Genomic DNA, 57,253 nt, shown 5'->3' with positions numbered 1-57,253 from the left:
GGTCAACGCGTCCGGCACCTTAACGGCATGCACAGCCGGCAACACACGCTCCTGGGTGTACGCGCCAGGCGGACGGGCCACGTACGCCACGCGATCGCCCGATTTGAAACCGGTCACGCCTGCGCCAACCGCGGTGACTTCACCCGCCGCTTCCATACCGAGGCCACCCGGCAACGGCAGTGGGTACAAGCCCGTGCGGAAATACACGTCGATATAGTTCAGGCCGACCGCGGTCTGCCTGATGCGAATCTCGCCCGCGCCCGGCTGGCCCACTTCGACGTCGACCCATTTCATCACCTCCGGGCCGCCGGTTTTATCGAATCGGATTGCTTTGACCATCATGTCTCCCTGGTTTGTAGTTTCGTTCGATCGTAAAGCACCGCTGCGTGGGTCTAGACCTGCTGCGCGAAGCGCAAGGTCAGCACGTCGAGAATCATTCGCGCGGTCGAAATGTTAGTGGCGCACGGAATGTTGTGCACGTCGCAGGCCCGCACCAGCGCGTTGATATCCGGCTCGTGCGGCTGCGGCGTCATCGGGTCGCGCAGGAAGATCACCATGTCTACCCGCCCTTCGGCGAGTTGCGCGCCGATTTGCAGGTCGCCGCCATGCGGGCCGGACAACATGCGCTCGACCGTGAGGCCATGCGCGTCACCGATGCGCGTGCCAGTCGTGCCGGTCGCGACGATCTCGCAGCGCCTGAGCGTATCGACATACTCCCCGGCCAGTTTGACGATGTCGTCTTTCTTGTGATCGTGCGCGATCAGTGCAATGCGGGTGCTCATGACGTAAGACTCCTGAAACCGTTTTGATTGTCGTTGTTGTGGTGTTGATGCCGGTGCTTAAGAACGTGCCCGTTCAGAACGTACCGGGGTAAGTGCCGCCGTCGATCAGCCAGTTCTGACCGGTGATGTAGCCAGCGTGCACGCTGCACAGGAACGCGCAGGCGCGACCGAATTCATCGCGATTGCCGAAACGGCCGGCGGGGATCGCCTTCATGCGCTGCTTGCGCGCATCGTCGACGGAAATGTTTTGCGCCTTGGCTTGCGCCGTGAAGGTAGTGGCAATTCGGTCGGTGTCGAACAGGCCCGGCAGCAGGTTGTTGATCGTCACACCCGAGGCGGCCACCTTGCTACGCGCCAGTCCCGCAACGAAGCCGGTCAGCCCCGAGCGCGCACCGTTGGACAGGCCGAGCACGTCGATCGGCGCCTTGACCGCCGAACTCGTGATGTTGACGATCCGCCCATAGCCGCGCTCGCTCATCCCGTCGATGGTCGCGCGGATCAGTTCGATCGGCGTCAGCATGTTGCTCTCCAGCGCGCGAATCCAGTCTTCGTGCGTGAAGTTGCGGAAGTCGCCCGGCGGCGGGCCGCCCGCGTTGTTGACCAGAATGTCCGGCTGCGGACAGGCCGCAAGCGCCGCGGCGCGGCCTTCCGGTGTCGTGATGTCGCACGCCACCGTCTTTACTTCGACACCGCTTTGCTTGCGGATCTCAACAGCGGCCGCCTCCAGCGTCTCTGCCGTGCGCGCGACGATTGTCAGGTTGACGCCTTCGGCCGCCAGCGCTTCCGCGCAGCCGCGCCCCAGGCCCTTGCTGGCCGCGCAAACCAGCGCGGTGCGTCCTGCGATTCCCATGTCCATGTGTGGCTCCTACTGCCTAGTTGTGGCGCGGGCATGATCCCGCGGCTGCCCAATCGTTGCAAAGTTTCCCCCGATTCTAGAAGAATCGGTGCCGGACTGCGCCGGGCCACTGCAATCTCCGGTATCTTCCGGCGCCACTCTTTCGGTAAACTTGCGCCGTGGCGCGTCCGCCTGCCGATTTCAGGCCGTGCGGCGCGCCAAACCGATCCCTCTAGCCGCCGCTTGCGCCCCCGCCATGACCCAGGACAGCCGATTTCCCAATCTTTTCATCCTCGATCACCCGCTGATCCAGCACAAGCTGTCGCATATGCGTGACCGGGACACCTCGACCCGCACGTTCCGCGAACTGCTGCGCGAGATCACGCTGCTGATGGGCTACGAAATCACCCGTAACCTGCCGATGACCACGCGCCGCATCACCACGCCGCTGGTCGAGATCGACGCGCCTGTGATCGCCGGCAAGAAACTGGCGATCGTGCCGGTGTTGCGCGCCGGCATCGGCATGTCGGACGGCCTGCTGGAGCTGGTGCCGTCGGCGCGCGTGGGCCACATCGGCGTGTATCGCGCCGAGGATCATCGCCCGGTCGAGTATCTGGTGCGCCTGCCGGATCTGGAAGACCGCGTGTTCATTCTGTGCGATCCGATGGTCGCGACCGGTTACTCGGCCGTGCACGCGGTGGACGTGCTCAAGCGCCGCAACGTGGCCGGCGAGAACATCATGTTCCTCGCGCTGGTGGCCGCCCCGGAAGGCGTGCAGGTGTTCCAGGACGCGCATCCGGACGTCAAGCTGTATGTGGCGTCGCTCGATTCGCACCTGAACGAGCACGCGTACATCGTGCCGGGTCTCGGCGACGCCGGCGACCGCCTGTTCGGCACGAAAAACTGACAGCGGGCTGAAGAAACTGGCGGCGGCGCCCAATTTCCGTGCAGTTTCCGGCGACGCTCCCCTCTGCCGCGCCCTCGCGGCGTGATAAAATTCGAATCCGCTCAAAGAGCGACTCAACTTGCACTGCCACCCGGCGCATCGCGCCTTTGCGCGGAGTCTGCCGGGACCGGCGCGGTTGGGGCGCCACTGTGCCGCCCGCTGACCACACTGCCCCGCCCCCAACCGCGCTGTCGACCTTCGGTCCCGCTAGCCGGGTCTGGCCGGGCGTGATCAAGCTGAGGCAGGTCTGACACCGGGCGGTCCGGCGCCGAGCGGTTTGACATCGAGGCGCAAGGTCGCAATCAGCAGCGCCGCGCGCCCGACATCGCAACGACAATTGCACTATGCGTGCGCCCCACTGGCGCGCGCGACGGAGAAAAGTATGGCGGGTCATTCGAAATGGGCCAACATCAAGCATAAGAAAGCAGCGGCAGACGCCAAGCGCGGCAAGGTCTGGACGCGGCTCATCAAGGAAATTCAGGTCGCAGCCCGCATGGGTGGCGGCGACATCGACTCGAACCCGCGTCTGCGGCTCGCCGTCGAAAAGGCGTACGACGCCAACATGCCGAAAGATAACGTCAACCGCGCGATCCAACGCGGTGTGGGCGGTGTCGATGGCGCAAACTACGAAGAAATCCGCTACGAAGGCTACGGCATCGGCGGCGCGGCGGTGATCGTGGACACCATGACCGACAACCGCACCCGTACGGTGGCGGACGTGCGTCACGCGTTCTCGAAGAACGGCGGCAATATGGGCACGGACGGCTCGGTGTCGTTCATGTTCGATCACGTCGGCCAGTTCCTGTTCGCGCCCGGCACGCTGGAAGACAAGCTGATGGAAGCCGCGCTCGAAGCCGGCGCTGACGACGTCGTCACGAACGAAGACGGCAGTATCGAAGTGCTGTGCCCGCCGAACGATTTCCCGAAGGTGAAGACCGCGCTTGAAGCCGCGGGCTTCAAGGCCGAAGTGGCCGAGGTGACGATGAAACCTCAGACGGAAGTCGAATTCACGGGCGACGACGCCGTGAAAATGCAGAAGCTGCTCGACGCGCTGGAAAATCTGGACGACGTGCAGGAAGTCTATACAAACGCCGCGATCGCCGACGAATGAGCGTGCCCCGGCGGCGCCTCGTGCGTGGATTGGCATCGAACCACGCCCGCGCCGCCGTCTGGCCCTCGCGTTGCTGCTGAGCGGGCGTTGGTTGACGCCCTCCACACCGCCTCCATCCGGGTTCGCTATGGGCCCTGCGCCGTCACCTGGCTGCGGGTCCATTGCAAACCTCGCTGTTATTCCACGGCTGAGCGTGATGCTTCAGCCGTTTATGGTTTTTAAGTCTCGGGGATTCACATGAAGTTACTCGTCGTCGGTTCCGGCGGTCGCGAACATGCGCTCGCATGGAAGCTCGCGCAATCGCCGCGGGTCCAACTCGTCTACGTTGCTCCCGGCAACGGCGGTACCGCCCAGGACGAGCGTCTGCGCAACATCGACATCACCGATCCGGCCAAACTCGCCGATTTCGTCGAGAAAGAACAGATCGCCTTCACGCTTGTCGGTCCGGAAGGGCCGCTCGCCGCGGGCATCGTCAATCTGTTCCGCTCGCGTGGCCTGAAGATTTTCGGGCCGAGCAAGGAAGCCGCGCAGCTCGAAAGCTCGAAAGATTTTGCCAAGGCGTTCATGAAGCGCCACGCGATCCCGACCGCCGAATACGAAACCTTCGCCGACGTCGCTGCCGCGCACGCGTATCTGGACGCCAAGGGCGCGCCGATCGTGATCAAGGCCGATGGCCTCGCCGCCGGCAAGGGCGTCGTGGTAGCGCAAACGCTGGAAGAAGCGCACGCCGCGGTCGACATGATGCTGTCGGACAACAAGCTGGGCGATGCCGGCGCGCGCGTCGTGATCGAGGAATTCCTCGCCGGCGAAGAAGCCAGCTTCATCGTGATGGTGGACGGCAAGCATGTGCTGGCGCTCGCCTCGAGCCAGGACCACAAGCGTCTGCTCGACGCCGATCAGGGTCCGAACACCGGCGGCATGGGCGCGTACTCGCCCGCGCCGATCGTCACGCCGCAACTGCATGCGCGCGTGATGCGCGAAATCATCCAGCCGACCGTGCGTGGCATGGAGAAAGAAGGCATCCGCTTCACCGGCTTCCTGTACGCCGGCCTGATGATCGACGCGCAAGGCAACCCGAAGACGCTCGAATTCAACTGCCGGATGGGCGACCCGGAGACGCAACCGATCATGGCGCGCCTGAAAGGCGACTTTTCGAAGGTCGTCGAACAGGCAATCGCCGGCACGCTCGATACGATCGAACTCGAATGGGACCGTCGTACCGCGCTCGGCGTGGTGCTCGCCGCGTACAACTATCCGGACACGCCGCGCAAGGGTGACCGGATCAGCGATATCCCAGCCGAAACCGTGGATTCGGTCACTTTCCACGCCGGCACGACGCTGGCGGACGGCAAGCTGACCACCTCGGGCGGCCGCGTGTTGTGCGTGGTCGGCCTCGCGGATTCGGTACGCAGCGCGCAATCGGTCGCGTACGAGACGATCAACCAGATCTCGTTCGACGGCATGCAATATCGCCGCGACATTGGCTACCGTGCACTGAACCGCAAGCACGACACCAAGAACGAAGGCAAGCACTAAGCCCGCCCACTCGCCCGCGTGCGGCGCCAACGGCGCTACACTGCGGGTTTTCGCGGCCGTTGCGGCGCCCACCGTACTATGTGGGCTCGCCCCGGTTGATCGGCATTTCATCCGGCGCGAATGACCGTAGCGCCGCGCCTTCCCAGCAACACCCTGGGTAATGGCCCGGCCGTCGCCCTTCACGAAGAACCCGCGGCACGACGAGCGTGCCGCCCTCAGCATCCGCATTCATGACCGATTCGAGCTATGACGCACAGGCCGTGCGCAACTGGCTGCAAGGCCTGCAAACGCATATCGCGGACACGCTCGGCGCGTTCGACGGTAAGCCGTTCGCGACCGACGCATGGCAGCGCGCCCCCGGCGAAAAGCTGCGCGGCGGCGGCTGCACGCGGATTCTGGAAGGCGGCAACTTCTTCGAGAGGGCCGGCATCGGTTTTTCGGACGTTTCGGGCGACACGTTGCCCGGCTCGGCTAGCGCCGCACGCCCGCAACTGGCCGGCCGCGGCTTCGAAGCCATGGGCGTGTCGCTCGTGCTGCACCCGCACAATCCGCACTGCCCGACCGTGCATATGAACGTGCGTCTGCTGATCGCGACCAAGGCCGGCGAAGAGCCCGTGTTCTGGTTTGGCGGCGGCATGGACCTGACGCCTTACTATGGCTACGAGGAAGACGCGCAGCATTTCCATCGTGTGTGCCGCGACGCGCTGCAGCCTTATGGCGCGGACCTCTACCCGAGTTTCAAGCGTTGGTGCGACGAGTACTTTTTCCTCAAGCACCGCAACGAACCGCGTGGCATCGGTGGGATTTTCTTCGACGATTTCTCGGCGCCGGGCTTCGATCAATCGTTCGCGATGCTCAAAAGCGTCGGCGAGGGATTCCTCAAAGCGTACCTGCCGATCATCGAAAAGCGCCGCAACATTCCGTACGGCGAAGCCGAGCGGGACTTCCAGGCATACCGGCGCGGACGCTACGTCGAGTTCAATCTGGTCTTCGACCGTGGCACACTGTTTGGGCTGCAGAGCGGCGGACGCACCGAATCGATTCTGATGTCGATGCCGCCTGTGGTGAACTGGCGCTACAACTGGCAGCCCGGACCGGGCACGCCGGAAGCGCGTCTTTACAGCGATTTTCTCGTGCCGCGCGAGTGGGTGTGAGGCTTTAAGCCCGCACCCTACTCCACGTGACCACGACAAAGGATCTTCACCTGAAGCCGAACGCTCATCCTGTCGCCCTGCCTCGCCGGATCGGACTGCTCGGCGGCACTTTCGATCCGATCCACGACGGCCATCTCGCGCTCGCGCGGCGTTTCGCCAGCGTGCTGAACCTGACCGAACTGGTGCTGCTGCCGGCCGGCCAGCCCTGGCAGAAAACGGACGTGTCAGCCGCGGAACACAGACTGGCGATGACCCGCGCCGCCGCCAGCGCATTGGTGCTGCCAGGCGCGACCGTGCGGGTGGCGACCGACGAGATCGAACACGAAGGCCCGACGTACACCATCAACACGCTGCAGTTGTGGCGTGAACGCGAAGGTCAGGATGCGTCGATTGCGCTTCTGATCGGCGCGGATCAACTGGTGCATCTCGACACATGGCGCGACTGGCGGCGCCTGTTCGACTTTGCTCACATCTGCGCGGCCACGCGCCCCGGTTTCGACCTCGCGTCGATTCCGCCCGTGGTCGCCCGAGAAATCGACGCGCGCCGTGCCCGCGCCGACGTTCTGCAAGCCACCCCGTGCGGCCACTTGCTGATCGATACGACGCTTGCGTTCAACGTCTCGGCCACCGACATTCGCGCGTATCTGCGCGAACAGGTGTCCCAGCGGCTTGCCCTCGCGGGCGGCGAACAGCAAGACCAGGCCGCGAGCCATGTCCCCACTGCGGTGTGGGACTATATTCTTCAACATCATCTGTACCACCGGTAACCCCATGGATATTCGCAAACTGCAACGCGTGATCGTCGACGCTCTCGAAGACGTCAAAGCGCAAGACATCAAGGTGTTCAACACCAGCCACCTGACCGCGCTGTTCGATCGCGTGATCGTCGCGAGCGGCACCTCGAACCGCCAGACCAAGGCACTCGCTTCGAGCGTGCGCGAGAGCGTCAAGGAAAACGGCGGCGACGTCATCAGCACCGAAGGCGAGGACATCGGCGAATGGGTGCTGGTCGATTGCGGCGACGCGATCGTGCACATCCTGCAACCGGCGCTGCGCCAGTACTACAACCTCGAAGAAATCTGGGGCGACAAGCCGGTGCGCATCAAGCTGTCGACGCCGAATCCGTTTGGCGGCGCCAGCGCGAGCGAGCCGCTCGACGACGAGGACGAAGAGGAAGAAGCGCCGGCTGCCAAAAAGCCGGCACGCAAAACGGCGGCACGCCGCAAGTAAGCACGCTCGAGTCGGCATAACGCTTAGTTTGCGACACCATCCGCGATGAAACTGCACATCCTCGCCGTCGGCCACAAGATGCCGGACTGGATCGCCACCGGCTTCGACGAGTACGCGAAGCGCATGCCGCCCGAGCTGCGCATCGAGCTACGCGAGATCAAGCCCGAGCAACGTTCGTCGGGGCGTCCAGCCGAAAGCGTGATGGCTGCCGAGCGGCAGAAGATCGAAGCCGCGTTGCCGAAGAACGCGCGCATCGTCGCGCTCGATGAGCGCGGCAAGGATTGGACCACGATGCAGCTTGCCGGCGCCCTGCCCGGCTGGCAGCAGGACGGCCGCGACGTGGCGTTTCTGATCGGCGGCGCCGACGGACTCGATCCCGATCTGAAAGCACGCGCCGATATGCTGCTGCGTGTCTCCAGCCTGACGCTGCCGCACGCCATGGTCCGCGTGCTGCTCGCCGAACAGCTTTACCGCGCGTGGACCATCACGCAAAATCACCCCTATCATCGCGCGTGAGCGAACGAGGTGGCTGACAGACCGTGTGTTTTGGGGTCTCGTTGGCTGCGCTGGTTGACGCGCTTGTAGACGCATTTATCGATGCGCTTATCCGCGCGCTCTTCGTCGTGTCCTTTGATACGCTGATCGACGCTTGACTGACAAGCTCATCACGCGCTCCTCGCGCATTGACGCAATCCGCCTCATCGAGACCTGTTCATGCCAACGGCCACCGCTTCACTGTATCCATTCGTTTATCTCGCTTCCCAGAGTCCACGCCGCCAGGAGCTGTTGCAACAGCTCGGCGTGCGTTTTGAACTGCTGCTGCCACGTCCTGATGAAGATGCCGAAGCGCTCGAAGTCGAGCTGCCGGGCGAGCGCGCGCGCGACTATGTGCAGCGCGTGTGCATCGCCAAGGCGCACGCCGCGCGCGCGCGTCTCGTGGCAGGCGGGCATGCCGCACGGCCGATCCTGGTTGCTGACACAACCGTCACGATCGACGACGCGATCCTTGGCAAGCCCGTCGATGCCGACGATGCCGTCGCGATGCTCACGCGCCTCGCGGGCCGCGATCACGAAGTGTTGACGGCCGTCGCGGTGGTCGATGCAGAAGGCACGCTGCTGCCTGCTGCGCTATCGGTATCGACGGTGCGTTTTGCTGCACTGCACGCGGACGCCGTGCGCCGCTACGCCGCAAGCGGCGAGCCGCTCGGCAAGGCTGGCGCGTATGGTGTGCAAGGGCGCGCCGCGGAGTTTATCGAGCATATCGACGGGTCCTATTCAGGTATCATGGGTTTGCCAATTTTTGAAACTGCTGCCCTCCTGCGTGCAGCGCGCATCGACTTCTAAAATAACACTATGAATGAAGAAATCCTGATCAATGTCACGCCGCAGGAAACGCGCGTCGCGCTCGTCCAGCAAGGCGCCGTCCAGGAACTTCACGTCGAACGAACGCTGTCGCGGGGACGCGTCGGCAATGTCTATCTCGGCAAAGTCGTCCGCGTGTTGCCGGGCATGCAATCCGCCTTCATCGACATCGGTCTGGAACGCGCCGCGTTCCTGCACGTAGCGGATATCTGGCATCCGCGCATTGCCGGCGAGCCGCAGCATCAGACGCCGCATCAGCCAATCGAAAAGATCGTCTTCGAAGGCCAGACGCTGATGGTGCAGGTCGTGAAGGATCCGATCGGCACCAAGGGCGCAAGGCTGTCCACGCAAGTGAGTATCGCCGGGCGCACGCTGGTCTATCTGCCGCAGGAGCCGCACATCGGCATCTCGCAGAAGATCGAGAGCGAAGCCGAACGCGAAGCCGTGCGCGCGCGTTTGACCGCAGTGCTGCCCGCTGATGAAAAAGGCGGCTACATCGTCCGCACCATCGCCGAAGATGCAACCAGCGAAGAGCTGGCCGGCGACGTCGCGTATCTGCGCAAGACGTGGGCGACGATCATCTCGCAGGGTCAGCGTATGCCGCCGACCAGTCTGCTGTATCAGGACCTGAATCTCTCGCAACGGGTGCTGCGCGATTTCGTGAATGACGAGACCTCGCGTATTCAGGTCGACTCGCGCGAGACCTATCAGATGCTCGCCGACTTCGCGGCGGAGTTCACGCCGGCGGTGTCGTCGAAGCTGCATCACTACACCGGCGAACGGCCGCTCTTCGATCTGTACAACATCGAGGCGGAAATCCAGCGCGCGTTGTCACGCCGGGTCGAGCTGAAATCGGGCGGGTATCTGGTGATCGACCAGACCGAAGCGATGACGACGATCGACGTGAACACCGGTGGCTACGTCGGCGCGCGCAACTTCGACGATACGATCTTCAAGACCAACCTCGAAGCCGCGCACACGATCGCGCGGCAATTGCGGCTGCGCAATCTGGGCGGCGTGATCATCATCGACTTCATCGATATGGAGAACGTCGAGCATCGCGACCAGGTGCTCGGCGAGTTGAAGAAGGCGTTGTCGCGCGATCGTACGCGCGTGACCGTGAATGGTTTCTCGCAGCTTGGGCTCGTCGAGATGACACGCAAGCGCACGCGTGAATCGTTAGCGCATGTGCTGTGCGAACCCTGCCCGGTGTGCCAGGGCAAGGGGCAAGTCAAGACGCCGCGTACGGTGTGCTATGACGTGCTGCGCGAGATTCTGCGCGAGTCGCGACAGTTCAATCCACGCGAGTTCCGCGTGGTGGCGTCGCAGCAGGTGATCGACCTGTTTCTTGAGGAAGAGTCGCAGCATCTGGCCATGCTGATGGATTTCATCGGCAAGCCGGTGTCGTTGCAGGTGGAATCGAATTTGAGTCAGGAACAGTACGATATTGTTTTGATGTGAATGGACCCAAGCCTTATACGACAAGGCTCCCACGAAAACCGACCCGCGATGGTCGGTTTTTTCGTTAACGCGGATATCCCAAAAACATCGCCCGCCAACGATCTGCTAGGTTTACGCCGTCACGAATGACGCGGCCTTGCAGGGTGTTGATGCACCACACCGGGCCCGAAATCGCCTGTTACAACGAGCAAAGCGGGTTTGCCCATGTCGCAATGGAATACGCTTTCGGTCCCGCTGGAGACCGGTTTGCAATGTACGCTGGTGTTGGCCAATCAATACGGTAGTTCGTCGCATGAGTAACGCTCTCTTTGATCTGCTGGAAAAACTCGACTCAGCAAAGGTCCATTATTCGATTTCTCGCCATCGTCCGGATACCGTACTGGTGTCCGTCTCGGTCATCGGGCAGCGAATCGAAATCGATGTGTTTCGCGATGGTCACATGGAAATTTCCCGTTTCATTGGACACGAGGATATCGAAGGGGGCGCAGAGTTGATCGACTCAATCATTGCTCTTGCCTGACTTCCACAACCCATTGTTCGCCATGCGCGCCGGCGGGCACCGGGCACCCGAGCATTTGCCACCGATGTGCCAACCGGTCTCATCCGGTCGTTCTCCGGGTCCTCCTCGAGTTGATCCAATCGAGGGCAATTCGAGCCCCCGATCTCTGCGCAGATGCGGCCCCCTGTGACTTCCTTCCTCAGTCTTGCCCCTCCTCGTTCCCATTCGACTGCCTGTTCACCCCGAACTCACGGTCGCGTGTCCAACGTCCACATGAGCGCCAGCAACACTAGCCTTCGGCAACGACTCTCAGCGCCGGCGTTTTGATCCTAGCCAGCATGCCGTCAGGGTTTGGATTGATTCAAAACGGAAGACGTCCCACTACACTGAACATTGCTGTGCTGCCTGGATGTCTGGAAAGAACTTCATAAATCGCCGGGTTTAAGGAGAGCAGCATGTTGACTTCGGAAGACCTCTACGAGAGCCAGCACTGGCGTGAGCTCGACTTGCGCGACAAGCTCGACTCGCGACTGCAGTCATCACTCACGCTTGTCACCGCGATTATCGGAGCGCTTAGTTTTCTGTTGACTAACGTGGATACTCAGCATCAGCACGGCCCGGTGGACTATGTGTTTTTTACGCTTCTAGGGATTACCTTTACGTTACTGTTTTTATCCGGATTTTACTTTTTTAGATCCTCAGTGGGTTCGCTCTTCCATCGAAACACGTACAAAACCCTTCCTGTCTCAACGGAACTGGAAAAATATAAGCTTGGATGGGATGCGGCGATAGCAAAATCGCCCGAAGCGGCGCGCGCGGGCGGAATAACATCGGCAGACGAAGTTAAAAAACTATTAATAAAGAATTATCTGGAACGCCAGGAAACTAACGCGGAAATCAACGATAAACGCGCAAAGAATATTTCCAACATCAATCTCCTGGTCGTCGTTGAAGCCCTGCTGACCGCAGCAGCCTTCTCGGCCTTCTATTTAGGCGGCCTGAATAAGGCAGACCTTTCGAAAACCCAGGATATAAAAATAACAGCACCAATCGATATCCGTAGCATGCCTTCTACCCAGCCAGACCAATGTTTCTTCTGGTTTGCGCCCACGCAATACTTTCACGGGGCGCAGACCAGCAAGAGGCATGTTAATAGGCGCCTTTGCGCGCCCTGAACGTTCCGGTACACATGGAGGTTGCCATGCAAGTCAGGTTCAATCCAGTCACGAACGATTCGCCTGTCGCGCACATGTCGAGTACTCCCCCAGAGCCGCCGCTGGTTCCGCCGAAAGAGCCGCTCCCCCGAAATCTGCCGTTTAAAGGCCCAGGCGATCCGCAGAAGCCGCCGCTCGTTGACTTCGCTTGAGTAAGCAAGCCGCTTCGAAGCCGGCAGCCACCGCTGGTCGCCGGCTGTTGACGTAGTTGCTCACGCCTTTCTACAAACCACGCCTGCCGCGCAAAAAGCCTCGATTTCCACGCCAAAATCTCTACCGGCCCCCAATTTCCCCATTGACGCCCTCTGAACCAGGCGCGTATAACCATCCCACTGGATGTTATTTGGATGGCGTACGGATGCCGATCAAACGCCAAACGGGATAGAAATGGCCAACCTCAAACTCATCGACACCTCCCGCCCCAAAGGCGGCGAGACCGAAAAAATCACCATCAACCTCGGCCCGGTCGACTTGGGCCAGATCGACTTACTCGTCGAAGAGGGTTTTTATTCGAACCGCACCGATCTGATCCGTACGGCGATCCGCAACCAGCTCGCCGTCCACGCACAGGTCGTCACGGAAACGGTGACCCGGCGCGCGCTGGTGCTCGGTTTGCAGCACTTCTCGAAGCAGGACCTTCAAGCCGCTCAAGCCGCGAATGAACGACTGGATATTCATGTGCTCGGCCTCGCCAGCATCGCAGCCGATGTGCCGCCAGAACTCGCGGCGGCCACGATCGCATCGGTGGCGGTGCTCGGCGCATTTCACGCTTCGCCCGCGGTCAAGGCAGCGCTCGCCGGCCGCATCAGGTAGCCACGCGCGGCGTGGCTAATCCCATGGTTGAGCATGCGATTGAACATGCGGTTGAGTCCGCGAAACTCATCGCCTGTCCCAGCCACGCCCAGTGCAAGTCAACGCTGTAGCCCACAAACATGAAAATGAATGAAGATTTCCTGAAGTCGATGAAAGAAGCCTTCGACCTGCTGCGTACAAAGGGGCCGAAGGAAGCGACCGCTGCGGTTCAGCGCGCCCTCGCGAGAGGCACCGTCGAAGGAGGGCATGCGCAAACCCCGCACATGCCGCAGAGCGTCAACGAATGGGCGCAAGCGTGGACGCAGGCGCAAACTCAAGCACAAAGCCAGGCGCAAACACACGCCAACACCACGCCACACGCCCCTGCCGAGCGCACTTTCGATGCCGACACGCCCGGCACCTTCAGCACCCACACCTTCAGCAACAGCGCGGGCCAACGCCAATACAAGCTCTACGTCCCCGCCGTCTACAACATCGAACCGTTGCCGCTTATCGTGATGCTGCACGGCTGCACGCAAAACGCCGACGACCTTGCGGCCGGTACGCGCATGAACGAAATGGCCGAGCGTCATGGCTTCATCGTCGTGTATCCGAATCAGTCACATGCGGCCAATCATTCGGCATGCTGGAACTGGTTCAAACCTGCCGACCAGCAGCGCGACCAGGGTGAACCGTCGTTGATCGCCGGCATCACGCGTCAGGTGATCGCGCGCTATCGCGTCGATCCAGCGCGGGTGTACGTGGCGGGCCTGTCAGCGGGCGGCGCAATGGCAGACATCATGCTGAAGACCTCACCCGACCTGTACGCGGCAGCCTGCGTGCATTCCGGCCTCGCCTACGGAAGCGCGAAGGATCTCCCCTCGGCGCTCGCCGCGATGAAGGGCGGCAAAGCACATCGCAGCCGCTCACGCGTCGAACCGCAACGCCCGCTCATCGTGTTTCATGGCGATGCGGACACGACGGTGCATCCGTCGAACGCTGCAGCGCTCGTAGCGGGCTTCGACGCCGGCGTCACGACCATCAGCGAGCCATCGCATGCCGCAGGCACGGCGAGCGGCCAGCACGCTTGCACGGTGCAACGGCTTGTGGCAGCGAATGGCGTGGAAGCAGAGTACTGGTCGATTCACGGCGCGGGTCACGCATGGGCAGGCGGCAGTCAGCGCGGCTCCTATACGGACCCATCCGGCCCCGATGCGACGGCCGAAATGCTGCGCTTCTTTCTCGCCCATCCGCGTGCGTCAGGCACACACTGAGCGCCTTTCGACTGACGAATCATCTTGACGAAAACGCTGTACTTCCCGCCGAAAAGGTATAGAGTGACTCATGTTGCAGCGCAGCAAAACCACTGCGCCGCGTCGACCTGCCGTCTCGCGTGAGACCTGGCCTCCGAAATCCTTTGGGCGCCTGCCCGGGTCACTTTGGAGATCACCCATGCACAGCCCCGCGACCGAACATAGCGCCGCCTTTGGCCAACGCACTTTCAACATCTTCACCGCCTTGCAACTCGAAGGGCTGGCGTGCCTGCAAAAACTCGGCGAGCTGAATCTCGCGGCACTGAAGGCGACCGTCACCGAAAGCAAGAACGCATTGTCGGCCGGCCAACTCAACGCCGCGCCGTTCGCCGGCGCGGCCGAGTTGCAGCAGCAACTGGTTCAACGCACTGTGTCGTACGCGCAGCACGTCAAGGAAATCGACACGCAATTCACCGCTGCGTTGAACAAGGCTGGTGAATCACTGCGCGAAGAATTCGGCGCCAGCGTGACGCAGTTCGGTTCGGGCTTCGGCCAGACCACGCCGTTCAGTTCGGATAGCGCGTTTGGCGCAATGCAATCCGTGATGGCTTCGATGATTCATTCCAGCAACGTGGTGCAGGACAGCATCAAGCGTGCATCCAGCATGGCCGGTACCGCGATCACCACCACGGGCGGCACTGCACGCTGAGTCCCACGTAAAGATGTGACCAGACGAAAAGGGGCCAATCGGCCCCTTTCTCTTTTCGGTGTATTTGGGCGACACGCGTACCGCACGGGGTGCGACACGCTGCAGCGGCTGAAGGACTGAGATTTCTAGCCGGCAGCGGAGTGTGCCGACGTCAACCGGATCGTCAACCGGTGCCCAACGGCTTCAGCAAATTGTGCAACGCCGCGATGGTGATGGGCCGCGAGAACCAGAAGCCTTGCGCCTCGTCGCAGCCGAGCGCTTCCAATTGCGCGGCCTGTTCAGCTGTCTCTACGCCTTCGGCCGTCACCCGCAGCTTCAACGCATGCGCCATCGCAATAATGGCGCCGACGAGCGCCGCGCATTGCGGATCGGTACTCATGCGCATGATAAACGAGCGATCGATTTTCAGACGGTTCAGCGGAAACCGCGTGAGATAAGCGAGACTCGAATAGCCGGTGCCGAAGTCATCCACCGCGACTTCGACGCCCAATTCGCGCAACGCATGCAACGTCTGCAATGCCTGCTCGGTGTCACCGAGCAGCACGCCCTCGGTGATTTCCACTTCAAGGTACGAAGGGTCGAGCGCGGCATCTTTGAGCGCCCCACGGATCGTCTCGAACAGATTCTGCCGCTGGAACTGCTGCGGGGATACGTTCACCGCGACCCGTGGCAAAGTACCGGTGAGTCGCAGCAATTTACCGGCGTCGCGGCACGCGGTACGGATCACCCACTCGCCGATCTGCTCGATCAGACCCGCCTCTTCCGCGACCGGTACGAATTCGACGGGACTGATCAAACCACGCTGCGGATGATTCCAGCGCAGTAGCGTCTCCACTTGCGAGATGCGTCCATCGGCGAGCGTCACCTGCGGTTGATACACGAGATGCAATTGCTGACGTTCGAGCGCTTCGCGCAGCATCGCCTCCAGTTCGAAGCGGCGCGCCGCCTGGCCTTCGAGTGCGGTGGAAAAGCGCCGCACTGCATGGCCGCTCACCGCCGAAGCCGCTGACAGCGCCACGCCCGCGCGGCGCATCAGCGTTGGCGCATCGGCACCGTCGGCCGGATAGGCGACCATGCCGATACTCGCCGTGATGTTCAGCGCCGTGCCTGCGTAGTCGATCGATTCGGCGATGCGGCCCAGTGCCTCAGCAGCGAAAGCATCGGCCCCCGCGCCGGTTTCATTGATCAGCAGCGCGAATTGCGTGCCACCGATCGAGGCGATCGTACCGTCGTTGGGAAACAGACCACGCAGCCGCTCGCCGACAATCTGCAACACCAGTTCCGCCGCATGCAAACCGAGCGCGTCGCGCAGCTTGCGCAAACGATCGAGCTCGGCGACCAGCACGGTAAAGCCATGGCCGCTACGCTGACAGCGCGCGATCGTGAGTTCGAGTCGTTCGGTGAAAAGCGTCTGATTGGGCAGGCGGGTCACGCCGTCATGATGCGCGACGTACCACAAGCGCGCTTCGGATTGCGCGTAGCGCGTCATGTCGATGGCGATGCCGACATAGCGGGCAGGCCCTGTGGCAACACCGCCGGGATTCGCCGGCTCGGCGGCGAGCGGCGCCATCGCGAACACCACGCGAATCGGGGTGCTGTTGCGCCGCACGTAGGTCCATTCGCCTTCGTAGCGCGAGCTTATCGCCGACAGCGGCGGCAATTCGGCGCGTCGCCTCGCGAGTTCGGCCGGGTCGTGCAAGGATTCAAAGGTGCGCCGGCCGATCAATTCTTCGGCGGTAAAGCCGGTCAGCTTTTCGAAAGCGGCGTTGACGGAGTCGAAGGTGCCGTCGGCCCTGCAGATGAACATGCCGTATGGCGCCGCCACAAGCACGGCGTCGCGTGTGCGCGCTTCGGCGTAGGGGTGACTTTGCATCGCGCCGGCCTTTGAATTTTCTGAATATTGAAAGCGAGTAAGCGTTTTTCCCGACGCATTCGGCGCAACCGGCGAAGCCGGCAGAGTCGGTCCGCTCCGCCGGGTCACCGTGCGTATGATAGCGGCTTTCCTGCCGCACCCCACGCCACCGCGGCGCGCATTCCGCGTGGCAATCGTTTCACTCGGTGTATTCCCTGATTCCCGCGGTGAGGCGTCCGTCATCGCGCACATCATAAAGCGTTCGCTATTGCCGGGATACTCCACGCCTCATGACTCAGTGCGCACCGGTCTTCGACGCCTTCGCACAGGGCTTCGCCGGATTGACGAGCGTTATATCCATGGATATATTCCGCTCGCGATCCTTCCAAAAAAACTGCCGCCTCACTGCATGGATCCGCACGAAACAGGATCCCGCTTTTCATGTCCAAGGAAATCATCGATTCGCACCTTCTCAAGGTGCTGCACACGCTGCTGACCGAATCGAGCGTGTCGCGCACGGCAACGTTGCTCGGACAATCGCAGCCAACCGTCAGCGTGGCGCTGCGCAAACTGCGCGACATGACCGGCGATCCGCTGCTGGTGCGCAGCGGCAGCCGAATGGTTCTCACCGCGCATGCACTCACGCTGATCGACCCCGCGGCGCAAGCGCTGAACAATATCGCGGCCATTCTGCACCCCACGACGTCGTTCAACCCGGCCACCACCAGCCAGACCTTTCGCATCGGTTCGCCGGACTATCTCGATGCGTTCTTCGTCCCCGCCGTAGTCGATGCGTTTCATCGCGAGGCGCCCGGCGCGAAGCTCGAGTTCAGGCATCTGATGATGGTGGACGGCGGTTACGAGCATGGTCTGGAAAGCGGCTTTCTCGATCTGGTGATCGGCAACTGGCGCACGCCACCGGAGCATCTGCATTTGCAGCCGCTGTGCAAGGACGAACTGGTGTGCCTGATGCGCAACGGCCATCCGATCAAACCGGGGCGCCTTAGCAAGCCCGTCTACGAAGAAGCGGAACACCTGGCGGTGATGACCTACAACACGACGTCGTGGGGCACGGTCGATGTCGAACTCGCCCGCAACGGCCTGTCGCGCACCGTGACCACGACGCTGCCCTACTTCGGCATGGCGCCCTACGTTCTAGCGCGATCCAATCTGCTGTTCACCACCACCCGCGCGCTCGCCACGCACTACACCAAGCTGCTGCCACTGCGTATCGAGCCGATCCCCGGCGAGCCGCAGGCGCTCACCTACTATCAACTCTGGCACGACCGCACGCATCGCAGCGTCGCCGCGATCTGGCTGCGCAGGCTGATCGCCAACGTCGCCAAAGATCTGGTTTCCTAAGCGTTCACTACTGGCACGCACCTCCTTCGAGCAGATAAAAAAGCGCCGTAAGCAGAGCTTGCGGCGCGAATGCGATCATCGGATGTGTTCGAGGTGACAGGCCCCTTAAAACACCGAGCGATCACAAAGTGAGGTCGGTCAGACGGAAGATTGTTGTGGGTTAGCTAGTGGCCCCCTCTGTCATGGCCTTGATCAACGCGGCTTTGCCCTCGATCGCCGCGCCGAGCAGTGCGAAGCCCAACGGGCGCTCACTGATAGCTTGCCGGCACACAGCGCGCGCAGCGTGTTTCGCCGCATCGCCAGCAGTTTCGATCGACCATGCGCCCTCGCCCTCGGGTGTCACGACGACCGCAGGACTCGCGGGCGTCTTCACGGTAATCGGCATCACCGGAAAGGCGACGCGCGTCGGCTGCCCGGCCAGGGTGCGCGCGAGCGCCCGCGCGGCATGCATGATCGGCAAGACATACGGCTGGACTTTGCCGTCGATCGCGGCACAGTCGCCGAGTGCGTAAATATCCGGTGCACTCGTGCGGCACCACGCATCGGTTCGAATGCCCTGGTCGATTTCAAGACCCGCAGCCGCGGCAAGCGCCGTACGCGGCGCAAGGCCGACCGCCGATACGACCAGATCCGCGTCGATCGGCTCGCCTTCGGCGAACGTCAGCCGGTAACCGTTCGACAAGCGGTCGATACGATTCACACTGCGGCCAGGGTGAAAGCGGATGCCGCCATCGTCAAGCGCGCGAGCGAAAATCTCGCCCACGTCTCGCGGGAGCAAGCGAGCCAGCGGCGTCGAAGCCGGGTCGATCAGACTGACCGCATAACCGGCAGCCGCGAGATCGTTGGCGAACTCGCAGCCGATCAGACCCGCGCCGAGAATCGCCACTGAGCGGCAACGCGTGAGCGCCAACCTGAAGCGCGCGTAATCGCCGAGATCGTTGATCGACATCACGTCGCCCGCGCCATCACCCTCCACCTTCAGGCGGCGTGGGTCCGCGCCCGTGGCCAGCACCAGCTTGCTATAGCCCAGCAACACGTTGTCGACGACGAGCGTATGCTCCGCCGGCAAAATGCGCTCGACGTGCTGATGCACGCGAATCCACGCGCCCAATTGTGCCGCCATCGCTATGGCGTCAAAACTTGCCAACGTCTGCGGCTCCTTCTTCATCGCCAGTGCATTCGACAACATCGGCTTCGAATAAAAGCTGCCGTCGTCGCGGCTGATCATGACGATCGGCACCGTGCTATCGAGCTTGCGCAATTCGCGCGCAACCGTATAGCCCGCCATGCCAGTGCCGACGATCACCACCGGTTGTCCCTTGTCCTCATGCTGAGCGGCTGTCATGCAATCACCTGCATATCAAAGTCGTGTTTGCCGGTCGCGCAGTCCGGGCACAGCCAGTCGTCCGGCACGTCTTCCCAGCGCGTGCCCGGCGCAATACCCGCTTCCGGCAGACCCAGTGCTTCGTCATAGCGAAAGCCGCAAATCACGCATTCCCATACTTTCATGACTTCTCTCCCGAATCTCGCATCACGCTTCTCGAATCGCACCGCAAACTAGCGCACATAGGCCTGGCCGAGACCGATCTCAGCCAACGCTCGCCTATAGGCACCCGAGGAACGGTCGGCGAGAATCGGCGCTTCCGCCGCGCGGTCGATCGGCAAATCTTCCGGGCGCTGCTGTTCGACGATCGCGCGATCTTCTTCGAACACCTGACGGTTGAACGCGTAGACGTCCTCGAGCGGCAAATCCTTGTCGAAGTTGCGTACGATCGGCACGAACAGACGTGTCTTACGCGCGGACACCGGGCTCGCGGCATTCAGGATCGACAGGCGGCCGTTTTCGGGAAAGTGCACGGTCAGGCGTGCGAAGAACGGCACATCCACTTCGAAGAAGCGGCGCCACAGATAACCTTCAGGCGCGCGATGCTGCATCGACTTCGGGAAATTGCTGACCGTGCTCACGTACTCCGCGTGCATGCCACCTTCGCGCCGCTCGACCGAATACTGCGGTACCACCGGGTTATGCCGGTCGGCAAAACTGTCGTGGTGAATCCACGCGAAATGCGCGACGTCGATGAAGCCTTCGGTCTGACGTCCCGCCGAAGCGTTGATGTCGATCGAGGGCGGCAGGATCTGCTGGAAGTCGGGATCGTCCCAGCCGGGGAACGCGGGCAACGCTTCAGTGCCGCCGCCCAGCGAGACCCACATGAGGCCATAGGCTTCCTGCGTCGCATACGTGACGAGATGCAGGCGATCAGGAATCGGGCCGTCCGTCTGCGACGGAATGTGTTTGCACTTGCCGTCGCTACCGTACGCGAGGCCGTGATATGGGCACACGATGTTGCCGTTGTCGACCCATCCCTGGCTGAGCGGCGCGCCGCGATGCGGACAGATATCGCGCGCGCTCACCAGTTGACCGTTCGAGCGGAACACGACCAACGGTTCGTCGAGCAGCGTCACGCTGATGGGTTTGTCGGTCACGTCGGCGGCGAACGCCACCGGATGCCAGTAGCGGCTGAGAATCTCCCAGTCGTGGCTATCGAAGGTGCAATTGCGGGGTAAAGCGGGGGAACGTTGGAATGTCAGCGGCGCAGTGGTGGCTGTAACGGTGGCGGAACTCATGCATGTCTCCAAAACCTGGTGGGGGTTCGTCGCGCTGTCTTGAGCGCGTGGAGAGAACGATAGCGGGATGAGGTCCGCCGACCCATCCCCTGAAGTGCATCTAGTCTATGTACGAAAAAGCATAGGCTGGCGCCGCACCGCTGAATCGACGCTGCTTGAAACGCCTACGAGGCGCGCGGCAGCGCGGCTTCGATAAACACCGCGCACAGCGCTTCCATGCCCCTCGCGTCTTCTTCGTCGAAACGCGCAACGACCGGGCTATCCACATCCCACACGCCGATCAGCGTACCGTCCGGTGCGACGAGCGGCACGACGATTTCCGATTGCGACGCCGAATCGCAGGCGATATGACCGGGGAATTCATGCACGTCGCGCACCACCTGCGTCTGACGGGTAAGTGCTGCCGTGCCGCACACGCCCTTGCCGAGCGCGATGCGCACGCAGGCCGGCTTGCCCTGGAAGGGTCCGACCACCAGTTCGCGGCCGTCGTGGAAGTAGAAGCCGGCCCAGTTCAGATCGCTCAGCGAATGGAACACGAACGCGGAGAAATTCGCGGCGTTGGCGATCCAGTCGGGTTCGCCGGCGAGCAGCGCGCGCGCCTGGGCGGCCAGTTCTTCGTATTGCGCGGCTTTGGGGAGATGCGAGGCTGAGGAGACTTCGAACATGACGGCGTCCGTAATGAAAGCGGAAAGAGAAACAGCGAGGCGTGCAGTGTAAATCAAGCCGCCGTTTCCTTCACGGCACGCCCTGCTGCGCATGCCACCCTCTTTCCGCCCGAGCACGTACGGCCCGATGGCTTTATCCAGACCTTAAGCCTGTGGACAACGCCATGCGTCGATCGTTATTCGACGCCGATGATCACGCTCGATGCCTTGAAGATCGCCATCGCCGCTTTGCCGCTCGCGAGGCCGAGGCGGTCGACGCTTTCGTTGGTAATGATCGCGGCGATCTGCGCGCCGCCCGCGCTGATGGTCACTTCCGAATTCACTGCGCCCTTGGTCACGGCCGACACCGTACCGGCGATGCAGTTGCGTGCCGACACCTGGCTCTTGGCCACGTCGACCATCACGATCACCGAGGACGCCTTGACCAGCGCGAATGCCTTCTTGCCGGCAGCGAGGCCGAGCGACGTTGCGCTGCCATGCGTAATGATCGCGACGATCTCGAGACCGTCTTGGGTGCGCAACGTGACTTCGTCGTTCACGGCGCCATGTTTGACTTCGGTGATTTCGCCTGTGAATTGATTGCGTGCGCTGGTTTGCATGTTGTTCTCCTGGTTGTAGCGCCTCGTGAAAGACGATTCGAGGCGGTGTGTGGAGTGTAACGAAGCGCCCGGCCTGTCTGGCCGCTTGTGCGTGAAGTGCGGTATGGCACAGCCGCTATTGACGATTCGAACTCCAATGAAAACACATAAGCGTTGTGTAAATACACTCATAACGCTGTGAAGGCACAGCGCGAGCAATTGGCTTCATGCTCCAGCCATGTCGTGAAAAATGGCGCCCATGTCCGCGAGGCGCCTGCACGCCTGAGAAAGCCCCGTTCGCTCGTTCCGCCTGGGTGCAGCAGGCATTCACCACCCTGCCTGTCGCGCGACACCGTATCATCGTGCCCTTGGATCCTCACCGTCGAACTCCATGCCTGTCGCCGTCCTGCCCGCCATCGCTACACGCCTCGCCGCCCGATTGCCGCACGCCCGCCGTGCCGGTGCGCTATGCGCCGCCCTCGCAGCGGCCGCTACCCTCGTCGCCTGCAGCAATCCGTCACCGGCACGCGATGTCCACGCGAGCGTCGACACGGTCGCACTGTTCCCGATCGCCAATTACGACCAGAACGTCGACCACTGGATCGAACCGGACAGCCCTGGCTACGACCAGCCGTTCCTGAGCCCCGCCGATCAGCAGGCGCACTTCAGCGCCCTCTACGCGCGCTATTTCGGCACCGGCACAACCGCACCGTCGCCATGGAATTCCACTTACGTGGCGATGCGCGTCTATCGCCAGCAAGGCGCGGATATTGTCGCGCTGCAGCAGCGCCGCATCGACAAGTTCGACAACACCGGCAAGAGCGGCACGGCGCTCGGTTACGGCGAGAATTTCCGGCCACACGACAAGGCATGGATCGACGCCATCGCTCAAAACATGGACGTCGATCAGTTCACGCAGGAGGCCGTCTACAAGCCCGAACGCCGCGCGATCGCCACCAGCAACCTGATGGTGCGCGAACTGCCGACCATGGACCCGTCGTTCTACAACCACCACCTAGCCGGCGAAGGCTATCCGTTCGACAACCTGCAGATTTCAGCCGTACGCCCTGGCACACCGCTGTATGTGCTGGGCAGTAGCGCCGACGGCGCGTGGCGCTACGTGCAGACGCCCGACGTGCAAGGCTGGGTGCGCAGCAACGGCGTTGGCCTGACCGACGACACCTTCGTCGACACGTGGCGCGCCGCCACCGCAAAGTCGCTGGGTGCGGTCACGGTGGCCTCGGCGCCGGTGCGCGACAGCCGCGGCGTGTTCCGCTTCGACGCGCCCGCCGGCACGCTGCTGCCGCTCGCCCCAGACGACGCCAAGCGGCCCGCAACACCGGCCAATCAAACAGCGAGCGAAGCTGCCAACGCCCCCGCCTCGCGCAAACTCTTCGTCCCGGCCCGCGATGTGGACGGCCACGCGATCATCCGCAGCGCCCAATTGAGCGATGCGCAGATCACCCCGATGCCGCTCGCCGCCACCCCGCGGCATCTGGCGATGCTGATGAAAACGCTGATCGGGCGGCCGTACGGCTGGGGCAATAGCGGCCTCTACAACGACTGTTCGTCCGAACTGCAAAGCATCTTCGCGACGTTCGGCGTGTGGCTGCCGCGCCATTCGTCGACGCAGATGAGCGCGGGACGCATGATCGATCTGTCCGCGTCGACGCCGGCGCAACGGCTCGACTACCTCGCTCAGCATGGCGAACCGTTTCGCACGCTAATCTACATTGGCGGCCATGTGATGCTGTACATCGGCAACACGACCCGCAACGGCAGCGCGGTGCCGGTGGTCTACCAGGACGTGTGGGGCTTACGCCCGGCCGACAATAGCCGGCGCGCGGTGATCGGCGGCTCCGTGATCCTGCCGCTGTTCGAACACATCCCGGAAGACGCGACGTTGCAATCGCTCGCGGCGACCCCGACGTTCCAGATCAGCATCCTTGGCGCGCCGGGCGGTGGCGCGGCGACGCCTTCGACGCCCGCCGCTCCGCCGGACGACGACAATCCGGCCGGTTGACATACCGTCGGAAGAAGACAACCCGGCCGGTTGATCCTGCGTGGCGAGCACGCGCCGCACGGCCGCGCCTACGACCACACGTCATACGACCACGCCTACGCTCGCGCCTGCGACCACGGCTGCGAGGTCACGCCTGCGTCGACGCCCGCGCCGCACGGGCGTGCTTAAAAATATTTTTCCCGGAGTGTCGATTCAAAGGGGATGTACTCGTCGTAACGTTGAAGACCTGGCTCACGCGGTCGGTCTTTCACCTCACGAACCTGTTACTTCAAGGAGTCGCCGTCATGTCCAGCCCCGCTGTCAAACCGATCCCGGACGGGATGCACTCGCTGACCCCCTATCTGATTTGCGCTAACGCCGCGGACGCCATCGCGTTCTACGCCAAGGCCTTCAACGCTGTCGAGCAGTTTCGTATGCCCGGCCCCGGTGGCAAGGTGATGCACGCCTGCCTGAAGATCGGCGACTCCATGCTGATGCTGACCGACGAATGGCCCGATCACAACGCGCTCGGCCCGAACACGCTGAAAGGCACGCCGGTCACGATTCACCACTATGTGGAAGATGTCGACGCCAGTTTCAAGCAGGCCGTCGAGGCCGGCGCGACCGTTGCCATGCCGGTTGCCGACATGTTCTGGGGCGACCGCTACGGGCAGTTGAAGGACCCGTTCGGCCACAGCTGGTCGCTCGCCACGCACAAGCGCGACCTGAGCCCGGAACAGATCCAGCAAGCCATGCAAGGTATGGAGTGCGGCCCGCAATAAGCCGCGCACGCCATTCAGCACGAGGAGGTCGTATGCAAAGGATTTCGCCATGCCTGTGGTTCGACGGTAACGCGGAAGAAGCCGCCCGCTTCTACACGTCGGTGTTCCCCGATTCGCGCATCACCACCACGATGCACTACACGGATGCCGGCCCCGGGAAGAAGGGAGACGTGCTGTTCGTCACCTTCGAGCTGGAAGGTCAGGAGTTCGCGGCCTTGAACGGCGGCCCGCAATACAGCTTCACGCCGGCTATTTCGCTGTTCGTGCACTGCTCGTCGCAACAGGAGGTTGACGGCTATTGGGCGAAGCTCCTGGACGGCGGCGCGCCGATGCAATGCGGCTGGCTTCAGGACAAGTTCGGCGTGTCGTGGCAGATCGTGCCGGACGCCCTTCCCCAGATGCTGCGCGATCCGGATGCCGCGAAAGCGAGCCGTGTGATGCAAGCCATGATGAAAATGGTCAAGCTCGATATCGCATTGCTCGAACAGGCTTATCGGGGCGGCTGACGCAATCTTTGATAGGATCGGTCTCGACCCATAAACGGCGAGACATGAACGGTGCGCGCCAACCATCAGGCTTTCTTCTGCTCGCTGTTTGTCGCGCGTCTCGCCGATCAGGTGCTGCTGTTCCTCGTGCCGCTCGTCGTGTTTCAGACGACACACCAGGTGTCGTGGTCGGGTCTTGCGTTCTTTATCGAAACGCTGCCGCGCTACCTGGTCTTTCCCTTCTTTGGCGCATTGTGCGACCGCATCTCGCCGCTCAAGCTGATGCGGGTGAGTCAGACCGTGCGGGCGGCGGTGTGCTTCGGCGGCGTGCTGGCTTATGTGCTGTTCGGCGGCATCGGCTGGCTGATCGCGCTGTCGGCATTGTGCGGTGTGCTCACGAGCCAGGGGCTGGTCGCACGCGAAGTGATGCTGCCGCAAATTTTCAGCACGCAGCAGTTCCAGCGTGTGCTCGCCTACTCGCAGTTGGCGGACCAGTTGGGCTTCGTACTCGGCCCGATGCTGGCCGCGCTGATGCTCGGCTTGTGGCGCTGGGAATGGGTGGTCGGCGCAACCGGCGCGCTGTTTCTGCTTGCCGATGCGTCGCTGCTGCTATGGCAACGCACCAGCGGGTTCCGCGCCGGTGATCCACCGCCCGTTGCAGCGGGTCACTGGGCGATGCCCATGCGCATCGCGTTGCGCCATGTACTCGTTCTACCCGGCCTGAAAAAAGTCGTGCTGCTCGCCGCCGCCGAAAATCTGGTGATCGGCGTGACTCTCGCGACGTCAGCCGCGATGGTCACGGGCTTTCACGCGCAATCGAGCCGCTACTACGCCGGCCTGCAGACTGGCGGCGCTGTGGCCACAGTGCTGATCCTGTTGACGATCGCGCGTAACGTCTGGCCTACACAGACACTCGGCCGGGTCGCGTTCGTCTCAATCTGTGCGGGTGGCGTGATCGCCGGGGTGAGTTCGGCGCCTTGGGGCTATACGCTCGGCTTTCTGCTGATTGTCGGCTTCGACAAGATGTTCAATGTCTACATTCGCAGCGCACGGCAGAAAATCATTCCGCCCGAGGACTATGGCAAGACGACCGGCGTGGTGATTCTGTTGAACAACATGACGCAACCGCTCGCCGGTCTGCTGGTCGGCGTGTTTTCGGCACGGGCACAAACCGGCTGGCTGATCGTGATTCTCTCGATGGCGATGGGCTGCATCGGCGCGGCGGTATCGATCGGCTCGGTGCTGCTGCGGCGCAAGCGCGCGCTGGCGCTTGGGGAATGACGTCGCGCGCCGCGCCTGAAGACCGTGACAGTGCGTGCCCGCATGTCGGACTGGGAGCTTCAGGTTCTTTCAGTGGCAGAAGAAACCTGAATTTCCTCGCACACCACATCGAACTTCAGCAGTGTCGTAGGCCCAAACGCATTGCTGATCGCGACATCCGCAGCATCTCTCCCTCGCGCCATCAAAACCCGCCCCGTACGGGGCACATTATTCCGCGGATCGAAGGTCTGCCAGCACCCGCCAACATACGCCTCGAACCACGCCGCAAAATCCATGGTCGCATAAGGCGGTGGCGTGCCGACATCGCTGATATAACCCGTGCAATACCGCGCCGGTATATTCATCGCCCGGCACAGCGTCACGGCCAGATGCGCGAAATCCCGGCATACGCCCTTCCTTTCCTGCCACGCCTGCCAGGCGGTCTTGGTCGGCCGCGCGAAATCGTAGCCAAACACAATGTGGTTGTGCACGTAGTTGCAAATCGCATCCACCCGCCCGCGACCGAGCGGCATCTTGCCGAACGTCTGCCACGCAAATTCGGATAGCAAATCCGTTTCGCAATAACGACTGCCCAGCAGAAATACCAGCGAATCATCAGGCAACGCCTCCACGGCATGCTGCTCGGTAAACGGCGGCCGCCTCTCCGGCTCAGACGACACCTCGAGCACCGCACTCGTCGACAATGCAAACCGTCCCTGCGGCGCCACGACACGGCTGCATAGGTTGCCAAAGCCATCGCGATACTGCCTGATCGGCACCGGCGGATCGACCGCCAGCAAATCTCCACTCAACACGTCCGTCGCGTGCGAAAAGTGCGTGTTCAACATCAACATCATCGGCGTCGGTTGCACGCACTCATAGACCAGCTCGTAGCCAACGCGCAATTTCATCACGACACCCTCTTCCAGTTGAAACGTTCAATTGATGCGCCCGGCGAACAACCTGAGTTGACGCTCCCAGCTAACACGTTCGATGGGTACCCGCCCATTCACCCGGCTCGCCCCTCACTCGCCCTCGGTCACACTCACATCGACCTGCAAACCGCGAAACGAATGCGGCGCGCCATGCCATGTGCCCCACAACGGCAACGCCTGGTAGTAGTTCCACGCCACCGCCACCCGAATCAGATGGCGATTGCCGACTATGCTATTGGTCGGATCGAAATCGACCCAGCCGGCGCCCGGTAAATAGATCTGCAACCATGCATGCGTCGCACCGCCGCCTTGCGTGGCGTCGTGCTCGGGCACGAACAGGTAACCGCTGACAAAGCGCGCCGCGAGGCCAAGCGAGCGCACGGCGTCCATCATCAGCACCGCGAAATCGCGGCAACTGCCGCTGCGGTTGCGCAAGGTGTCGCCAGGACGGTTCACGCCCTTCTCCGTGCGGCGCACATAGAAAAACGTGCTTTTTATTTCAAGCGTCATCGCGCGCAGTAGCGCCATCGTGCCGCCTGTGCCGTTCTTGCCGCGCGCACCGCTACCGCCCTGCACAGGAATGAAGCGGCGCGCCCACTCGTCCACGTCGCTGTCCGGATACTGTCGGCTGCGCGCGTTCACGAGATCGGAGGCTTCCTCGTTGGTGTACGCGAACGGCCAGTTCACCGCGTACGGTTCGAGCGCGTAATCGGGCATGGGCGTTTCGAAGTGTTCAAGCGTCGCTTCGCTGTCGAAGCGCAATTCGCTCGCCTTACCCGCGAAACTCGCGACCGCCACCGAGTTGTCGAACACGTCGTGCAGCCAGTGCAGTCGCGACGGCGTCGGCGTAATCACCAGCCGGTTCGTGACGAGGCGCAAGTCGTGGCTGGCGCGCGGGCGGAACATCATCCTGTGCTCGCCGAACCGCACGGGTTCCGAGTAACGGTAGACGCTGACGTGACGCACCGTGAAACGTTGTGGCTCAATCATCTGACAGGCCGATGGATGCAACTGGGTTCGTCCTGAGCATCACGTTCACGCTGGTAAAACTGCTGCCGCAGCAGGCGCTCAGCGCCCGGCACGGCTTGATCCTGAATGAGCCACAGCCATAATTTGGCGTGGTGGGGTGCTGTCATCGATAAGTTTTCGATTTCAGCATACACCCGCCAAATTGGTTGAATTCACTCATTTGGCGGAAGCGCCGCTGCGTGCGGAAGTTATCAACAGAATCTGTTCGCAAATCTGTGCATAACTATCCGGCAAGATCGGCAAGCTCTTGATACGTCTGCTGTTTTTACCGCAACGTCGAAGTTGGGCAACCGCGGCGCCTAGCCCATCAATCACGCACCGCGTCAGCAACATGCTCGCGCGCGGCTTCCTGTGAGGCCGGCGCACTGCGCGCTTCCTCACGCCATTGCTGCCGCGAATGCACCATTCTGCGCACGGCGAGGCGCGCCATCTTCACCCAGCCCGACGGACGCGGGTCGGCAAGCATGCTGAGCGCGCGCGCATAGTCGAGCGTGAGGCCGGGGGTCCACGCCATCGTCGCGGCGCGCTTGCGAAGTTGTGCTGCCACCCACAATTCCGGCGTCGTAATCACGCGCAAAAATGGCCGCCAGCCGCCGAGGTTGCCCCATACGCGCGCCGACGCGCCTTCGATCGCCGCTTCCAGCGCGCGCGATACGGTGCTCGAACAATTGCGGTGCGTCAGGTTGTAGGTCGTGTCCTGACGATAGGTGTCCCAGAAACGGCGCAGGCGCGCCGGATCGTAATTGCGAATGCGCACCTGAACCGTCGACGGACACCATGCTTTCGATTCGGTCGGGTAATCGGGCTGGAATACACCGGGGACGTCGTTCTCGCGCGTCGCGCGCAGCAGCCGCGCAAAATCGTCGGGCGAACGATCGATCTCGACGCCCGGATACAAGCTGACGTAGATGCCCTCAGGCGATTCGAGCGCGGCATGTCCGGTCGAAATCACACCGTTACGATCCACCGCCGCGATGTAGCGATCGACGATCAACTGTCGCCGCGCCTCGCCCTTGGACGAGCCCACCGGCGTCCACACATGGACAGTCAACGCGTCTTCATCGGCGGTGGGCGGGCCGTCCCATTCGACCGCGCTCAACCGGCCGGGAGCGACCGCACTCGCGGCAGAGTTGGCTGCATCGGCGCTGGCATCATCGGAAGCCACCGCGGGATTCGACGCGAGACGCCGCACGCGCATACTCAGCAAAATCATGTTCCAGCCGGCGAACATCAAGCCGAGGCCGAGGCAGTACGGCACGGTGCCCACATAGTGCGTCGGATACGGCTGATAGAAGAAAATCGCCAGCGCGATTTCAACGCCCCCGCCGATCATCGCGAGCCGCCACGTGCGATAACGGACGACCTTCGCGGAGACGATCTGGAGCAGACCATCGGCCAGAAAGAGCGTGCCGAAGATCATCGACAGAATGAAGTTGCCGTGATGATGGCCGGCGAGAATCAGCGCCGCCGCAAAGCAGAATGCGAAGCCCTTCACATAGCGCAGCGTGCGTTGCCCGCCCATGCCGGTCCAGGCGACCGCCAGCGTGGCGAGCCCTTCGAGCAGCAGCAATAATGCAAACGGCGTAATCGGGAAATAGAGCGCGCTATCGAGCGCGTCGATGAACACCACCACGCCGAGCACCAGGCTCACCCAGCCGATCAACTGCAACGAACGCCAGCGCGTGCGCAGATAATCGACACCTAGCAGGATCATAACCAGTCGAACCATCGCGAGCTCTCCGTGATTGATGTGCCTTTCTGATCGCAATCTTAACCAAATTCACGGTACCGGCGTAGCACGGTCCGGTGTAGCGGCGATCGATGCGTAACGCCGCTTTCACGCCGCGCCACTTCGCGTATGCATGGCGCATCGACGCCACGCGGTCGCGGCGAGATCCTCAGACGTACTTGTGACGCTCATGCCGATGCGCCTTCGACGGACGGGCGCCGCGCTTGCCCGCGCTCGCGCCTGCATGCGACTCATCGTGCGGCATGACGCGCGGGGCGGCATAAGGACCCTTCTGCGACACGGCGGGGCTTTGCAGGGTGGCCGCGCTTTGCGGTGCGGCCGGTGAATGTTGTACAGCGGGCAATGGCCCCGTCGCGGCATCGATCACCTTCTGCAATTCATCCTGCGCGTAAGGAGGCAGCGGCGCAGGCGGATACGTCGCGTCGGCAGCCATGGCAGTGGAAGTGGCGAAGGCGGCGCAAGCAAGGCCGAGGGCGAGCATCAAGTGAGCGATTTTCATGTCGAGTCCTGGTCAGGATGACGCGGCTCGCATGATGGGAAGCGTGGCGCGCGTCGATGGATCGGAAGGTTCCTGACGGCTTGCACCGTCAGCACAAGCAGTGTGACGGCCGGGACATGAAGGGTAAATTTTATTAAGCCGGATTCAGATATGCATAATCTGGCTTAACAAGTGCCGGCGCGATGCAGTCTCAACGCGCCGGCCCGCAACGGATAAATGCAGCTCAGGCGAACTTCACTCAGGCCAACGTAGCTCGGAAAACGTCACTCAGGCAGCCGAGGCTTGCGGCATTTCCACGCCCTGCTCGCCGCCCAGCGCGTCGAGCAGATCGCACAGCATGCGATCGAGTTCGGCGGTCATCAGCGTGACGTCGGAATCGAAGCGCTCGTCGTCGTTCTGCGCAGTGGGGTCGCTCGCTTCCTTGAGGACGTCGAGCGGCGCGATGCGCTTGATTATCAACGAAGGCGTCAGCACGAACGACACGCGATCGTTCCACGTCATTGCGAGCCGCATGCATTGCTTGCCGGCTTCGATATGACGGCGCATATCTTCGGCGTCCAAAGTATGTCCGACGTAGCGCACTGTCGCGTTGCCTTCCGTCGGCGAACGCAATTCGGTGTCCTGGTCGAGCGTGAAGCCAGCGGGACCTTCGCCGGAAAGCAGCCATTCGGTCATCGCCGCAACCGGTGATTGCGTGACGCGCACGGTGCCGAGCGGCAGTTGATCGATCGACTTCACCAGCAGACCGCGCACTTCGTCGGCGACCGCTTGCGAGCCCGCATCGATCACGAGCCAGCCATTTTTGATGTCGATCCACACACGCGTGTCGCGGCGGATGCTGAAGGCGCGCGGCAGCAGTTCGTCGGTCACCTGCTCCTTGAGTTCGCGCATCTGTTTGCGGCCGGGTTTGAAGCCCTGTTGCTCTTCAAGTTCGAGCGCGCGTGCCTTGGTCACTTGCGTGACGACCGAAGCCGGCAGCAGTTTCTTTTCGGCGCGAAACACCAGCAGCATCTGGCCATTGAGCGAATACACCAGCGAATCGTTGTCGCGCGGCGACGCCCAGCCGTGGCTTTGCATCTCGACGCTATTGCCCGGCGCGAACGCGTGCGGCGCGAGCCATTTCTCCATTTGTTCAGGGGTGACGGACCACGGAGCGGGAAGACGGTGCAGCTGAAGGTTTTTGAACCACATGGGCGGGGTCTTGTACGGGCAAAGCGCGTCATTCTATATGACGGCGAAGATGACGCGGTCGAGCGCACACCCGCACGCTCTGCACCGACGCGAAACCACCGCAAGGTCGCGGCGGCCCGCTGCACGCGTCGAAGGGATTGCGCGCGGCGGTGCCCGTAGTGGTTTGCCGCATCAGTCTTAGGGCGCGCTTTACGTTCAAATCACCTAGACTTTTTGACAAGCGCGCGACATAGACGGAGGCGGCCATGGCCGATGAAACCGCACCCTGGCAGATGGTGGAGTACGAGGGATTCGAAATTCACGTGGCACCCTTCCTGAAAAACCCGCCCGACGCGACGAAGCCGTCAGCCGTGCCTGACAACCGCTATACGTACGTCGGTTACGTGTGTCATCCGGGCGCGGATCCGACCCTTCCCGGGCATGCGGTGCCGTTCCATGCGGACGGCGAAGAAAGCTTCGCCGGCGTGGAAGAAGCGCTCTACGAAGGGGTGCATGTGGGGCGCAGCATCGTCGACGGCACGCACCCGGATTTGACGGTTCTGCCACTGGTGACGGGCGGCGTGTAACGCGCGCTTCAGCTCGGCTCGCGCAAGGCCACCGCCGGATTTCCGCCGCTACACGCTGGCAAGGACAGCGCAGATGCGCACGCAAGCACGCCTGCTTCAGCTGAACGCACGCTTGATACGCGACTTGAGCAGCGCGCGCCGCAAGCGACCAGTCCGCTCGGGGTCGCTGACCGCCTGAGCGCCTTCCACCGCCGTGCCACGCCGCAGAAAATAACGGTCGAAGGTGGCTTGCGTCATGCCCCACTTGTTCAGGAACTGGCGGCGCCCGTCGTTCTTGACGACCTTGCCGGTGCTCTTCTGCTGGAAGTGATAAACCAGACTGTCGCCAACGCCAAGAAACACCCGGCAACCGGCGTCCCACAGCTTCATCGAGAAGTCGTTGTCGCTGCTCATGCCAGGGCTCAACTCGCTGCTATAGCCGCCAACCTTGTGCCACCAGTCGCGATGCACGAGCGTCGGCGGCCACGTAGCACCACGCCAGTCGGCGCGCACGAGTGTCGGCGTGGCGGCCACCAGGTCGTCGGCGCGGAAATTCTCCACGTCGCGGCCGAAGTTCTGCACGACGACGCACGGATTGCCGGAGTCGACCGGTTCGATCATCGTGCCGGACAGCATGAACAGATTGTCCGCCGGCATCTGCGCGAGACGCCTGACGAGCGCGTCGTCCCAGCCGGGGCAGCAGTACATGTCGTCGTTCATGTAGACGATGTAGTCCTGCGTGGCGCGCGCCGCCGCGATATTGACCGCGTGACAGATGCCGATGTTGCCGGGCGATGCGGTGTGTTCGATACCCTCGTCGCGCACCCAGGCCAGAGTGCCGTCCGAGCCGTCGTTCACGTGCACGATGATCTGATGCGCATGCGTGGAATGACGCCGCAGGCTCTCGATCACGAGTTGCAGGTAAGGCAGATTGTTCCAGGTCGGGATGATGATTGAGAACATCGATTCGGTCCGTTGGGCTTGCCGTCGGCGCAAGCGCGGTTCAGCTCCGCATTGGCAATCCGGCGTGGTGCAGTGCAATGTAATTTAAATGGCCGCCGTCCCGGCGACGTCGTTCGGAGGCGGCGTCGGAGAATCGCTGGCGGCGTGAGTGCCTACAGGCGCCGTGGGAACCTAACACCGCACAGGTGGCCCAAATAGCGTCGCCTATCAGTTTCGCCGGGGATTGTACCGCCGCCGCCCGCTCACACGACAAATGCCACGGCTCAATCGCCATGGCGGCCGTCTTTGGGCAGATCTTTGGGTGCAAGGTGACACCGATTGCCGCCCTCCACCAAAGAGCGACCTACCCTGTGCTTCGACAAGCATTTTGCAAGGGGACGCACGGTTATAATCGCGATCGCTCTACCGTCTTAAAAAAATGCACCCAAGGGTCCGGCCATAGCAACTCCACCACCGGAACGGTAGTGTTCTTACATATTGTTGCCTTATGATTTTTGCTCCCAGTCTGGTCTGGCTCAGCACAGCCTTGCTGTTTTTCGCGCCCGCGGTCAACCTCGTGTGGCGCGGCGGCACGGGCTACTGCTTTTTCGCGATTCTCGCGTTGGCGCTCGGCGCCGCCGTGGCCAACCGGCGCATGCCAGGCTATTTCTCCGGCCTGCGCACCTACCGCTGGTTCACCATCGGCATGCTGGCTTTCGTCGTAGCAATCGCCGTCCAGCAAGCCCTGTTCGGTTATTGGCTGCCGCGTCAGTTCGACGCGTTGTCGCGCTTCGTGCTTGCCCTGCCGGTCTTCCTGCTGCTGCGGCAATTGCCGTCCCGGCATTTGCGCGTAATCGGTTGGGGGTGTGCCGCCGGCGCGCTGGCGGTGGGCATCTGGGCACTCGTCGATCAACCGGCCGGCGGCTGGACGGACGCGAATCGTCTGAATAATTCATATACGAATGCGATTCCGTTCGGCGACACCGCGTTGCTGCTCGGCTTTCTGTCAGTCTTCACGTTGGGCTGGGACAAGCCGCGTGACTGGCGCGTGCTAGGGCTTCGACTGCTGGCGCTGGTGGGCGGCGGCTACGCGTCGTATCTGTCGGGCAGCCGCGGCGGCTGGCTGGCCGTGCCGGTGTTCGTCGTGCTTCTCGGCATGCAGTATCAGTGGTACGCGCACAAGAAGCGCCTCCTGATAGCGACGCTGGCGATCGTGATTGGCGCGGGAGCGCTGCTGTCGACCGAGCGCATTCAGAAGCGCCTCGGTGAAGTGACGAACGACGTTTCGATGATGCATCAGGGCGAAGACTATACGTCGGTTGGCCTGCGCTTACAGTTGTGGAATGCGTCGCGGCTGATCTTTACGCACCATCCGGTGTACGGCGTCGGCAAGGGGCATCTGGTGGACGAACTGGGCCTGCTGGCCAAGCGTGGCGAAGTGAAGGCCGAGATCGTCAACGAGCGCGCTCATAGCGACTTTTTCTCGACCCTCGCCGAGATGGGCGCAATCGGCGTGATCTGCCTATTGCTGTTCTACTATGGCATCTCGGTGTACTTCTGGCGTCACAGGCTGTCGAACGATCCGGCGATTCGCGCGGCGTCTTATGCGGGCCTGGCGGTCGCCACCAGCACGGTGATTTTCGGACTGACCATCGACGTCCTCGTGCCGATCATGGTCACGGTGCTGCTCGCGCTGCTGGTCGCTACGTTTTTAGCGGTGATCGATGCGCGCAAGCGCGAATTGGCTACGGCGCAACCGGCAGGATCGCGCGCCGCCCGCCAAACCGCTACCGACGTCAAGGCCTGAATTCGAGCACGGCGTAAGATCCGCGCGCGGCGCGGCAGGTTCAACGTGTAAACAGCTCATAGAGCGCGGCGACATGAGCATCGACGCTCGGGTCGTAGACCAGGTTGCGCAGCGGTTCGGCGATGCGCGCGTTGCCGCTCTGCACACGCTCCACCGCTGCCTCAATGGCACGCTCGAAGCTTCCCGCCGACTGCCGCGAAAACGCGATCTTCGCAGCGCCGGTGACAGTCTCCGCCGATCCGACGTTGTCGGCGATCACCAGCGGCGTGCCGCACATCACCGACTCGACACCCACCAGACCGAACGGCTCGTACGCCGAGGCCACCACGGTGAAATCGGCTGCGGCGAACAATTTTTCGATTTCTTTGCAGTACCCCACATAGCGAATCGTCTCGCTGGTTTTCGGCACGGGGCGGCCAGCCACCACCAGGCAGACCGGCAACGTGGTCTGCTCAAAAAACGCTTCCAGCAAGGGGTAACCTTTGCGTTCGTGACTGGTCGACGAAAACACGAAGATCACGCGGTCTTCGGGCAGATCGAACTGACGGCGCGCCGCCGCTCGTTCAACATCGTTCAGCGGATGGAAGCGCGTTGTGTCGACCGGCGGATAGAGCACGTCGATACGGTCGACCGGCACGCCGTAAAACCGTTGCAACTCGCGGCTCATCAACTGCGAATGCGCGACGATCGAACGCGCCTCTGAATAGACGCGCCGCTCCAGGTCGATCTGCCATTCGTCGCTACGGCGCGCGGCGCGGCCGGCGGCCTCGAGCGAACCCGGATGCGTGCCGCCGCACAACGCGACATCGGCATGCGTGGAGTGATTGATCGAGAAGACACACGCCGGACGGTGCCGTTTCAGCCGTTGCTTGAGACGCCAGTCGAACGCCAGATTGCGAAGCTTGCGCGGCGCCCAGCGAACGTTGAGCGGCTGAGCGTCGATCCATGCCGCCTCTGGCAGCGAGCGGTCGATCTCGCGGGCGAACAGCGTCGGACGCAGCCCCATCCGATGCAAGCCGGCGATCACATCACGCGTGTAGCGTTCGGCGCCGCCGCTGTTTTTCAGCGCCTGGGCGGTCAGGGCGATATCGGTGACAGGGCGCCGGGTCGGGTCGGACAAGGATCGGTTCTCTGTGAGGCGCCCGCGCGGCGGAGGACCGTGCGGCCTGGTTTTCGGGACAGCGGCAATTGTAAAGGATGGGCGTGGGGGCACTACATGACGCCGCCCTCCCGTCACCGATTAGAATCTAGCCGAACCGCACACCCTCCTATTCCAGGACCTGTCGGTTGCCACAGAGCGTGAAAACTGTGCCAGGCAAGTGAAAAATTGCTGCCACAGAGAGTGAAAGGATCCGGCCGTTCCTAAAAGACCAAGCGTCTGAAAACAAGCGTCTGACAGGAATGGGCTAAAATTTCTCAGCCTTTCGCAAGCGGTTAGAAAGCGGCAAATATCCATTAAAACCCGGCCATGTCGAAAGTCTCCATCGTTGTGCCCTGCTTCAATCAGGAAGAATTCATCGCAGACGCTCTCGAAACTGTCTTGCGCCAGTCCTATAGCGACTGGGAATGCATCATCGTGAATGACGGGTCGACTGACGGCTCTGAGGCCATCATCGACCAGTACGCAAAGAAAGAGCCCAGGTTCATCTCCCTTAACAAGGAAAACGGCGGAGTCGCGGCAGCACGAAACTTCGGCTTCGCGCAAGCAAAAGGCACGCTTTTCGTGCCGCTCGATGGCGACGACATGCTGCACCCTGACTTTCTGCAACGCGCCGTCGGGTGCTTCACCGCTCATCCGGATACCGATCTTGTCCACACAAAGGCGAAGCGCTTTGGCGAAAACCGCAAGGTGTGGCGTTTGCCTGAATACAGCTATGAAAAGCTGCTTTGGCAAAACATGATCGTCAATACGACCATGTATCGGCGCGAAGCGTTTCTGCTCGCTGGCGGGTATTCGCCGGAAATGGTCTACGGCTTTGAGGACTGGGAATTCTACGTGCGCCTCCTGAGCCCGCGATCCAAGGTCCGCTTTATCGATGCCCCGCTGTACCTCTATCGCATCAAGAAAAGTTCACGATCAACCGAACTGGTTCAATTGGGCAAGGTCGAGGAGTCGCATCGCCTCATCTACGAGCGCAACCGTCCGCTCTATGAGCAGTACACCGCGAACCCGATCAGTGTTTTCGGAAAACGCATGAAAGACTTCGCACCCTCTTACACGGCGCGCTACAAGCGACAGATCCGCTATGTTCACGCGGCGTACTGGGCCGTGATTGCGGGCCTGCTTGGGGTCGGCATTCTGCTCGTACGGTAGTCAGACATGACCGATAACCCGTCGACAAACCTTGCCTCCACAGCGTCGGACACCCACCGCCCGCTGGTATCGATCCTGCTGATCGCCTACAACCAGGAAAAGCAGATCGCCGACGCAGTGCGTAGCGCGCTCGCACAAACCTATGCGCCGCTCGAAATCATCATCTCGGACGACGCCTCCAGCGACGCCACGTTCGCCGCGATCGAAGCCGCGATCGCCGGCTACAACGGGCCGCACAAGGTGATCGCGCGTCGCAATGTGGTCAATCAGGGCATCAGCGCGCATCTGTCGCAAATCGCGCAAATGGCTCAGGGGGAGTTGCTGTTCATTGCCGCGGGCGACGACATGTCCGCGCCGAACCGCTGTGAGCGGGTGGTCGACTTCTGGCTCGCGCGCGATCGCCGGCCCGACCTGATCGCAACCGACCTCGCGGACATGGACGAAGCCGGCCATGTTCACGAACGGATGACACCAACCGAACTCGACACCTATCGCAGTTTCGACGACTGGCTCGCCGGCCGCCCGTGGCTCATCGGCGCCGCGCACACATGGTCGCGGCGGCTGTTCGAGCGCTTCGGACCCATGCTGCCGGGCGCCGCCGCGGAAGATCAGATCATGGTGCTGCGCGCAATCCTGTCAGGCGGGGCCGCGAGTCTGCGCGAGCCATTGGTGCACTACCGGCGCGGTGGACTGTCGCGCAAACGCCGCTACGGATCGGTGGATGAGTTGATTGCGCGCATGCGCCAAAGCAATCGCTACGGGCTGGCGGAACTCGCGCAGTTGCAGCGCGACGCCGAGATCGCCGGTGTGGGCGAACACATGCGCGCGGCGATGGTGCCCAAGCTCGAACGCGAACAATTCATTCACGCGATGTTCGAAGCCGGCGGCCTCGGGGAACGTATCGGGCTGCTCGCACGCAGTCCCAAAGTGAAGCTCGGATTGCGCATCCGCATGTTTCTGTACGCGACATGTCCGGCAGTCTACGCGCCGGGAATCTGGCTCAAGCGAATCGTGCGGAAAAACGGCCGCTGAAGCAGGCACTGGTCAGGGAGCGGACACCAGGCGCGCGGGAGATGCCGGGATTGTCGGCCGGCAGCAGATGGTGGGCGCCTGTCGTGGCGCTGACCGGCCAGTTGTGTCGACATGCGCGAAATTTGGCCAGACCCGGCCGGTTTCGGGCACATTGAGCCGAATCGGTTCCGATCAGCTCGAATCAAGGCCGGATCAAACTGAATTCGGGCAAATCAGCCCGAATCAAGCCGGCCATGCCGAGTCAGGCCAAGCCTCATCAGGCTGCGTCTTGCTGGAACTGGATACGGTGCAGATGCGCGTACAGCCCATCTTGCGCCAGCAGCTCGCGATGGCTGCCGCGCTCGGCGATACGCCCTGCTTCCATCACCAGAATCCGGTCGGCGCGTTCGATAGTCGACAAACGGTGCGCGATCACGAGTGTGGTCCGGCCCTTCATCAAGGTCTCCAGCGCCGCCTGCACGTGGCGTTCGGATTCCGAATCCAGCGCCGAGGTGGCTTCGTCGAGAATCAGGATCGGCGCGTCCTTGTAGATCGCACGCGCGATCGCCAAACGCTGGCGTTGGCCGCCCGAGAGCATCATGCCGTTGTCGCCGACCAGCGTTTCGATGCCATTGGGCATCGCCTCGACGGTGTCCCACAGGTTCGCCGCACGCAGCGCCGCCCTGACCTTGTCCGGATCGGCCGTCTGCCCATAAGCGACGTTGTTGGCCACCGTGTCGTTGAACAGCACCACGTCCTGGCTCACCATCGCGATCTGGCTGCGCAGCGCGTGCAGGTTGTATTCCGGCAGCGCGACGCCATCGACCAGAATCGCGCCACTGGTCGGATCGAAAAAGCGCGGCAGCAAATTCACCAGCGTGGTCTTGCCGCTGCCCGACGGGCCCGCCAGCGCGACCATTTCGCCCGGCGCCACCTTGAACGACACGTGGTCGAGCGTGTGACGGTTGTGCGTGGCGTTGCTGCCGTACGTGAACGATACGTCGCGGAATTCCACTTCGCCGCGGGCGCGGTCGAGCGACTTGCCGCCGCCCTCCGGTTCGGACGGCTCGTCGATCAGGCCGAAGATCAATTCACACGCCGTCATGCCGCGTTGCAGCGGCTGGTTCACATCCATGAGGTGCTTGAGCGGCGAGATGATCAGCAGCATCGACGTGACGAACGCCACAAAACCGCCGACGGTGGTTTGATCCGACGACGACTGCACGACCGCGATGGTAATCACCACGGCAAGCGCAATCGATGCGAGGAACTGCGTCAACGGTTGCGCGAGGCCGCCGGAGACGGTCATGCGCATGGCATAGCCGCGCAGACGCTTGCTCATCGCCGTGAAGCGGTCCGTCTCGTACTGCTCGCCGTTGTGCACCTTGACGACCTTGTAGCCACCCACCGTCTCTTCGACGATGTACGACAGTTCGTTGGTCAGCAGTTGATGCTCGCGGTTCAGGCGCCGCAAACGGCGGTTGATCTTGCCCACCAGCCAGCCGATCCCCGGCAGCAGCACCGCGACGATCAGCGTCAGGCGCCAGTTCAGGTAGAACAGATAGCCCAGCAGGAAGACGACAGTCAGCGAATCGCGCACCAGCGTGACCATCACGCTCAACAGCACGTTGAGAATCTGGTTCACCTCGAAGACGATCGCGTTGATCACCGTGCTCGCGGTTTCGCGCTGAAAGAACGCCACGCTCGTGTGGATCATGCGGTCGAACATCTTCAGGCGCAGTTCGAGCAGAATCTTGTTCGACACGTAGGCCAGCAGATAGCCGGACGCGTATTGCGACACGCCCCGAACCAGCGCGAGGCCGATGACCGCGGCCGGCACGAACCACTTGGCGTTGTCGCTGGCATGCGCACCGAAGCCCTTGTCCAGCAGCGGCTTGAGCAATGCGGGGATCGCCGCGTCAGTGCTGGCGCTTACCGCCATTGCGATGATCGCGCCGATCACCACCCATATCAGCGGCTTGATATACGGCCACAAGCGTCGAAAGACGACGGCAGGTGACGATGCCTCACCTGAACCGATGGGTTTGCTTAACGTTGGCTTCGCGCTCAAGGAATCCTCTGGGAATGCGGGACAGCATCCGCGCAGCGGGCGGAATGCCTGACGCGCGGAATATCAAAAAACAGCATTGTAAACGGTTGCGGATCACGGCCGGGGGTTATGGAACGGGCGGTTTCGACCCTTGCCAATGCGCTGTGTATACTTGCGCGACCTAATCCGTCACCCTGCACCCTCCACGCAATTCAGGTATGCAAGAAACCACCCTCGGCGTCGCCATCATCACCAAAAACGCGGCGGCGCGACTGGCCGAGTGCCTGCGGGCCGTGGCTTTCGCCGATCAGATCGTCGTGATCGACGGCGGCAGCACCGACGGTACCGCGGACATCGCCCGAGCGCACGGCGCGCGCGTGCTCGAGCAAACCGACTGGCCGGGTTTCGGCCCGCAAAAAAACCGCGCCGTGGACGCGCTCACCACCAGCTGGATTCTCTCGATCGACGCCGACGAGATCGTCTCGCCGGAACTGGCGGCGGCGATCCGCACGGCGCTGACCGTTCCCACCGCCGATGTCTACGCGGTGGACCGGTTGTCGAGTTTTTGCGGCCACTGGATTCATCACAGCGGCTGGTATCCGGACTGGATTCCGCGCCTGTTCAAACGTGGCGCCGCGCGTTTCTCCGACGACCTCGTGCACGAGCGCCTGGTGTTCGACACGCCGTCGCAGCGCCTGACCGGCAAGCTGATGCACTACTCGTACGAGGACTTCGAAGGCGTGTTGCGCAAGCTCGACGCGTATTCGACCGCGGCGGCGCAGCAACGTCATGCGGCTGGCAAGCGCGGCAGTTTCGGCAAAGCGCTCGGGCGTGGGGCCTGGGCCTTCGTGCGGACCTATGTGCTGCGGCGTGGATTTCTCGACGGCCGTGCCGGATTCATGATCGCGGTGTTTAACGCGGAGACGGTGTACTACCGGTTTTTGAAGCTGGCGCGACTGGGGGAGAAGACCCGGCGGTAGCAAGCAGGGCTCGTTGACGGGGGCCGACTGTTCATTGCCGGCGCCCTGCATTCGTTGGCCGCGTGCAAGCGGCAAGTGCCAATTGGCATGGTCTGAAAAACCATAACGTCATGACCACAGCTTGCCGGCGGTTTTGCCCACGCAAGCGCGCGGGCAAACCAGACATCAATAAACGATTTCGATCGAGCTTCCGGCGAACTCGCCGCGCAATGCCGCGAGCAGTTCGTCAGTAGGCTTGACGCGCCACGCGTCACCCAGACGCATTTCGCCTTGCGCATTCTCGCTGCGATAGACCACCTGCACGGCGAGGCCGTTCGGAATCTGCACAGCCTGGCGCTGGCCACCGCCGCCATAGCCACCGCCGTTGCGGCCACCACCTCCGCCATTGCCACCACGCGATGACGCCGCCGGCGCCGGTGCAGCTTGTGGCTCGTCCTTACCCGCGCTATGCGCTTCGAGCACGCGGCGCAATGCCGACGCGTCCGCATTACCGTTCATCTGCACCTTCACGGCTTCTGCATAACGGCAGCGGGCGCGGCCGAGATCCATCACCGTATCGACCGTGAAGCGGATGCCGCCCGTGAACGCGTCGTTACGTGCCGAACCTTGCACGACCAGCAGTTCGTCTTCCTTGAACAGCTGCTTGTGAGCCTCGAAGGTCTCGTTGAAGACGGTCACTTCGCATTGGCCGGTGCCGTCGTCGAGCAGCGCGATCAGCATCTTGCCGCGCTGGGTCATCTGCGTGCGCAGCGACGCGATCACGCCTGCGACCAGCTTGTCGCGCCCTTCTTTCAGTTCGCCGATCTTCTGGCGCACGAAACGGCGCACTTCGTTCTTATAGGCATCGAAGAGATGGCCGGACAGGTAGAAGCCTAGTGCGGCCTTCTCTTCCTGCAGCTTCTTCTTTTCCGGCCATTCCGGCTCGTCGACCAACTCGTGACCTTGAGACGGCGCGTCGCCCATATCGAACAGGCCCGCCTGCATCGCGTTGGCGCTTGCCTGCTCGGCGGCTTCCATTGCCAGCGAGACGGAGGCGATCAGCTGTGCGCGATTCGCATGCAACGTGTCGAACGCACCGGCGCGGATCAAGGCTTCCACCGTCCGCCGATTGACGATCCGGCGGTCGACCCGGTTGCAGAAGTCGAAGATATCGACGAACGGACCTTCTTCGCGCGCTCGGATGATTTCTTCGATCGCGTTCTGGCCGCTGCCCTTGACCGCACCGAGACCATAGCGGATTGTTTTCGACCGTTTGCCGTCCGCTTCCGCGACCGGCTCGAAACGGTACGCCGACAGATTGACGTCCGGCGGCAGCACGTCCATCTTGTTCGTGAGGCAGTCCTCGAACAGGATCTTGACCTTGTCCGTGTCGTCCATGGCGAGCGACATATTCGCCGCCATGAATTCGGCCGGATGGTGCGCCTTCAGCCATGCGGTGTAGTACGCAAGCAGCGCATACGCCGCCGCGTGCGACTTGTTGAAGCCGTAGCCCGCGAACTTCTCCATCAAGTCGAAGATTTCGTCGGCCTTCTCGCCGGCCAGCCCGTTCTTCGCGGCGCCCTGGCGGAACAGCTCGCGATGCTCGGCCATTTCCTCGGCCTTCTTCTTACCCATCGCGCGGCGCAGCAAGTCGGCGCCACCGAGCGAGTAACCGCCGATGATCTGCGCCATCTGCATCACCTGCTCCTGGTAGACCATGATGCCGTAGGTCTCTTTCAGAACAGATTCAACACGCGGATCCGGATACTCCACCACCTCGCGGCCGTGCTTACGTGCACAGAAACTCGGAATCAGGTCCATCGGGCCCGGACGGTACAACGCCACCAGCGCGATGATGTCCTCGAAGCGGTCAGGCTGCGCGTCTTTCAGCATGCCTTGCATGCCGCGGCTTTCCAACTGGAACACAGCGACTGTGTTCGCTTTCTTCAGGATCGAGAACGACGCCGCGTCGTCGAGCGGCACCTGCGCGAGCGACCAGTCTTTCTTCGACGGATCGAGACGGCGGATATAGCGCTCGGCCCAGTCGAGAATCGTCAGCGTGGTGAGACCCAAAAAGTCGAACTTCACGAGGCCGACGGCTTCGACGTCGTCCTTGTCGTACTGGCTCACGACGCCGCTTTCGTCGCCCTGCGTATAGAGCGGACAGAAATCGGTCAGCTTGCCGGGCGCGATCAGCACGCCGCCGGCATGCATACCGACGTTACGCGTGAGGCCTTCCACGCGCTGCGCGAGTTCGAGCAGCTGATGCACTTCGTCTTCGTTGTCGAAGCGCTCCTGCAAGAGCGGCTCTTCCTTCATCGCGTCGGCGATGGTGACGTGTTTGCCCGGCTTGAACGGAATCAGCTTGGCGATGCCGTCGGTGAACATGTAGCCGAGATCGAGCACGCGGCCGATATCCCGTACCGCTGCCTTCGCCGCCATCGTGCCGAAGGTGGCGATCTGCGACACGGCGTCCGCGCCATACTTCTCTTTCACGTACTGAATCACACGGTCGCGGCCGTGCTGGCAGAAGTCGATGTCGAAGTCGGGCATCGAGACCCGTTCCGGATTCAGGAAACGTTCGAACAGCAGGTTGTAGCGCAGCGGATCGAGGTCGGTCACGCCGAGCGCATACGCGACCAGCGAACCGGCACCCGAACCCCGGCCCGGACCGACCGGCACGCCGTTGTTCTTGGCCCAGTTGATGAAGTCCGCAACGATCAGGAAGTAGCCCGGGAAGCCCATCTTGATGATCGTGCCGCACTCGAATTCGAGGCGCTGGTAATACGTTTCGCGCTGCGCATCGCGCTCCGCCTCAATCGGATACAGTTGTTCGAGACGCTTTTCGAGGCCCTCTTTCGACAATTGCACGAGGTAGTCGTCGAGCGACATACCGTCGGGCGTCGGGAAGAGCGGCAGCTTCGGCTTGCCGAGTTCGAGCGTCAGACTGCAGCGCTTGGCGATTTCGACACTATTGGCGAGCGCCGACGGCAGGTCCGCGAACAGCCCCGCCATCTCTTCTTGCGTGCGGAAATACTGCTCGGACGTAAAGCGCTTCGAGCGGCGCGGATTCGCCAGAATGTCGCCTTCGGAAATACACACGCGCGCTTCGTGCGCGGTGAAATCGTCCGGCGTCATGAACTGCATCGGGTGGGTGGCCACCACCGGCAATTTCAGCGACGCCGCAAGCGCAACCGCCTGCTGCACGTACTGCTCGCCGCCCGGCTGGCCACTCCGTTGCAGTTCGATATAGAAACCGCCAGGGAACACCTTCGCCCAATGCAACGCGTTGCGTTTGGCCGCTTCTTCATTACCGGCGGCGAGCGCGAGGCCAATGTCGCCCTGTTGCGCACCCGACAACGCGAGCAGGCCTTCACCCAGCCCGGATTCGAGCCAACCGGCTTCGACTTCCGCGCGACCGCGATACTGGTTGGTGAGCGAGGCCTTACTGAGCAGCTCACACAGATTCAGATAGCCGCGCCGGTCTTTGACCAGCAGTAGCAGACGTGAAGGCTTGTCGCGGTCGTCCGGATTGGTGATCCAGACGTCGCAGCCGGCAATGGGTTTGACCCCTTTGCCGCGGGCTTCCTTGTAGAAACGGACGAGGCCGAACGCGTTGCCGAGGTCGGTAAGGGCGAGCGCACCCTGACCGTCTTTGGCGGCGGCCTTGACGACGTCGTCAAGACGCACGATGCCATCGGCAATCGAGAATTCGGAGTGGACGCGGAGATGAACGAACCGGGGATCTGACATGGGCGACATTGTAACTCCACCCTCCCGGAGTTTTCAGGCCAAAGGCGCGCGTTAGCCGTCCGGCTTAGGACGAAAACGCGAGAGCGCCATATACCGGCGCTGTGCAGGCGGTGGACGGTTTCGTTGGTCGGGCGCGAGCGCGGCGCTTCATGCGCTCGAACGGACCTGCCGGAGAAAATTCGGCGGTATTTCACTCGCCAGAGCGCGTGGCTCGGCGCAAGCCCCGGTGCAAGCGCGGAAGCGAGCGCCACGCGAGTTTGCTAGCGGTTTGCGCTGCCGCAAGGGGTTGGCCATTCGGCCGAGTCGGCCAAAGCGCCAGCTTGAGGGATAATACGGGTTTCGCCCTTTTCGACGTGGCCGCGCCGCATGGAGTTTGATTGCGGGCGTTTCAATGCGCCCCCGTTTTCCGCGCCGCCACTTCTTACCGCTGGACACACATGAGTATCGTCAATCTCGCCGCGTATCATTTCGCGACCATCGAAGACACCGCCGCATGGCGCCCGCTCGTCACCGAGCGCTGCAATACGCTCGGCTTGCGCGGCACCGTCCTGCTGGCGCCGGAAGGCATCAACCTGTTCGTCGCCGGCACGCGCGACGCCACGGACGCGTTCATCGACTACATCCGTCACGACGCGCTGTTCGAAGGCAAGTTCGTCAATCTGCAGTTCAAGGAAAGCCTGTCGGACAAGCAGCCGTTCACCCGCATGCTGGTCAAGCTCAAGCGCGAGATCATCACGATGAAAAAGCCGGCGATCCGCCCGGAGCTTGGCCGCGCGCCGTTCGTCGACGCTCCCACGCTGAAAGGCTGGCTCGACCGCGGCCATGACGACGAAGGCCGTCCCGTCGTAATGCTGGACACACGCAATGCATTTGAAGTGGACGTCGGCACGTTCGACGACGCGCTCGACTACCGCATTACGAAATTCAGCGAGTTTCCGGAGGTGATCGAGCAGAACCGCGCCGATCTCGAAGGCAAGACGGTGGTGTCGTTCTGCACGGGCGGGATTCGCTGCGAGAAGGCTGCGATCCACATGAAGGAAGTCGGCATCGAGAACGTGTACCAACTCGAAGGCGGCATCCTGAAGTATTTCGAGGAAGTCGGCGGCGCGCACTATCACGGCGACTGCTTCGTATTCGACTACCGCACCGCGCTCAACCCGCAACTGGAGCCCACCGCGACCGCGCAATGCTTCGGCTGCCGCGCGGTGGTGACGCCCGAGGCGCAGCAATCGCCGATGTACGTGGCGGGCAAGACGTGTCCGGAATGCCATCCTGACAGCAAGGCGGCACGCGTCGCGTGATAAGCGCGAGCGCCTTTGCGCGATCGCGGCGAGGCCCATCCGACCCATGACCTATCGTGGACGCTTCGCGCCGTCGCCTACCGGTCCCTTGCATTTCGGCTCACTGGTGAGCGCGCTCGCAAGCTGGCTGGACGCGCGCGCGCATGGCGGAGCGTGGCTTGTGCGCATCGAAGACATCGACGGACCTCGCACCGTCCCTGGCGCGGCCGAGGACATTCTGTCGACCCTCGAACGTTTCGGCATGCGTGCCGACGAGCCGCCTGCCTGGCAAAGCCATCGTATTGCGCGCTATCAGGAAGCGTTTGAGCAATTGAAGGGTGCCGGCCAGATCTATCCGTGCGGCTGCACGCGCAAGGAGATTGCCGACTCGCTGCTGCATGCGCACGCGCGCAACACCACGCTCGCCTACCCTGGCACCTGCCGCAATGGCCTGCATGGCAAACCGGCGCGCGCATGGCGCCTGCGCGTACCTGACGGCGATGCGGCGGTGATTACATTCGAAGACCGTTGGCAGGGCACGCAGACGCAGAACCTGGCCACCGAGGTCGGTGACTTTGTCCTGAAGCGCGCCGACGACCAGTGGGCGTACCAACTGGCGGTGGTGGTCGACGATGCGGACGCGGGCATGACGCACATCGTGCGAGGCGCGGACTTGATGGATTCAACGGCCCGGCAGATCTACCTGCAGCGTTGCCTGGGCGTGCCGACGCCGACGTATTTGCACGTACCGGTGGTCACCAACGATCAAGGCGAAAAGCTCAGCAAGCAAAACGGCGCGACCGCACTCGACACTGACAAACCACTCGAAGCGCTGACAGAAGCCGCGCGACACTTGGGACTTGAGATGGGCGGCGACGAACACGCGACGCTAGAAGGTTTCTATGCCGCCGCAACGACGGCATGGGCAAAGCGCATGGGCGCGCGAGTACAAGCCAACTAGCGCCCAAAAGCGTCGAAGACAAACCAAACAAGTCGACACCTCAAAAGGCGCCAGCGGAGAGCGGGAAGCAGCAAGGCGGGAGCGAAAGCAAAGATCGGTAGCTGTCGCTGTCGCCGTCGCTGTAGCTGTAGCTGTCGCCGTCGCCGTCGCCGTCGCCGTCGCCGTAGCCGTAGCCGTAGCCGTAGCCGTAGCCGTAGCCGTAGCCGTAGCCGCACGATGGCACTGCCAAGGCGTTCGGATCAAGGCGTCTGCCGAGCGAGCGAGCAGAGGGGGCGAGGGGTTTGAAGAAGTACCGCTACGGCGCGCGCAGCGCCGCCGGAAGCATGACTGCTTTGTCACCTGGGCGGAGTGTGCGGGAACACAGATTCCAGATGCACCACTACCGCGACTGTGCGAGGGACCCGCTTAGCAGGGGGTTCGAGCCGCTTTCTTTGCTTATCTTTCTTTGCGGCAAAGAAAAGTAGGTGCCTGCCCCGCACAGGGGCGACGCTAATAATCCAATATCAATTCAAGGAAAGGCCAACGCCACAGGACGCACAACCAAAAACCAAAAGCAAAAATCAGGAAGACGACGAAGACTTCCTCGGCATCCCAAACCCACCCAGCAACGCAGCCAACGGCTGTTTAGAAGAGGACTTCTGCGGAGCAGCAGCCGACGAGGCAGCCGCCTCCTCAACCTTCCTCACAGAAGCCGCCGAAGGCTCATAAGGCTTGAGAAAGAAATCATCCACAGGCTGCGCGCGATGATGATGCGGCCGATCGAACGAACCTGAAGACGAAGCTCCCGGACGCCGGCGACCGCCCCGCTCGTCGCGGCCCTCTGCACGGCCATCAACGCGTTCACGCCGCGGCGGACGCTCTTCATGGTGATGCCGCACTGGCGCATCCACGGTCAGGTGTTGCACATCCAAAGGCCGCTTGATCAGCTTCTCGATATCGGCCAACTGCTTCCGCTCATTCGGGCTACAAAGCGACAAAGCATCGCCAGAAGCCCCAGCGCGCCCAGTACGCCCAATCCGGTGCACATAATCTTCCGCATTGAACGGCAGATCGAAATTGATCACGGCCGGCAACTCGGCAATATCCAAACCACGCGCAGCGACGTCAGTCGCCACCAAAGCTTCGATCTCACCACGTTTGAACGCATCCAAAGCCTGCATCCGCTCATTCTGCGTCCGGTCACCGTGAATCGCCGTGGCGACCACACCGTCGCGCTCCAGGCTACGCGCCAGCCGACTCGCACCGATCTTGCTGTTACAAAACACAATGACCTGCTTGAGCCCACGATCACGAATCAATTTAACAACAGCGGCAGTCTTGTCGCCCTCGGCAACTTCATAAACCATCTGCGTCACATTGGTCGCAGTCGAATTGCTGCGCGCGACTTCGATCGTCTGCGGGTCGCGCAGATACGTGGCGGCAAGCTTCTTGATTTCGCCCGAGAACGTGGCCGAAAACAGCAGCGTCTGACGTTCTTTCGGCAGCAGGTTCAGGATGCGCTGCAGATCCGGCAGGAAGCCCATGTCGAGCATGCGGTCGGCTTCGTCGAGCACGAGGATCTGCACCTGGCCCAGATTGGCCGTCTTCTGCTGCACGTGATCGAGCAGACGGCCCGGCGTGGCGATCAGAATTTCGACGCCGCGGCGCAACTGCTCGGACTGCGGATTCATATCGACACCGCCGAACACCACGGCGCTGCGCAGCGCCGTGTGCTTCGCATACGACTGCACGTTCGCCGCGACCTGGTCGGCCAGTTCGCGGGTCGGCGTGAGGATCAGCGCGCGCACCGGATGGCGGGCGGGCGATGCGCTCGTGCTGGCCTGCGGCAGCAGACGCTGGATGATCGGCAGCGAAAAGCTCGCGGTCTTGCCGGTGCCGGTTTGCGCGGCGCCCATCATGTCACGGCCGGCCAGCACGACGGGAATCGCCTGCTCCTGGATCGGCGTAGGGATGGTGTAGCCCGATTCTTTGACGGCTTTCAGGATGTCGGGCGCGAGACCGAATTGATCAAAAGTCGCAGTACTGGGCGTGACGGCTGTGTCGGACATGGTGGCTTTCGCTAAAAATGCGCTTGGCGCGGTGCGCGCGGCAGCGGTCGGAACCGCAGAGGGCATCAGGATGAAGGCGGAGCCACGGCGTTCCGCACGGGACCCGTCAGTATTACGGGAAAAATGCGGCCGGCTCCGGCCGGCGGAAACACCCGCCGGAAAGGCCGGTATTGTAGCACTTCAGCAAAAACACTCATGGCGCATCTGCCGGCTTTCTGCTTACGTCGGCGAAAGCAGACCGGCGACGGTTGGGCGAGGGCGTCGGCAAATCGTCGCAAAGCACCCGCGCGCCTCGCTGGCAGCGTAGTTCGCCTCCGCGACAGTTGCGTGACAGCGACCGCTTCCCCGCCCCGCCGCCGAACCTCGGGAACGGATCGGGGGACCGGACCACCGAGACGCCAAGGTGCAGAGGGCGGGGACCACCACATGAAGCGTCTCAACCGCCCCCCTCGCGCGCTTTCACCACGTCTCGCGCATCACCATCAAGCGCATCTCGGTCATATCCTCGATCGCGTAGCGCACGCCCTCGCGCCCCAGTCCGGAATCTTTCACGCCGCCATACGGCATGTTGTCGACCCGGAACGACGGCACGTCGTTGATCACCACGCCGCCCACGTCGAGCACATTCCACGCGCGGTGTGCATGGGCGAGCGAATCGGTGAACACGCCGGCTTGCAGGCCGAAGTCGCTGTCATTGACGGTGGCCAGCGCGGCGTCGAAATCGTCGAAACGCTCCAGAATCGCCACCGGGCCGAAGGCTTCCTTGCGATACAGATCGGTGTCGCGCTTCACGCCTTCGAGCAGCGTGGCCTCGAACATCGCACCGTCGACCTTGCCGCCCGCGACGATCTTCGCGCCCGCCTGCACCGCGCTGTCCATCCAGCCGGCGAGACGTTTTGACTCCGATTCGGAGATCATCGGCCCGACAAAGGTCTTTTCGTCCTTCGGATCGCCCATGACAAGCGACCTGGTCTTGGCAATCAGCTTCTCGCGCAGTGCATCGTAAATCTTCGCGTGCACCAGAATCCGTTGCACGCCGATGCAACTCTGCCCCGACTGATAGAACGCGCCGAACGCCAGCCGGTCGACCACGTAGTCGAGCTTCTCACCCTGATCGCCGTCGACGATCGCCGCCGCGTTGCCGCCCAACTCCAGAACCACCTTCTTCTTGCCGGCCTTTTTCTTCAGCTCCCAACCCACCGCCGGTGACCCGGTAAAGGACAGCAGCTTGAAACGCTCATCGGTGGTGAACAGATCAGCGCCATCGCGATGCGCCGGAAGAATCGAGAAGGCGCCTTTGGGCAAGTCGGTTTCAGCCAGAATCTCGCCCATGATGAGCGCGCCGACCGGCGTGCGGCTCGCCGGCTTCAACACGAACGGCACGCCCGCCGCGATCCCCGGCGCGACCTTGTGCGCGGTCAGGTTCAGCGGAAAGTTGAACGGCGAGATGAATGAGCACGGACCGATCGGCACACGCTTCACATAGCCGTGATAGCCCTTGGCCCGCGGCGATATTTCCAGATTGATGATCTCGCCGTCGATGCGCACCGACTCTTCCGCCGCCACCTTGAACGTATCGATCAGACGCGTGACCTCACCTCTCGAGTCGTTGATCGGCTTGCCGGCTTCGATACACAACGCGAGTGCCAGTTCGTCGTAACGCTCGCGAAAACGCTTCACGCAGTGTTCGAGCACGGCCTGGCGTTTGAAGGGGGGAAACGCGCGCATCGCGGGCATCGCCTCGACGGCATAGCCGATCGCTTTGTCGATCGCCGCCGCGTCCGCCATCGCCACGCGGGTCGCCACTTCGCCGCTAAATTTATCCGTGACTTCGAGATCGGTGTTGGCGGCAACCGCAACGTTGGCGAGGTAGTACGGGTAAGTCTTGTTCAACATGACACGTTCTCCTTGATCCAGATGCCTGACGGAAGCAATGCAATCAGCAAGGGGCTACGCCCCGTTGCCGCTCATGGCCACCCCACTCATAGTTGTGCGGAGAGCCGCTTGATCTCGCGATTCAGCACGCGCTCGTTATCCGAGTAGTCGATCGGCAGATCGATCACATGCACGCCGGGCGTCGCGAAACACTCGCGCAGCAGCGGCGCGAACTCCGCTGCCGATTCGATGCGATGCCCCTTCGCGCCGTAACTCTCTGCATACGCGACAAAATCCGGGTTGCGCAGCGTCATGCCGTAGTCCGGGAAGTTCATGTTCTCCTGCTTCCAGCGGATCATGCCGAACGCGTCGTCGCGCACAATCAGGACCACCAGATCGAGCTTCAGACGCACGGCCGTTTCCAGCTCCTGCGAATTCATCATGAAGCCGCCGTCGCCGCACACAGCCATGACCTTGCGATCCGGGTGCACGATCTTGGTCGCGATCGCCGACGGCAAGCCGGCGCCCATTGACGCCAGCGCGTTATCGAGCAGCAGCGAGTTCGGTTCGTGCGCGCGGTAGTAGCGCGCGAACCAGATCTTGTACATGCCGTTGTCCAGACACACGATGCCGTCCACCGGCGTGGTCTCGTAGACGTCGTTGACGATCCGCACCGGGTACATCGGGAAACGATCGTCGTGCTGGCCTTTGACCAGATGCGCCTCGAAGTGCTGCTTGATCTCCTTGAAACGCGTGAAATCCCAATGTTCCTGGCCTTCCTTGAGACTTTCCTTGAGCTGCCACACCGCATTGGCGATATCGCCGACCACTTCGATCTGCGGGAAATACACCGTATCGACTTCCGCGCCGAGAAAGTTGACGTGAATCACTGTCTTCTCGCCGGCGTCGCCGCTGCGCATGAAGAACGGCGGCTTCTCGATCACGTCGTGGCCGACATTGATGATGCAATCCGCGTGGTCGATCGCGCGGTGCACGAAGTCACCGTCGGACAAGGTGGCGTTGCCCAGCCACATCGGGTGTGATTCATCGATCACGCCTTTGCCCATCTGCGTCGTAAAAAACGGAATACCGATCTGGTCGACGAATTCCCGCAACATCTTGGTGGTGGTCTTGCGGTTGCCACCCGCGCCGATCATCAGCAAGGGATGCTTCGCCTTCGTGATCGCCTCCACCGCGCGCGCCACGGCCTTTTCTTCGGCGATGGGACGGCGGCTGAAGCTCTTCGGAATCGGATGGCCGTCGCCCTCTTCGTGCGCGACGTCTTCGGGCAATTCGAGGTGCACGGCGCCAGGCCGCTCTTCTTCCGCCTGACGGACTGCCTCGCGCACCGCGGCCGGAATATTGGCGATCGACACGATCTGCCGCGTGTACTTGGTGAGCGGCTCCATCATCCGCACCACGTCGACGATCTGAAAATGCCCCTGCTTGCTCGACTTGATTGGCTTTTGTCCGGTCACCATCAGCATCGGCATGCCGCCCAACTGGGCATACGCCGCGGCGGTCACGAAGTTGGTCGCGCCCGGCCCGAGGGTGGCCAGACAGACACCGGTGCGCCCGGTCAGACGCCCATACGTGGCGGCCATGAAACCGGCCGCCTGTTCGTGACGCGTGAGGATCAGGCGAATTTTCGAGCGGCGCAGCGATTCGAGCAGATCGAGATTTTCTTCACCGGGGATGCCGAACACATACTCGACACCTTCGGCTTCCAGCGATTTGACGAACAGGTCCGATGCTTTCATGGAGGGTCTCGCTTGATGAAACGGACGTGGGCCATAGGCCCACCCGTTGAGGTCCGGTCACGGACAATCGAAGACGACGACAAAGACGGCCAACGCGACGCGAACGGCGTGCGGCATGCCATGACGACATAGCAGATGCCACGCCGGACAGCTTACTACTCGAACGGAAAAGATGCGCGCAGGCGGGCAGCGCCGCAAGGCAGAGGCAAGGTGAGGCAGGCGGCGTGTCTGAAGAAAGCCGCCGCATCATGCTCAGCGATTGATGGTGATGCAGTCGGACAGCATCGGCGGGGCGTTTTCGCCGTCCGTCGCGTCGTACAGGTCGGCACGTGGGCCCTTGGTCCACCAGGTGTAGCTGCCGGCCTGATATTTCGCGCCGGAGGCCGACAACGTGTTGACGAACAGCAGTTGCTGGCCCTTGACAGGCACGAGCGCGAAGCTCTGGCCGTTCGCCGTGTTCCAGTAAGTCACTTGCAGAATCTTGCCGGTCGCGCAGGTGTATTTATGCGTCTGGCGATTCTTGGCCTGAATCTCGGCGAGGCGCAATGGCTCGGCCCATGCATTGCCATATAGCGCTGCAAAACCCGCTGCCGCCGTGACTGCAACAAGCCATTTCTTCATTGGATGCCTCGATCGTTGTTGCACATCGAGCACGGGCGGTGCGCCTTGCGCTACCGCTGTGCTCACCGCTGCGATTCCGGCTATGTTGCGCGTCCGGAACGCTCGCGGCGGACCCATCGTGAACCGGTCGTGGAATGCTTATGGATCGATCACGTTGGCGCACGCGTCGGTCGGCGCGGCGGCCACGTGCCCGACCAGCGGCACAATCTTCAAGCCGGCCGATGCGACCCGGCACGGCGCAGCGGCAAGGCCGCACCCTGTCATCCCGGCACACAGCGCAAGCAGCACGCCGATTGCGCCGAAACGGCCCAGCCTTCCAAGCCGCGTGGTCTTGCGGGATTCCAGGGTCATGCATGCCTCTAACTTCAACGAACTTCAATGAATCGGGTTTCGCGAGCAGCGAGCTTGCGAGGCGCGCGATTACTTCATGACACATCGACCCGCGTCGGTACGGCGAGGCGCTCGCCGACGCGCGTTACTTCGTGGAAACCGGCCGCACCGCCGCCGCGGCCTGCTTCGCGCGCGAGCGTGCCTCGTCGATGTTCTCGCCGGTGGCCAGCGCCACGCCCATGCGGCGCTTGACGAAGCTCTCCGGCTTGCCGAACAGACGCAGATCCGCATTCGGCACGGCCAACGCCGCCGCGACACCTTCGAACGCGATACCGGCTTCCTCCAGACCGCCGTAAATCACCGCCGACGCGCCCGGCGCCCACAGCGACGTATCCACCGGCAAGCCGAGGATCGCGCGCGCATGCAGTTCAAACTCCGAGAAGCGTTGCGAGCACAACGTGACCAGACCCGTATCGTGCGGACGCGGACTCACCTCCGAAAACCATACGTCATCGCCGCGCACGAAAAGTTCCACACCGAAGAGGCCCCTGCCGCCCAATGCCGCAGTGACCTTGTGCGCCACATCGCGCGAGCGTTCCAGCGCGAGCGGGCTCATCGGCTGCGGTTGCCACGATTCGACGTAGTCGCCCGCCACCTGCACATGGCCGATCGGGTCGCAGAAATACGTGCTGACCTGGCCGCTCGCAGGATCGATCGCGCGCACGGTCAACTGGGTGATTTCATATTCGAAGTCGATAAAGCCTTCGACGATCACGCGGCCGTGATTCACGCGGCCGCCCGCCATCGCATATTGCCAGGCGGACTCGACATCGGCATCGCTCTTCAGCACCGACTGCCCCTTGCCCGACGACGACATCACCGGCTTCACGACGCACGGATAGCCGACCTTGGCGATGCCCGCGCGCAGTTCCTCGAGCGAATCGGCGAACGCGTACGGCGAGGTCGGCAGGCCGAGTTCTTCGGCGGCCAGACGGCGGATGCCTTCGCGGTTCATCGTGAGTTGCGTGGCGCGCGCGGTCGGGATCACTTCGGCGAGACCGTCGGCTTCGATCGCGGCGAGCGCGTCGGTTGCGATCGCCTCGATCTCGGGGACGATCAGGTGCGGGCGTTCCTGTTCGACCAGTGCGCGCAAGGCGGCGCGATCGGTCATGTCGATCACGTGCGAGCGATGCGCAACCTGATGGCCCGGCGCGTTCGGATAACGGTCGACAGCGATCACTTCGACACCCAGCCGTTGCAGCGCGATGATCACTTCCTTGCCGAGCTCGCCGGCGCCGAGCAACATGACGCGCGTGGCGGATTCAGAAAGGGGGGTGCCGATCCGTTGGCCGATCTGCATGGGGGCTCCATATAAAAGTCGGATGAGGGTGGGATTGAGTAGAACACGATGTTAACATGCGCACCCCGCACCGCACCCGATGCGCCGACGTCGCAGGCTCCGCGCCGCGCCTTGCTCGCCGGGTCCGCGTTGCTATCTGTGCGTAAGGCGCGCAGAGGGCGCTGCGGCGCCAACGTTTGAGTCCGCTGCACGCCGTTGCGCTCGCGTGCGGCGAGCTTAGTGCGTTACCCTTACGCCTTCGCCAGTTTGAAGAGGAACGACGTCATGCTCCAAAGCTCCTCCGCGCGACGTGTTGCGCGCTTCATCCCTTATGCGCGCACGGCCATCGCCGCGTTGAGCGTCGCCGCGCTATGCAGCGCGTGCGCCATGCCGAAGCATCCCGACGCGGAAGCCGCACCGCCCGATCCGTTCAATCCGGCCGCCGCGCAGTTGCTCGACGACACCAGTTGGGTACTCACCGGCTGGAAACAGGCCGACGGCACGGCGCGAGCGATTCCGTCCGCGGATCAGGGCGCGCCGATCACCCTCGTGCTCTCCACCGACAAAGGCCTGCGCCACGCCAGCGGCTTTTCCGGTTGCAATCGCTATTTGGGCTCGTATGCGCTGAAAGACGGCAAGCTGAGCTTCGGCACCCTGGGCGGCACACGCATGGCGTGCGCGACGCCGGGCGGACAGATCGAAGGCTCGTATCTCGACGCGCTGAACCACATCGACCGTACCGGCGTGCAGATGCGCGCGCCCCAGCAGATGCAACTGGTGCTCGAGAACGGCGACACGCTCACGTTCGACCGCAGCGCCAAGTGACCGGTACGTGGACCGGTCAGATCGATCAGTGCGGCGATAAGCCGGACTGTTTTCCCATTTGACGCAGGCATACTTGCGTCTGCCTTCGAAGCATTGGGCTTCGCCGGTTAAACTCGATGGATTGCGTTTTTGCGCGTCCGTCATTCGTTGATGTCCAGTATGCACACGGTAGTTTTCGGCTGGTTCGGCGGGTCAGCCGTCTGGTTTATTCCTCTTTTGTGGCGTCTCGTGAAGTCGGCGCTGCCAGGCGGCGCGGGTTTGCGCGGCCCCGGCACGATCCGCCTTTGGCTCGGCTTCGTCTGCGTGATGGTGGCCAGTTGCACGCTGGAGGCGTCGCTGATCGGCGCGGCCGGTGTGAATGGTTTCGGCCACGCGCTGGCGGCGGGCTTCGGTCATCTGCTCGGGCATATCGGTACGCCGCTCGCGGCGCTCGCCCTGTTCGTGATCAGCCTGCCCTGGCTGATCGACTTCCGCTGGCGCGATGTCGCCGTATGGGCCGATGGTGCATTCGGCCTCGGCCTGTCGCGCGGCCTCGCCAAACGCGACGAGGAAGCGCGCCGCCATCGCAGCGTCGATGACGGTTTGCCTTCGCACATATCGCCGTCCACCAACACGATGGCGCCCAAAAGCAATGGGCGTTATGCGCGCCCGACCGTCTGGCGGCCACCGGCGAGTGGCCGCGGCGCGAGCGCGAGCGCGGGCGCTGGCACTGGCGCGGCTGGTGCAGCGGCGCCCAGGGACGCAGCGGCGCGTGGCGCCGGGGCGAGTTGGCGCGCCGGCGCAGTGAGAACGCGCACCCCGGCCACGCAGGCGGAGCCGGTGCTGCGTACGTCCGCCGCAACGCCGCCGCGGCAAGCGCCGATGCAGGCACCGACGCCAATCCGGACACACTCGCCGAACGCGGACAAGGCTTCATGGATGCCGGCCGAACCGA

At 62.6% G+C, this 57,253-nt stretch carries 52 protein-coding genes and 1 pseudogene (1 of these 53 cut by a window edge); 28 read left to right on the top strand and 25 right to left on the bottom strand.

Annotation, left to right across the window (positions count from 1 at the left end; all coding sequences use genetic code 11):
* The 3 genes from GNZ12_RS20965 to GNZ12_RS20955 all read right to left on the bottom strand — a co-directional run.
* Positions 1–339, bottom strand: the 5' end (the start) of a protein-coding gene (locus GNZ12_RS20965; RefSeq protein ID WP_172313253.1) for a quinone oxidoreductase family protein. 636 nt of this gene lie to the left of the window's left edge; the window shows 339 of its 975 coding nt (coding positions 1–339); the start codon lies at positions 337–339; the stop codon falls past the left edge of the window.
* A gap of 53 nt (positions 340–392) precedes the next feature.
* A complete protein-coding gene (locus GNZ12_RS20960) occupies positions 393–782 on the bottom strand; it encodes a methylglyoxal synthase (RefSeq protein ID WP_172313250.1) in 390 nt (129 codons plus the stop codon).
* 73 nt (positions 783–855) lie between these two features.
* Entirely contained in the window at positions 856–1,638 is a 783-nt protein-coding gene (locus tag GNZ12_RS20955) for an SDR family oxidoreductase (protein ID WP_172313247.1), read from the bottom strand.
* Between the two features lie 235 nt (positions 1,639–1,873).
* On the opposite strand from GNZ12_RS20955, the gene upp reads away from it, so the two are divergent.
* The 14 genes from upp to GNZ12_RS20885 all read left to right on the top strand — a co-directional run bounded on the left by upp (position 1,874) and on the right by GNZ12_RS20885 (position 14,884).
* Positions 1,874–2,524 carry a uracil phosphoribosyltransferase gene (gene upp, locus GNZ12_RS20950; protein ID WP_172313245.1) on the top strand — a complete coding sequence of 217 codons (651 nt, stop codon included), beginning with the start codon at positions 1,874–1,876 and terminating at the stop codon, positions 2,522–2,524.
* A 421-nt stretch (positions 2,525–2,945) separates the two neighbouring features.
* The gene (locus GNZ12_RS20945; RefSeq protein WP_172313242.1) at positions 2,946–3,674 is read left to right on the top strand and encodes a YebC/PmpR family DNA-binding transcriptional regulator; all 729 of its coding nucleotides are present in this window, start codon (positions 2,946–2,948) and stop codon (positions 3,672–3,674) included.
* Between the two features lie 237 nt (positions 3,675–3,911).
* Entirely contained in the window at positions 3,912–5,210 is a 1,299-nt protein-coding gene (gene purD / locus GNZ12_RS20940) for a phosphoribosylamine--glycine ligase (protein ID WP_172313239.1), read from the top strand.
* Positions 5,211–5,440: 230 nt separating this feature from the next.
* On the top strand, positions 5,441–6,364 hold the full coding sequence (gene hemF, locus GNZ12_RS20935; protein ID WP_172313236.1) for an oxygen-dependent coproporphyrinogen oxidase: 924 nt from the start codon (positions 5,441–5,443) through the stop codon (positions 6,362–6,364).
* Positions 6,365–6,390: 26 nt separating this feature from the next.
* Positions 6,391–7,131 carry a nicotinate-nucleotide adenylyltransferase gene (locus GNZ12_RS20930; protein WP_172313234.1) on the top strand — a complete coding sequence of 247 codons (741 nt, stop codon included), beginning with the start codon at positions 6,391–6,393 and terminating at the stop codon, positions 7,129–7,131.
* Between the two features lie 4 nt (positions 7,132–7,135).
* Positions 7,136–7,594, top strand: a complete 459-nt coding sequence (rsfS, locus tag GNZ12_RS20925; protein ID WP_172168717.1) for a ribosome silencing factor — start codon at positions 7,136–7,138, stop codon at positions 7,592–7,594.
* Positions 7,595–7,639: 45 nt separating this feature from the next.
* Positions 7,640–8,110 (top strand): 23S rRNA (pseudouridine(1915)-N(3))-methyltransferase RlmH, encoded by a 471-nt coding sequence (gene rlmH, locus GNZ12_RS20920; RefSeq protein ID WP_063495252.1) that lies wholly within the window; start codon positions 7,640–7,642, stop codon positions 8,108–8,110.
* Between the two features lie 198 nt (positions 8,111–8,308).
* The gene (locus GNZ12_RS20915) at positions 8,309–8,938 is read left to right on the top strand and encodes a Maf family protein (protein ID WP_172313231.1); all 630 of its coding nucleotides are present in this window, start codon (positions 8,309–8,311) and stop codon (positions 8,936–8,938) included.
* Between the two features lie 9 nt (positions 8,939–8,947).
* Positions 8,948–10,417: a ribonuclease G gene (gene rng / locus GNZ12_RS20910; RefSeq protein WP_074284953.1), complete on the top strand. Its 1,470-nt coding sequence runs from the start codon at positions 8,948–8,950 to the stop codon at positions 10,415–10,417.
* A gap of 292 nt (positions 10,418–10,709) precedes the next feature.
* Entirely contained in the window at positions 10,710–10,937 is a 228-nt protein-coding gene (locus GNZ12_RS20905; RefSeq protein WP_172313228.1) for a hypothetical protein, read from the top strand.
* Positions 10,938–11,371: 434 nt separating this feature from the next.
* Complete coding sequence (locus GNZ12_RS20900; RefSeq protein ID WP_172313225.1) at positions 11,372–12,091, top strand: hypothetical protein; 720 nt, start codon at positions 11,372–11,374, stop codon at positions 12,089–12,091.
* A gap of 426 nt (positions 12,092–12,517) precedes the next feature.
* On the top strand, positions 12,518–12,943 hold the full coding sequence (locus GNZ12_RS20895; RefSeq protein WP_172313223.1) for a CopG family transcriptional regulator: 426 nt from the start codon (positions 12,518–12,520) through the stop codon (positions 12,941–12,943).
* 119 nt (positions 12,944–13,062) lie between these two features.
* Positions 13,063–14,196 carry an extracellular catalytic domain type 1 short-chain-length polyhydroxyalkanoate depolymerase gene (locus GNZ12_RS20890; protein ID WP_172313220.1) on the top strand — a complete coding sequence of 378 codons (1,134 nt, stop codon included), beginning with the start codon at positions 13,063–13,065 and terminating at the stop codon, positions 14,194–14,196.
* Positions 14,197–14,374: 178 nt separating this feature from the next.
* Positions 14,375–14,884: a phasin family protein gene (locus tag GNZ12_RS20885; RefSeq protein WP_172313218.1), complete on the top strand. Its 510-nt coding sequence runs from the start codon at positions 14,375–14,377 to the stop codon at positions 14,882–14,884.
* Positions 14,885–15,047: 163 nt separating this feature from the next.
* Here the strand turns inward: GNZ12_RS20885 and GNZ12_RS20880 are convergent, their stop codons facing one another.
* A complete protein-coding gene (locus GNZ12_RS20880; protein ID WP_172313215.1) occupies positions 15,048–16,757 on the bottom strand; it encodes a putative bifunctional diguanylate cyclase/phosphodiesterase in 1,710 nt (569 codons plus the stop codon).
* Between the two features lie 420 nt (positions 16,758–17,177).
* Here GNZ12_RS20880 and GNZ12_RS20875 point away from each other — a divergent pair, with 420 nt between their 5' ends.
* On the top strand, positions 17,178–18,098 hold the full coding sequence (locus GNZ12_RS20875; RefSeq protein WP_172313213.1) for a LysR family transcriptional regulator: 921 nt from the start codon (positions 17,178–17,180) through the stop codon (positions 18,096–18,098).
* Positions 18,099–18,258: 160 nt separating this feature from the next.
* On the opposite strand, the gene GNZ12_RS20870 is transcribed toward GNZ12_RS20875, so the two are convergent.
* The 5 genes from GNZ12_RS20870 to GNZ12_RS20850 form a co-directional block, all read right to left on the bottom strand.
* A complete protein-coding gene (locus tag GNZ12_RS20870) occupies positions 18,259–19,443 on the bottom strand; it encodes an NAD(P)/FAD-dependent oxidoreductase (RefSeq protein ID WP_172313210.1) in 1,185 nt (394 codons plus the stop codon).
* Positions 19,440–19,607 carry a rubredoxin gene (locus tag GNZ12_RS20865; protein WP_074284961.1) on the bottom strand — a complete coding sequence of 56 codons (168 nt, stop codon included), beginning with the start codon at positions 19,605–19,607 and terminating at the stop codon, positions 19,440–19,442. The genes GNZ12_RS20870 and GNZ12_RS20865 overlap by 4 nt, the downstream gene beginning before the upstream one ends.
* Before the next feature lie 48 nt (positions 19,608–19,655).
* A complete protein-coding gene (locus tag GNZ12_RS20860; protein WP_172313207.1) occupies positions 19,656–20,723 on the bottom strand; it encodes an aromatic ring-hydroxylating oxygenase subunit alpha in 1,068 nt (355 codons plus the stop codon).
* Positions 20,724–20,887: 164 nt separating this feature from the next.
* Complete coding sequence (locus GNZ12_RS20855) at positions 20,888–21,388, bottom strand: GAF domain-containing protein (protein ID WP_172313205.1); 501 nt, start codon at positions 21,386–21,388, stop codon at positions 20,888–20,890.
* A 176-nt stretch (positions 21,389–21,564) separates the two neighbouring features.
* The gene (locus GNZ12_RS20850; protein ID WP_172313202.1) at positions 21,565–21,987 is read right to left on the bottom strand and encodes a TOBE domain-containing protein; all 423 of its coding nucleotides are present in this window, start codon (positions 21,985–21,987) and stop codon (positions 21,565–21,567) included.
* 370 nt (positions 21,988–22,357) lie between these two features.
* Here GNZ12_RS20850 and GNZ12_RS20845 point away from each other — a divergent pair, with 370 nt between their 5' ends.
* The 4 genes from GNZ12_RS20845 to GNZ12_RS20830 all read left to right on the top strand — a co-directional run bounded on the left by GNZ12_RS20845 (position 22,358) and on the right by GNZ12_RS20830 (position 26,516).
* On the top strand, positions 22,358–23,989 hold the full coding sequence (locus tag GNZ12_RS20845) for an SH3 domain-containing C40 family peptidase (protein WP_172313199.1): 1,632 nt from the start codon (positions 22,358–22,360) through the stop codon (positions 23,987–23,989).
* A gap of 284 nt (positions 23,990–24,273) precedes the next feature.
* Positions 24,274–24,750, top strand: coding sequence for a VOC family protein (locus GNZ12_RS20840; protein WP_172313196.1), 477 nt, complete (start codon positions 24,274–24,276; stop codon positions 24,748–24,750).
* A 32-nt stretch (positions 24,751–24,782) separates the two neighbouring features.
* Entirely contained in the window at positions 24,783–25,256 is a 474-nt protein-coding gene (locus GNZ12_RS20835) for a VOC family protein (protein ID WP_172313193.1), read from the top strand.
* A gap of 51 nt (positions 25,257–25,307) precedes the next feature.
* Complete coding sequence (locus GNZ12_RS20830) at positions 25,308–26,516, top strand: MFS transporter (protein WP_172313190.1); 1,209 nt, start codon at positions 25,308–25,310, stop codon at positions 26,514–26,516.
* 59 nt (positions 26,517–26,575) lie between these two features.
* On the opposite strand, the gene GNZ12_RS20825 is transcribed toward GNZ12_RS20830, so the two are convergent.
* From GNZ12_RS20825 to GNZ12_RS20805, 5 genes are all read right to left on the bottom strand, one after another.
* Positions 26,576–27,406 carry a transglutaminase-like domain-containing protein gene (locus GNZ12_RS20825; protein WP_172313187.1) on the bottom strand — a complete coding sequence of 277 codons (831 nt, stop codon included), beginning with the start codon at positions 27,404–27,406 and terminating at the stop codon, positions 26,576–26,578.
* A gap of 114 nt (positions 27,407–27,520) precedes the next feature.
* Positions 27,521–28,420, bottom strand: coding sequence for a transglutaminase family protein (locus tag GNZ12_RS20820; RefSeq protein WP_172313185.1), 900 nt, complete (start codon positions 28,418–28,420; stop codon positions 27,521–27,523).
* A 346-nt stretch (positions 28,421–28,766) separates the two neighbouring features.
* Positions 28,767–30,188 carry an HdeD family acid-resistance protein gene (locus GNZ12_RS20815; RefSeq protein WP_172313182.1) on the bottom strand — a complete coding sequence of 474 codons (1,422 nt, stop codon included), beginning with the start codon at positions 30,186–30,188 and terminating at the stop codon, positions 28,767–28,769.
* Between the two features lie 169 nt (positions 30,189–30,357).
* Entirely contained in the window at positions 30,358–30,708 is a 351-nt protein-coding gene (locus GNZ12_RS20810; RefSeq protein ID WP_172313179.1) for a hypothetical protein, read from the bottom strand.
* A 267-nt stretch (positions 30,709–30,975) separates the two neighbouring features.
* Positions 30,976–31,899 carry a recombination-associated protein RdgC gene (locus tag GNZ12_RS20805; RefSeq protein WP_172313177.1) on the bottom strand — a complete coding sequence of 308 codons (924 nt, stop codon included), beginning with the start codon at positions 31,897–31,899 and terminating at the stop codon, positions 30,976–30,978.
* Between the two features lie 245 nt (positions 31,900–32,144).
* Between GNZ12_RS20805 and GNZ12_RS20800 the strand changes: the two genes are divergently transcribed.
* Positions 32,145–32,465: a hypothetical protein gene (locus GNZ12_RS20800; RefSeq protein ID WP_172313175.1), complete on the top strand. Its 321-nt coding sequence runs from the start codon at positions 32,145–32,147 to the stop codon at positions 32,463–32,465.
* 96 nt (positions 32,466–32,561) lie between these two features.
* Here the strand turns inward: GNZ12_RS20800 and GNZ12_RS20795 are convergent, their stop codons facing one another.
* Positions 32,562–33,407 (bottom strand): glycosyltransferase family 2 protein, encoded by an 846-nt coding sequence (locus GNZ12_RS20795; protein WP_172313172.1) that lies wholly within the window; start codon positions 33,405–33,407, stop codon positions 32,562–32,564.
* A 487-nt stretch (positions 33,408–33,894) separates the two neighbouring features.
* Between GNZ12_RS20795 and GNZ12_RS20790 the strand changes: the two genes are divergently transcribed.
* On the top strand, positions 33,895–35,193 hold the full coding sequence (locus tag GNZ12_RS20790) for an O-antigen ligase family protein (protein ID WP_172313169.1): 1,299 nt from the start codon (positions 33,895–33,897) through the stop codon (positions 35,191–35,193).
* Between the two features lie 40 nt (positions 35,194–35,233).
* On the opposite strand, the gene GNZ12_RS20785 is transcribed toward GNZ12_RS20790, so the two are convergent.
* Positions 35,234–36,313, bottom strand: a complete 1,080-nt coding sequence (locus tag GNZ12_RS20785) for a glycosyltransferase family 4 protein (RefSeq protein WP_172313166.1) — start codon at positions 36,311–36,313, stop codon at positions 35,234–35,236.
* Between the two features lie 348 nt (positions 36,314–36,661).
* Between GNZ12_RS20785 and GNZ12_RS20780 the strand changes: the two genes are divergently transcribed.
* Positions 36,662–37,507, top strand: coding sequence for a glycosyltransferase family 2 protein (locus GNZ12_RS20780; protein WP_172313163.1), 846 nt, complete (start codon positions 36,662–36,664; stop codon positions 37,505–37,507).
* Positions 37,508–37,513: 6 nt separating this feature from the next.
* The gene (locus GNZ12_RS20775; protein WP_172313161.1) at positions 37,514–38,539 is read left to right on the top strand and encodes a glycosyltransferase family 2 protein; all 1,026 of its coding nucleotides are present in this window, start codon (positions 37,514–37,516) and stop codon (positions 38,537–38,539) included.
* A gap of 256 nt (positions 38,540–38,795) precedes the next feature.
* Here GNZ12_RS20775 and msbA read toward each other — a convergent pair whose 3' ends face one another.
* Positions 38,796–40,589: a lipid A export permease/ATP-binding protein MsbA gene (gene msbA, locus GNZ12_RS20770; RefSeq protein WP_172313158.1), complete on the bottom strand. Its 1,794-nt coding sequence runs from the start codon at positions 40,587–40,589 to the stop codon at positions 38,796–38,798.
* 197 nt (positions 40,590–40,786) lie between these two features.
* On the opposite strand from msbA, the gene GNZ12_RS20765 reads away from it, so the two are divergent.
* A complete protein-coding gene (locus GNZ12_RS20765) occupies positions 40,787–41,548 on the top strand; it encodes a glycosyltransferase family 2 protein (protein ID WP_172313155.1) in 762 nt (253 codons plus the stop codon).
* A gap of 165 nt (positions 41,549–41,713) precedes the next feature.
* Here GNZ12_RS20765 and dnaE read toward each other — a convergent pair whose 3' ends face one another.
* On the bottom strand, positions 41,714–45,289 hold the full coding sequence (gene dnaE, locus GNZ12_RS20760) for a DNA polymerase III subunit alpha (RefSeq protein WP_172313153.1): 3,576 nt from the start codon (positions 45,287–45,289) through the stop codon (positions 41,714–41,716).
* A gap of 428 nt (positions 45,290–45,717) precedes the next feature.
* Here dnaE and GNZ12_RS20755 point away from each other — a divergent pair, with 428 nt between their 5' ends.
* The gene (locus GNZ12_RS20755) at positions 45,718–46,581 is read left to right on the top strand and encodes a sulfurtransferase (protein ID WP_172313151.1); all 864 of its coding nucleotides are present in this window, start codon (positions 45,718–45,720) and stop codon (positions 46,579–46,581) included.
* A gap of 46 nt (positions 46,582–46,627) precedes the next feature.
* Positions 46,628–47,521 carry a tRNA glutamyl-Q(34) synthetase GluQRS gene (gene gluQRS, locus GNZ12_RS20750; RefSeq protein WP_172313148.1) on the top strand — a complete coding sequence of 298 codons (894 nt, stop codon included), beginning with the start codon at positions 46,628–46,630 and terminating at the stop codon, positions 47,519–47,521.
* 40 nt (positions 47,522–47,561) lie between these two features.
* Here the strand turns inward: gluQRS and GNZ12_RS20745 are convergent, their stop codons facing one another.
* The 7 genes from GNZ12_RS20745 to purT all read right to left on the bottom strand — a co-directional run bounded on the left by GNZ12_RS20745 (position 47,562) and on the right by purT (position 55,515).
* Positions 47,562–47,750, bottom strand: a complete 189-nt coding sequence (locus GNZ12_RS20745) for a hypothetical protein (RefSeq protein WP_172313145.1) — start codon at positions 47,748–47,750, stop codon at positions 47,562–47,564.
* 331 nt (positions 47,751–48,081) lie between these two features.
* Positions 48,082–49,569 carry a DEAD/DEAH box helicase gene (locus GNZ12_RS20740; RefSeq protein WP_172313142.1) on the bottom strand — a complete coding sequence of 496 codons (1,488 nt, stop codon included), beginning with the start codon at positions 49,567–49,569 and terminating at the stop codon, positions 48,082–48,084.
* A 459-nt stretch (positions 49,570–50,028) separates the two neighbouring features.
* Positions 50,029–51,465 carry an aldehyde dehydrogenase family protein gene (locus GNZ12_RS20735; protein WP_172313139.1) on the bottom strand — a complete coding sequence of 479 codons (1,437 nt, stop codon included), beginning with the start codon at positions 51,463–51,465 and terminating at the stop codon, positions 50,029–50,031.
* Between the two features lie 86 nt (positions 51,466–51,551).
* Entirely contained in the window at positions 51,552–53,204 is a 1,653-nt protein-coding gene (locus GNZ12_RS20730; protein WP_172313136.1) for an acetolactate synthase large subunit, read from the bottom strand.
* Between the two features lie 252 nt (positions 53,205–53,456).
* Positions 53,457–53,825, bottom strand: a complete 369-nt coding sequence (locus tag GNZ12_RS20725; RefSeq protein ID WP_172313133.1) for an MliC family protein — start codon at positions 53,823–53,825, stop codon at positions 53,457–53,459.
* A 138-nt stretch (positions 53,826–53,963) separates the two neighbouring features.
* A complete protein-coding gene (locus tag GNZ12_RS20720; protein WP_172313131.1) occupies positions 53,964–54,176 on the bottom strand; it encodes a DUF6726 family protein in 213 nt (70 codons plus the stop codon).
* Between the two features lie 124 nt (positions 54,177–54,300).
* Positions 54,301–55,515, bottom strand: a complete 1,215-nt coding sequence (gene purT / locus GNZ12_RS20715) for a formate-dependent phosphoribosylglycinamide formyltransferase (RefSeq protein ID WP_172313129.1) — start codon at positions 55,513–55,515, stop codon at positions 54,301–54,303.
* 264 nt (positions 55,516–55,779) lie between these two features.
* Between purT and GNZ12_RS20710 the strand changes: the two genes are divergently transcribed.
* Both GNZ12_RS20710 and GNZ12_RS20705 read left to right on the top strand, forming a co-directional pair.
* Complete coding sequence (locus GNZ12_RS20710; RefSeq protein WP_172313126.1) at positions 55,780–56,319, top strand: META domain-containing protein; 540 nt, start codon at positions 55,780–55,782, stop codon at positions 56,317–56,319.
* A 159-nt stretch (positions 56,320–56,478) separates the two neighbouring features.
* Positions 56,479–57,253, top strand: a pseudogene (locus tag GNZ12_RS20705) (cell division protein FtsK); the annotation flags it as partial.

Origin of the sequence: Paraburkholderia solitsugae (assembly GCF_013177695.1) — a bacterium.
Lineage (GTDB): Bacteria > Pseudomonadota > Gammaproteobacteria > Burkholderiales > Burkholderiaceae > Paraburkholderia > Paraburkholderia solitsugae.
This window is presented reverse-complemented; position numbering and strand designations above follow the sequence as displayed.

What these genes read in the sequence shown, in the direction of transcription:
- GNZ12_RS20855 (WP_172313205.1), bottom strand. Translation starts at nt 21,388, where the DNA reads ATGTTCGAAGTCTCCTCAGCCTCGCATCTCCCCAAAGCCGCGCAATAC.
- GNZ12_RS20945 (WP_172313242.1), top strand. Translation starts at nt 2,946, where the DNA reads ATGGCGGGTCATTCGAAATGGGCCAACATCAAGCATAAGAAAGCAGCG.
- GNZ12_RS20955 (WP_172313247.1), bottom strand. Translation starts at nt 1,638, where the DNA reads ATGGACATGGGAATCGCAGGACGCACCGCGCTGGTTTGCGCGGCCAGC.
- GNZ12_RS20820 (WP_172313185.1), bottom strand. Translation starts at nt 28,420, where the DNA reads ATGATTGAGCCACAACGTTTCACGGTGCGTCACGTCAGCGTCTACCGT.
- GNZ12_RS20765 (WP_172313155.1), top strand. Translation starts at nt 40,787, where the DNA reads ATGCAAGAAACCACCCTCGGCGTCGCCATCATCACCAAAAACGCGGCG.
- GNZ12_RS20790 (WP_172313169.1), top strand. Translation starts at nt 33,895, where the DNA reads ATGATTTTTGCTCCCAGTCTGGTCTGGCTCAGCACAGCCTTGCTGTTT.
- purD (WP_172313239.1), top strand. Translation starts at nt 3,912, where the DNA reads ATGAAGTTACTCGTCGTCGGTTCCGGCGGTCGCGAACATGCGCTCGCA.
- GNZ12_RS20800 (WP_172313175.1), top strand. Translation starts at nt 32,145, where the DNA reads ATGGCCGATGAAACCGCACCCTGGCAGATGGTGGAGTACGAGGGATTC.
- hemF (WP_172313236.1), top strand. Translation starts at nt 5,441, where the DNA reads ATGACCGATTCGAGCTATGACGCACAGGCCGTGCGCAACTGGCTGCAA.
- GNZ12_RS20885 (WP_172313218.1), top strand. Translation starts at nt 14,375, where the DNA reads ATGCACAGCCCCGCGACCGAACATAGCGCCGCCTTTGGCCAACGCACT.
- GNZ12_RS20905 (WP_172313228.1), top strand. Translation starts at nt 10,710, where the DNA reads ATGAGTAACGCTCTCTTTGATCTGCTGGAAAAACTCGACTCAGCAAAG.
- GNZ12_RS20845 (WP_172313199.1), top strand. Translation starts at nt 22,358, where the DNA reads ATGCCTGTCGCCGTCCTGCCCGCCATCGCTACACGCCTCGCCGCCCGA.
- rng (WP_074284953.1), top strand. Translation starts at nt 8,948, where the DNA reads ATGAATGAAGAAATCCTGATCAATGTCACGCCGCAGGAAACGCGCGTC.
- GNZ12_RS20710 (WP_172313126.1), top strand. Translation starts at nt 55,780, where the DNA reads ATGCTCCAAAGCTCCTCCGCGCGACGTGTTGCGCGCTTCATCCCTTAT.
- GNZ12_RS20775 (WP_172313161.1), top strand. Translation starts at nt 37,514, where the DNA reads ATGACCGATAACCCGTCGACAAACCTTGCCTCCACAGCGTCGGACACC.
- GNZ12_RS20850 (WP_172313202.1), bottom strand. Translation starts at nt 21,987, where the DNA reads ATGCAAACCAGCGCACGCAATCAATTCACAGGCGAAATCACCGAAGTC.
- GNZ12_RS20915 (WP_172313231.1), top strand. Translation starts at nt 8,309, where the DNA reads ATGCCAACGGCCACCGCTTCACTGTATCCATTCGTTTATCTCGCTTCC.
- GNZ12_RS20730 (WP_172313136.1), bottom strand. Translation starts at nt 53,204, where the DNA reads ATGAAAGCATCGGACCTGTTCGTCAAATCGCTGGAAGCCGAAGGTGTC.
- GNZ12_RS20740 (WP_172313142.1), bottom strand. Translation starts at nt 49,569, where the DNA reads ATGTCCGACACAGCCGTCACGCCCAGTACTGCGACTTTTGATCAATTC.
- GNZ12_RS20725 (WP_172313133.1), bottom strand. Translation starts at nt 53,825, where the DNA reads ATGAAGAAATGGCTTGTTGCAGTCACGGCGGCAGCGGGTTTTGCAGCG.
- GNZ12_RS20870 (WP_172313210.1), bottom strand. Translation starts at nt 19,443, where the DNA reads ATGACAGCCGCTCAGCATGAGGACAAGGGACAACCGGTGGTGATCGTC.
- GNZ12_RS20805 (WP_172313177.1), bottom strand. Translation starts at nt 31,899, where the DNA reads ATGTGGTTCAAAAACCTTCAGCTGCACCGTCTTCCCGCTCCGTGGTCC.
- GNZ12_RS20860 (WP_172313207.1), bottom strand. Translation starts at nt 20,723, where the DNA reads ATGAGTTCCGCCACCGTTACAGCCACCACTGCGCCGCTGACATTCCAA.
- GNZ12_RS20795 (WP_172313172.1), bottom strand. Translation starts at nt 33,407, where the DNA reads ATGTTCTCAATCATCATCCCGACCTGGAACAATCTGCCTTACCTGCAA.
- GNZ12_RS20780 (WP_172313163.1), top strand. Translation starts at nt 36,662, where the DNA reads ATGTCGAAAGTCTCCATCGTTGTGCCCTGCTTCAATCAGGAAGAATTC.
- upp (WP_172313245.1), top strand. Translation starts at nt 1,874, where the DNA reads ATGACCCAGGACAGCCGATTTCCCAATCTTTTCATCCTCGATCACCCG.
- GNZ12_RS20720 (WP_172313131.1), bottom strand. Translation starts at nt 54,176, where the DNA reads ATGACCCTGGAATCCCGCAAGACCACGCGGCTTGGAAGGCTGGGCCGT.
- GNZ12_RS20880 (WP_172313215.1), bottom strand. Translation starts at nt 16,757, where the DNA reads ATGCAAAGTCACCCCTACGCCGAAGCGCGCACACGCGACGCCGTGCTT.
- GNZ12_RS20865 (WP_074284961.1), bottom strand. Translation starts at nt 19,607, where the DNA reads ATGAAAGTATGGGAATGCGTGATTTGCGGCTTTCGCTATGACGAAGCA.
- GNZ12_RS20735 (WP_172313139.1), bottom strand. Translation starts at nt 51,465, where the DNA reads ATGTTGAACAAGACTTACCCGTACTACCTCGCCAACGTTGCGGTTGCC.
- GNZ12_RS20755 (WP_172313151.1), top strand. Translation starts at nt 45,718, where the DNA reads ATGAGTATCGTCAATCTCGCCGCGTATCATTTCGCGACCATCGAAGAC.
- GNZ12_RS20825 (WP_172313187.1), bottom strand. Translation starts at nt 27,406, where the DNA reads ATGAAATTGCGCGTTGGCTACGAGCTGGTCTATGAGTGCGTGCAACCG.
- rlmH (WP_063495252.1), top strand. Translation starts at nt 7,640, where the DNA reads ATGAAACTGCACATCCTCGCCGTCGGCCACAAGATGCCGGACTGGATC.
- GNZ12_RS20895 (WP_172313223.1), top strand. Translation starts at nt 12,518, where the DNA reads ATGGCCAACCTCAAACTCATCGACACCTCCCGCCCCAAAGGCGGCGAG.
- GNZ12_RS20840 (WP_172313196.1), top strand. Translation starts at nt 24,274, where the DNA reads ATGTCCAGCCCCGCTGTCAAACCGATCCCGGACGGGATGCACTCGCTG.
- rsfS (WP_172168717.1), top strand. Translation starts at nt 7,136, where the DNA reads ATGGATATTCGCAAACTGCAACGCGTGATCGTCGACGCTCTCGAAGAC.
- GNZ12_RS20875 (WP_172313213.1), top strand. Translation starts at nt 17,178, where the DNA reads ATGTCCAAGGAAATCATCGATTCGCACCTTCTCAAGGTGCTGCACACG.
- purT (WP_172313129.1), bottom strand. Translation starts at nt 55,515, where the DNA reads ATGCAGATCGGCCAACGGATCGGCACCCCCCTTTCTGAATCCGCCACG.
- GNZ12_RS20960 (WP_172313250.1), bottom strand. Translation starts at nt 782, where the DNA reads ATGAGCACCCGCATTGCACTGATCGCGCACGATCACAAGAAAGACGAC.
- GNZ12_RS20810 (WP_172313179.1), bottom strand. Translation starts at nt 30,708, where the DNA reads ATGAAAATCGCTCACTTGATGCTCGCCCTCGGCCTTGCTTGCGCCGCC.
- GNZ12_RS20815 (WP_172313182.1), bottom strand. Translation starts at nt 30,188, where the DNA reads ATGGTTCGACTGGTTATGATCCTGCTAGGTGTCGATTATCTGCGCACG.
- GNZ12_RS20835 (WP_172313193.1), top strand. Translation starts at nt 24,783, where the DNA reads ATGCAAAGGATTTCGCCATGCCTGTGGTTCGACGGTAACGCGGAAGAA.
- GNZ12_RS20900 (WP_172313225.1), top strand. Translation starts at nt 11,372, where the DNA reads ATGTTGACTTCGGAAGACCTCTACGAGAGCCAGCACTGGCGTGAGCTC.
- dnaE (WP_172313153.1), bottom strand. Translation starts at nt 45,289, where the DNA reads ATGTCGCCCATGTCAGATCCCCGGTTCGTTCATCTCCGCGTCCACTCC.
- GNZ12_RS20890 (WP_172313220.1), top strand. Translation starts at nt 13,063, where the DNA reads ATGAAAATGAATGAAGATTTCCTGAAGTCGATGAAAGAAGCCTTCGAC.
- gluQRS (WP_172313148.1), top strand. Translation starts at nt 46,628, where the DNA reads ATGACCTATCGTGGACGCTTCGCGCCGTCGCCTACCGGTCCCTTGCAT.